The organism is Streptomyces sp. NPDC057424, assembly GCF_042803315.1.
Classification (GTDB): Bacteria; Actinomycetota; Actinomycetes; order Streptomycetales; family Streptomycetaceae; genus Streptomyces.
This window is the reverse complement of the sequence record NZ_JBHVCP010000008.1, coordinates 1-56,831: the sequence shown is the minus strand read 5'-3', so window position 1 is coordinate 56,831 and position 56,831 is coordinate 1. Positions and strand designations below refer to the sequence as shown.

The following is a 56,831-nucleotide window of genomic DNA, read 5'->3' as shown; positions in this document are numbered from 1 at the left end:
CCCGGCCAGGGACGACGCCAAGTACCCGTTCCTGCGCGGCTTCGACGTCTACGCCGGCCACAGCTGGGCCGCCGGCCACGAGGCCTTCGCCGCGGGCAACAACCAGGAGTCGTCCTCGGAGTCGATCAACCTGAGCGCGGGCCTGATCATGTGGGGCTCGGCCCTCGGCGACAAGGCGCTGCGCGACCAGGGCGTCTACATGCTGACGACCGAGTCGGAGTCGATCGCGCAGTACTGGTTCGACGCCGACCAGGAGGTCTACCCCGAGGACTTCACCCACGACGTCGTCGGCATGGTCTGGAGCAGCGGCGGCGCCTACGCCACCTGGTGGACCGCCAACCCCGAGGAGATCCATGGCATCAACTTCCTTCCCGTGACCGGCGGTTCGCTGCACCTGGCCAGGGAGAAGGACATGCTCCGCCGCAGTGTGGCCGAGATGGAGAGGGAGAACGGCGGCCCGGCCGTCGAGTGGCGGGACGTCTTCTGGCAGGTCCAGGCGCTGTACGACCCGGCCAAGGCCATGGCGGCCTGGAACCAGGGCAACGGCGGATACGTTCCCGAGGCAGGTGAGACCAAGGCCCACACCTATCACTGGGTCGGCACGCTGAACTCCCTCGGTGCGCCGGACATGACCGTGACCGCCAACATGCCGACGGCCGTCGCCTTCGACAAGAACGGCACCAGGACGTACGCGGCCCACAACTACGGAGCCGAGGAGTGCTCGGTGCTCTTCTCCGACGGCGCCGTGCTGAACGTCCCGGGGACGTCGACCGGGTCCGGAGCGGGTGACGACACCCGGCTCGGGACGCTCTGCGGCGCCGCGGGCGGCGGGGAGGAGCCTCCCCCGGCCGATGAGAAGCCCACCGCACCCGGCACCCCGGCCGCGACCGACGTCACCGACACCTCCGTCAAGCTGACCTGGGACGCCGCGACCGACGACAAGGGCGTCAAGAACTACGACCTTTTCCGCGGCGGCGCGAAGGTCGCCACCGTCACCGGGACCACGCACACCGACACCGGCCTGACCCCGGGCACCGAGTACACCTACAGCGTCAAGGCCCGCGACACCGCGGGCCAGGTCGGTCCGGCCGGCGGCACCGTGACCGTCACCACCACCGGTGACGCTCCTCCGCCGTACGTCACGGGCGACACCTTCTACCTGCGTCCGGGCGGCGCTCTCACCACCGAGGCGGCCGCGACGGGCTCCTCCGACACCGTCCCGTCCGCCGGTGGCACGAACAACGACGGGACACCGAAGAACCCGCTCGTCTACGAGGTGGAGAACGTCAAGGGCGCCCTGAAGCCGGGCTCCGGCACGGCCTTCACGTTCAAGGTGGACGCGGGCAGCTCCGTCGGGCACGCCCAGCAGGCCCGGGTGTCGTACGACCTGACCGGTGACGGCACGTTCGACCGCGTCGAAACGTTCCGCTACTTCGCCACCGACCCGATCACCGGCTGGGAGGAGTACTCCGCGGCCCGGCAGGGGCTGCACTCCGCCTCGGGCACTCTGGGCGACCTGACCGGCGGCACCGTCCGCGTGGAGGTCTGGAGCGCCCTGGGCAACGGCCCGTCCACCCTCCAGGTGGGCACCGGCTCGATCCTCACCATCCCGTTCACCTGATCAGGAGCTCGACCGGGCCGGTGGCGACCGTCCACCGGCCCGGCCGGGCAACTGAACCACCGACACGGCGCACCGGTCGGCCCTGGTATCCGGCGAGCGTTCTCACTGCCGTCCGGCCCTCCGACGGCCTAAGCGCAGTGGTGGTCTGCGGCAGGCAGGGCTCATGGTCGACAGGACGCCCTTTCCGCGGGAATCGAGAACGGAGCGAGTCTTGCAGCGAGCCACACGGATCTCACCACGGGACATGGGGTCGGTCTCGACTCCCGAGCAGGTCGAGACCCACCTGGGCTCCCTGGAATTCCCCCTCGGTATGCCCACCGAGGAGACCGCCGAACGCCTCTACGACCACCTGGACCATCTGCAGGGCGTCCGCGCGTTCCTCGACGCGTACTCCGGCGTCAATGTGTGGGCCGCCCGCAAGGGCTTCCTGGAGGCAGGCGTCAACGACCACGACGTGCTGGTCTTCTCGGAGTTCATGGATCCCAAGACGGTGCTGCTGACCGGGAACGCGGACACCGTCTACTTCGTGACGTTCCTCGACCTGACCGAGGGGCCCGTGGTGGTGGAGATGCCGCCCCTCACCCTCAGCTTCGTCAATGACATGTGGTTCCGCTATGTCACCGACCCCGGCATGCCCGGACCCGACCGTGGAACCGGCGGCGCCTACCTGTTCGTACCGCCCGGATACGACGGCCCGCTGCCCGCGGCCGGGTACTTCACGCACCGGGTCCGCACCACGCGGCTCATCCTGGCCGGGCGGGCGTTCCTGGAGGACGGCGACCCGAAGCCCGCGGTCGAGCGCATCAGGGAGCGGCTGCGCATCCACCGCTACGTCCCGGGCCTGTACGGAACGAGCGTCGCGGAGATCGTCACCGGGGGCACCGCCCCGCCGCTGCCGTGGACCGCGGAAACCTGGACCGCGGCGCTCCGCAGGGCCGACCCGCCGCGCTTCATCGAAGGCTCCGGGCTCCCCATGAAGACGGTCCCGCCGGCGGACGAGACGTACTTCGACTTCGCGAACGAGCTGGTGCAGGACCAGCCGGCGCAGGCGCTCGACCCCGAGATCGCCGGGCCGCTGGCCGCCCTCGGGATCGTCAAGGACCAGCCCTTCCGTCCGGACGCGCGGATGCGGAAGATCCTCACCGAGGCGGCCGCGGTCGGCAACGCCACCGCCCGCACCCTTGCCTGCCGTCCGCGCCCCGTCGAGGGGGCGCACTACTACGGCACCTCCTCGCAGTGGGTGAACGGACTGCTCGCGTCCGGCTACGACTTCATGACCCCGCCCGCGGACGTCACCGACAGAGGTGTCGAGCCCCGGCCGAGCAGCGGTGCCCGGAAGCTGAACCTGCGGTGCTGGTGGTGGTACCTGGCCGTGGGCATCAGCCCGACGTTCGCCACGCGGCTGACCGGAGTCGGCTCGCAGTACGTGTTCTCGTTCGGGGACCACGAGGGCCGGCCCCTCGACGGCGGCAGGCACTACCGCCTGGTGCTCCCGCCGGACATCCCCGCCGCCCGGTTCTGGTCGGTCACCGTCTACGACAACCAGACGCGGTCGATGATCGACACCCCGCAGCGGTTCCCACGCGCCGGCAGCCAGAGCTACCCCAGTCCGGCGGCGGTCGCCGACGCGGACGGCACGACCACCGTGCACTTCGCTCCCGAGCGGCCCGACGGCGTCCCGGAGGGCAACTGGATCCAGACCACGCCGGACCGGGGGTGGTTCGTGGTCCTGCGGCTCTACAGCCCGCTGCAGCCGTTCTTCGACAAGACCTGGCGGCCGGGCGAGGTCGAGCGGGTGGACTGACCCCGCCCCGCGGTGCTCCGCAGGCACGACGGCCCGGACGGTGAGGTGGCCATGGGCACGACTCCGCTGGAGAGTTGGAACGACGGTGCCGCGAAGCGGGCGATCGTCGGGTTCGTGACGTCCGCGGCGGCGGAGGGCTCGCCGGGCTTCGTCGCGCCGATGGACCGGATCGCCGTGTTCGACAACGACGGAACCCTGTGGGTCGAGAAGCCCGGCCCGGTGCAGATGCCGTTCGTCCTCGCCAAACTGACCGCGCGGCTGGAGGCGGACCCGTCGCTGGCCGGCGAGTGGCCCTACCGGGCGATCGCCGAGCGGGACGAGTCGTACTTCCGCGCGCTGAACGACCAGGACCCCGACGCCGTGGCGTCGATGGTGAAGGCCATCGGCTCGGCCTGGGAGGGCACCACCTTCGGGGAGTACGAGGCGGAAGCCGCCCGGTATCTGGCGTCCTGGCGTCACGAGCGCTTCGGACTGCCCGCCACCGGCCTCGTCTACCAGCCGATGCTGGAGCTGTTCGACTACCTCAGGGCGTACGGCTGGCGGCTGTTCGTCTGCTCGGGCGGCGGGCGCGACTTCATGCGGGTGATCTGCGAGGACACCTGGGGCCTGCCCCGGGAGAACGTGATCGGCTCGGCCCCGGAATGCGCCTACCGGGACGGCGTGCTGGTCCGCCGGGCGGTCCTGCACGGCCCCGTCGCGCTCGGGCCGGGAAAGCCGGAGTACGTCCTCGCCCGCACCGGCCGATTGCCGCGCTTCGCGGCCGGCAACGACGACGTGGACGTCGAGATGCTGCGCTCCGCTCAGTTCGCCCTGCTCGTCGTGCATGACGACGACGAGCGGGAGTACGCCTACACCGACGCCACGCAGAGGGCACGCGCGACGGCCGAGAGGTGCGGCTGGACGACGGTCAGTATGAAGAACGACTGGAACACGGTGCTCAAGACACGACCACTTCCGGAGGAACGCGATGCCACAGGTGAGTGACGGCCCCAGCCCGGGTGTATCAGCCGACGCCCTCGCGTCGATCTGCAGTCCGGACCGGCTGGAGACGGTCTTCGGCACGATGGACTTCTTCGACGGCATGCCCCTGTCCGACACGGTCACCCGCAGCTATGACGCGCTGGATCTGCTGCGTGGGATCGAGGTGTTCCTGAACTGCGTGCCCGGCGCCTCGATGGTGGCGATGCGGCGCGGCCTGCGCGACATCGGCATCGACTCCCGCACGATCGGCTGCCTGGCCCCGCGCTGCAGTTCGGCGCCGCTGGTGCTCACGGCGAACACGGAGACCGCGTACGGGATGACCTGCCTGGCGCTCGCCCAGGACGGACCCACCGTCATCGAGGCGCCGGAGAACTCACTGTGCTTCGTCAACGACCTCTGGCAGCGCCATGTCACCGACATGGGTATCGCCGGACCCGACAGGGGAGAAGGCGGCAAATACCTCTTCCTTCCCCCGGGCCACGACGGTGAGGTGCCCGAGGGGTACTTCGTCGTGAGGCCGCCGACCTTCTCCTCCTGGGTGCTGCTGCGGGCGCTCAGCGGTACGGAGGGCCTGCTCCAGTCGCGGATCTATCCGCTCTCGGCCGCGGCGGACCCGCCCGAGCAGCGTTTCGTCGACTTCGCCGAGTCGGACTTCAACACCATTCACGCGAACGACTTCTCGTTCTTCGAGGAGATCGACACCCTCGTCCAAGAGGAGCCGCCCGAGGCGCTCGACCCCGAACGTGCAGGCCAGCTGGCTGCGATCGGCATCGTGCCCGGCACGCCGTTCCGGCCGGACGACCGTATGCGCTCGATCCTCGACACCGCCGCCAGGATCGCCTCGGGCATCGTACGGACACTGTGCTTCAAGCCACGCGACCCGGGCTTCTACGTCTATCCCGGCAGTTCCTGGAAGAACCCGTGGCCGTCACACAACCACGAGTTCCTGTCTCCGGAGGGAGCCCGGTTGCTGGACGCCCGGGCGCTCTACCACTATTTCGCGGCGGGCACCTCGCCGGCGATGGCGGCGGCGGCCGTCGGGGCGGGATCGCAGTACGCCTACACGGCGGAGGACTCCACCGGCGCACTGCTCGACGGGGGACGCCACTACACGCTCACTCTGCCGAGCGGCATCCCGGTGAAGAACTTCTGGGCCGTCACCGCCTACGACCCCCAGACCCGGTCACTGCTGCGCACCGACGACCCCTACCCGAGCGTGAACAGCCTTTCGGACGCCGTCCGGACCGAGGACGACGGCGACACGATCGTCCACTTCGGCCCCACGGCGCCCGAGGGCAGAGAGGGGAACTGGATCAGGACGGTTCCCGGCAAGGGATGGTTCGTGGTGCTCCGACTCTACGGTCCACTCGAAAGCTGGTTCGACAAGAGCTGGCGGCCGGGCGAGATCGAACCGGCGTGAGGTAGAGGGCCGTGGGCGAGGCGATCGGTCAGATTCTGTCCTACGGCGTCGGTGTGGCGCTGAGCCCCTTCCCGATCATCGGTGTGGTGCTCATGCTCGCCACCCCCAGGGCGCGCTCCAACGGGCCGGCGCTGCTCCTGGGCTGGATCCTGGGACTGTCCCTGGCCGGCACGATCGTGCTGCTGCTCTCCGGCGGCGCCGGACCGAGCGAGCAGGGGCAGCCGGCCGACTGGGTCAGCGCGCTCGACCTGGCGCTCGGCGTGCTGCTGCTGTGGGTGGCGGTGACGGAGTGGCGCCACCGGCCGCGCGGCGACGAGGAGGTGACGCTGCCGAAGTGGATGCACACGGTCGACTCGTTCACCCCCGTCAAGGCGGGAGCACTCGGGATGGCGCTGTCCGCCCTCAACCCGAAGAACCTCCTGCTCGTGATCGCCGCGGCGACGACGATCGCGCGCACGGACACCTCCGCCGGCGCACAGGCTCTGGCACTCGCCGTCTTCGTGGTGATCGGGGCGCTCGGGACCGGAACGCCGGTCGTGCTCTACTTCGCCCTCAAGGAGCGTTCGAAGCACCTCCTCGACGGCCTCAAGCTCTGGATGGAGCGGAACAACTCGGCGATCATGGCCGTGCTCTGCCTGATCCTCGCCGCGAAGCTGGTGGGCGGCGCCATCAGTGACCTCTCCTCCTGAGGGTGACCATGCACTGGCTGTTCCCGTCACTGCGGGGGTACCGGCGGCGCTGGCTGGGGCGGGACGCGCTGGCCGGGGCGACCGTGTGGGCGGTTCTCGTGCCCGAGGCGCTCGCCTACGCGACCATCGCCGGCGTCTCGCCCGTGGTCGGCCTCTACGCCGCTCCCGCGGCCCTGATCCTCTACGCCGCCTTCGGCAGCTCCAAGCACCTGGTCGCCGGGCCGATGGCGGCGACGGCGGCGCTCTCGGCGGCGGTCGTCGCGGATGCCGCGGGCGGTTCGAGCGCCGACTTCACCGCGATGACGGCGGCACTGGCCGTCACGGTGGGCCTCGCGGCGCTCCTCGCCGGACTCCTGCGCCTCGGCTTCGTCGCCGCCTTCATCTCCGAGCCCGTGCTGAAGGGCTTCATCGTCGGCCTGGCGCTGACGATCATCGCCGGACAGCTGCCGAAGCTGTTCGGTGTCGAGGGTGGGCCGGGGAACTTCTTCGAGAAGATCTGGGCCCTGATCGGCGACCTCGGCGGCACCGGCGGCCCCACCCTCCTGGCCGGCGCCGGCAGCCTCGTCCTCATCCTCGTTCTCAAGCGGGTCGCCCCGATGGTGCCCGGCTCCCTCGTCGCGGTGACGCTGGGCATCGCGGCGGCCGCGGCCTTCGGCCTGGAGGACCACGGCGTCGACGTCGTGGGCAGTGTCGAGGCCGGCCTGCCCTCGCCAGGCTTCCCCGACGTCTCGCTCGACGAGCTCGGCGGCCTCGCCGCCGGGAGCGTCGGCGTACTGCTCGTCGCCTTCGCCGAGGGACTCGGAGCGGCGCGCACGTACGCCGCCCGCGGCCACTACGAGGTCGACGCCAACCGCGAGCTGATCGGGCTCGGAGCCGCCGGCCTGGGCGCCGGCCTGTCCAGCGGCATGGTCGTCAACGGCAGCCTCTCCAAGACCGCCGTCAACTGGTCGGCGGGCGCGCGCACCCAGCTCTCGGGCGTCTTCGCGGCCGCCCTGACCGTGATCACGCTCCTCTTCCTCACCGGGCTCTTCGAGAAGCTCCCCGAGGCGGTCCTCGCGGGAGTGGTGATCGCGGCGGTGGTCGAGCTGGTCGACATCCCCGCGCTGGTCTCCCTCTACCGCGTCTTCACCCACAGGCTCGGCCAGGCCTACGGCGTCGCCGCACGGCCCGATTTCCTCGCCGCGATCGCGGCGATGCTCGGGGTGATGGCCTTCGACACGCTGCCCGGACTCTTCATCGGCATCGGCGTCTCCCTCCTGCTGCTCCTCTACCGCTCCTCGCGCCCGGTCATCAGCGAACTGGGACAGCTGCCCGGGAACGGGCACTTCACCTCACTCGACAGACACGGCGAGAGCCGCAGGATCCCGGGCGTGATCGTGCTGCGGGTCGAGGCCGGCATCTACTTCGCCAACGCCGAGCGGATCGAGTCCGAGGTACGAGAGGCAGCCGCCCGGGAAGGGGCGGGGGCCGTCGTGATCGACGCCGAGACGGTGCCCTTCATCGACGTCAGCGCCGTGCGCATGCTCGATGGCCTGACCGGGGAACTCGAGGCCCTCGGCACCCGGCTCCTCCTCGCCCGCGACGTGGGTCAGGTGAGGGACGTGTTGCGCACCGCCGATGCCAGGGCGGAACTGAGGCACGTCTATCCCACCGTCCGGGCGGCGGTCGAGGCGGCCAGGAGCGGCCGGTGACTCAGGCTGTCGATACGGCCATGACCTTCGGTACACGAGGTGAGCGAGCCCACCGACTGTTAACGCTGTCAACGAATGCATGCATTGATAGCGGGATAAGCCCTGTGTACCGTTGCTCGTATGACGGACACCCCCGCCCCAGAGACCACCCCGCTGGTCACCGGCTCCGAGATCGCCAGGCTGGCGGGCGTCACACGGGCCGCCGTGTCGAACTGGCGGCGGCGTTACGACGACTTCCCCAGGCCGGCCGGCGGAGGTGGCACCAGTCCGCTGTTCGACCTGACTGAGGTGCAGGTCTGGCTGGACAGGCAGCGCAAGGGGCAGGAAGTCTCCGTGGAGGTGCAGCTGTGGCAGGCGCTGCGCGGAGTGCACGGCGACGACATGCTCGGCGGGCTCGTGGACGTGGCCCGTCTCCTCACCGGGGGAGAGGCACCTGAGGAGCTTCCGGCGGACGTCGTCCGGCTCGCGCGGGATCTGGCCGGGAGCAGTGGCGCGGCAGAGGCGGTGAGCGTCCTCGCGGAGCGCTTCACCGACTCCGTCCGCCGGGCCGGATCGGACCAGGTCACCTCGTCGCGGGCCGTCCGGGCCGTACGCCGCTTCGCCGGTGAGGTGGCACCTGACGCGACCCTCTTCGACCCGGCCTGCGGTATCGGCTCCCTCCTGCTCGCCGTCGGCCCCGGGCAGGGCCCCAGGCGCTGCGGGCAGGAGTCCGACGCCCGCAGGGCCGAGTTCGCGCAGCTGAGGGCCGACCTCACCGGGCGCATCGGTGCCGGCATCGCCACGGGGGACTCCCTGCGTGACGACCGGTGGACGGACCTCAAAGCAGACCTGGTCGTCTGTGACCCCCCGGTGGGTGAACCCGACTGGGGGCGTGAGGACCTGTTGCTGGACCCGCGCTGGGAGTTCGGCACACCCTCTCGTGCCGAGGGCGAACTCGCCTGGCTGCAGCACGCCTATGCGCACACCGCGCCCGGCGGTCGTGTCCTCATGGTCCTGCCCGCCTCGGTCGCCTACCGCAAGGCGGGCCGCCGTATCCGCGCCGAGCTCGTACGACGGGGCGTTCTCACCCAGGTGATCGCCCTGCCGTCCGGTACGGCGGCCTCGCACGCGCTTCCGGTCCACCTCTGGCACCTGCGCCGCCCGCGAAATCCGGGGGATGCCGTCACCACTGTCCGCATGGTCGATCTCACGGCGGGCGAGCCGGACGGCACACTGGAACCAGCTCCCGAACAGGTGGCGGACGTTCCCCTCATCGATCTGCTCGACGACGTCGTCGACCTCACGCCCGGGCGTCATGTCGAGGATGTCCGACGCGACTACGCGGCGGAGTACCGGACATTGCGAGAAGAGCTGTCCGAACAGGTGCGGTTGCTCGCGGAGTTGCTGCCGGTGCTGGTCGCCGGAGACGGCCCCAGCTCGCTGGACGGACCCACCGTCAGCGTCGCCGACCTCGCGCGTGCGGGGCTCGTCGAGTACGGCGATCCGGAACCGGTGTCCATCAGCGACCAGCTCGACACCGACTATCTTCAGGGCTTCCTGCGCAGCGCGGCCAACACCCGGCGCTCCACGAGCACCAGCGGCACCTTCCGCCTCGACGGCAAGGGCGCCCGCATCCCGCAGATGGACATCACCGAGCAACGGCGGTACGGGGCGGCCTTCCGAGCGCTTCGGGAGTTCGAGGAGCGAGCGCGCAGAGTGGTGGAGCTGAGCCGGGACGCGGCGACCCTGGCAAGGGACGGGCTCGGCAACGGCGCGCTCACCCCGGACAGCTGACGGAGAGCGTCACTGTCTCCCCGGCCGCCACCCGGGCCAGGACACGCGTGTGTACGGCATGGGGCTCCCCGGCGGTGGAGTGCCCCGGACCGGCCGGCTGTGAAGTTCCGGGTTCGTGTGGGGTCAGGAGGAGCGCCAGCGGTTGCGGCCGTCGGAGCCGGGGCCGCAGACCATGGGCGTTCCCGCCCTGGTGACGCCGGTCGCTCCCTGTGGAGAACAGAACGAGCCGGGGTGGACGGTGCCGACGCTGCCGCCGCCGGTGGAGCCGCCGGTCGAGGTCGAGGAGCCGCCGCTTGCCGAACCGTCGTCCTCGCCGGTGCTGTTGCCGCTGTCGTGGTCGGGATCGTTGGCCGGGATCTTGTACGTCGTGTCCTTCGCCTTCGGGCAGTCCTGGACGAGGTCGGCGTCGCTCCACCGGCCCAGGTCGAGACGGACCGTGGTGGTGGAGGTGACCTTGGCTCCCGCGTCCGGGGACTGGAAGCACACGCGCCACTCGTCGCCGTCCTCGGCGGCCTCCTCGGCGGTGGGAGTGTCGATGTCGAGGTAGACGTCATCGAGCGTGACGTCGTCGAGGCCGATGCCGGCCTGCTTCAGATTCCTGACGGCCGAGGTGTAGGTGGCGCCTACGACATCCGGCATCTTCGGCCAGGGGAGCGGGCCGCCGTCCTTCCCGGGGCACCGCTCGTCGCTCTTGACGGCCGCGAAGGCGATGGTCTTAGCGGCTGTGTCGGCCTCCTGGAAGCACACCGTCCATCCGGACCGCATGATGATCGAGCGGTCATCCTCGGCCGCGTCGTGGTGACCGGTGGTGAAGCCTGCGGAGCGCGCCAGCTTCTCCGCCTCGTTGAGTGGCTTGCCGGTGTAGTCGGCGGCCTTGGCGACCTTCGCGGGGGTCGGGGACGACGCGGCCTCGGCGCTCGCCTTGCTGTCTTCGCGGGCCTGTACGTCGGGCTGCTTCGTGCCGCTCTCGTCGAGCTGCCCGCCCAGGCCAGCGCCGACCGTCAGCAGAAGGAAGGCTCCGAACGTTGCGCCGATCTTGGCGAACCGGCGCCAGGGCGGCAGCACCCACACCGCCACCATGGCGGCGATCATCACGACGAAGCCGAGCCCGAAGCTGAACGCGCCGAGCAGGGCGACGAGGGCGAGGATCCCGAGCACGGCGGGGGTGGTCTTCCACCAAGGCCGGCTCGGGGGAGGGGTGTTGTAAGGATTCACCTGGGGCTGTGCTCCTCGGGTACGGACTGGGCCGGGCCCGGTCCGGGCCTGGACTCGTGCGGTCCGGGGCGTCGGCCGGGGTGCGGCGGTCGCTGCGGGTGGACGTCTCAGGTCATGGTGTTGGTCAGATGCGGGCCCATGTAGCCGACGTAGATTCCGTGATCGGTGCAGGCTCCGTCGTAGTAGTGCAGGCGGGGCGCGATGGTGTTGCCTCCGCCGATCCGCAGGTGGGCGCCCATGAACAGCCTGCCGTCCGCATGCACGTGGCGGGGCACGGGGAACGTGCGCGCCCGGCTCCAGTCGCCGTTCGCCTTCACCGACTTCGACTCGTCCCTGACGACCTTGCGGGGCGAGATGACGTGCGCTCCCTCGGGCGCGTCCGCACACCACTGCTTGAAGTCGCTGTTCGCCTTGCCACTCGCGACGGCTTCCGCGAAGTCCTGGAGTGCCAGCAGGGCGTCCCAGGCCATCCGGACCCAGGACGAGCCGTAGGCCTGGTCGTCGAGTTCCAGGGTGTACTTGCGTCGGCCGGTGAAGTGGACGCGTCGCATGTCGCCGATCCGGTCCAGGATCTCGGCGAAGGACGTGGGCGCGTCCACCGAGGGGTCCACCGTGGCGTACGCCTGCTCGGCCGCGCCCAGCCTCAGCAGTTCTCTCTGCAGTTCCCGTATCTGCGCCTTGGCCCGGTGGAGTTCCTTGTACTGCTCGTCGTAGTCGACGACGACCTGGGCCTCGTTGCTCTCCGCCTGACGCAGTTCCCGCTTGAGGTCACGGATCTCGTCGGCCCTGACACGCTGTTCGCGTGCCGCCTCCTCCAGGATCTCGTGCAGGGCGTCGTTCTCGTCGCGCAGCCGTTCCTGTTCGGAGCCGCCGACGCCGTCCCTGGCCCGGGTACGCATGAGCGGCACGGAATCCAGGGCGTCGGGCAGCGGCAGCCGGGTGGCGAGTCCCTGAGGGAGCTGGTTCAGGATGCGGGCGGCCAGTCGGGGGTTCTCGGTGATCAGCCGTTTCGACATCACACGGTGCCGCTGGCCGTCGGCGGGCCAGGCCGGGTCGACGCCGGGCAGGTAGGTCCGGATCCCCCCGTTGTACACGCGGTGGTGTTCCAACGCCCGGTTGAAGACCGACACGGCTCCCGGGGTGAGCACGTAGAGGATCGCCAGCCCGACCAGGGGACGGACGAGAGGGTCGACCGTCCCCTCCAGCCAGGCGTCGAAGTCGACGTCGTACGGTGTGCTCGCCATGACGACGGGAAGGCGCCGGCCGGCGTCGCACAGTTCGTCGATGACGGCCTCCACATCCTCCGCCTCGACGACCTGGGGCATGGCTGTCACGTCCGCCAGGCCGTCGTGTGCGTCGAGCGCCTCCAGCAGGTGTCTCGCGAGCCGGGGCGTCTTGGCGGGCACGGGGGCCGCCTCGGCGTCGTCGGGGAGGTGCTCGACGTCGAGCTGGACCCAGGTCGGCCCGTCGGCGATCTGCCGCGTCACCACCGTGGTCTGCCAGGTGCCGTCGGGCGCGGTCTCCCGGAGCCGCCATCGTCCGTAGGTGCCGGTGACAGCCGTGACGGAGTCGTGGTCGAGAGTGACTCCGCGCGCTATCTCGTTGCGGCCCTCGGCGAAGGCGTCGACGTTGTAGCGCTTGGGTGGTTGGGCGAGCCAGTGGCGCAGCTGCTCGTCGACGAGTGCACCGGTCCGCACGTAATCGGTCCGGCTGGTGACCACCATGCGGTATCGGCGGGCGTCCATCGTCCAGCTCCTCACGTGTACGGGAAAGCGCGGCGTGGTTCAGGCGGTGGCGGCGGCCAGGACGCGGAGCAGTTCACGAGACTGGTGGTGTCGCTCATGGCTCGGCTTCCTTGGGCCCTCTGGGCGGCTGCGGCGGGCGTGCCCAAGGCGACGCGAGGGGGCGGTGGGCCGTTGTCGAACCGAGCATGGCGGAAGCTTGTTAGCGTCGTCAACAGACTTGCGTGAATTCACGAAGAGTGAGTGTGTGTACATGTGTTCTAGTGCCCTGCTCGGCGCGGGAGTGTGTTCGATCGACAGAGCCACCGGCATGTGAGGGGCAGCGCAGTACCGACGATGTGCTCGCGGGCCTGCTCGGGGATGAGATCCCGGCCCTCCTCGCCGATCACGGCGGCCACCTCGAGCTCGAAGTCGAGCACGTGCGACCCGGGCGGCATGGGGCCGTCGTCGTGCGGGCCGTACACCGCGTACGGGTTGGTGAAGTAGAACGTCGGAGCCGGGTACCACCGCTCCGGCACCCCCGCCGCCCCGTCCACGGACCGCCGTACGCCCTCGACGTGCTCTTCGACGGTCACGAAGTCCCGCACGGTGGGCGGCTGGAGCGGCGGCAGCAGCCGCACCTCGGAGACATGCGGGCCGGCCGCGACGTCGGGTATCGCGGCGCCCGCGTCGAGCAGTTCGGGCAACCCGCCGCCCTCGGCGAGCAGGCCGGTCATGAGGTGACGCCGGGAAGGGGGAAGAGCGTGCCGTCCTCTTCGGCGACGGCCACCTGGCGTCGGTTGCGGTACTCGTACGTGGCGAAACGCATGGCAGGGTCCAGTCGCAGGGGAGGCAGAAGGGTGGGCGGAGCCGGACCGGGGGAGCGGCGGGGAGTCAGGGCGTGACAGGGCTGCCGCGCCCCCGGCGACTGGGGACGCCGTGCCGGTCAGGCCGGCGGGGCGACGAACACGCCGCGGTCGAGGTCGTTGAACGACTCCTCGGCGACCAGTTCGTTCATCGGGTTCGCGGTGCCCCACTGGTCGGTGACCTCGGGCTGGGAGAAGTCGTAGACGTGGGGGTGCCAGGTGTCCTCGTCCGGCTCCTCCAGCTCGGTCGTGTACTCCACCGTGTTGCCGTGCGGGTCGAGGAAGTAGGTGAAGGTCTTGTCGCCCGCCATGTGCCGGCCGGGGCCCCAGACCTTGCGGACACCGGCCCGCATGACCCGGCCGGAGCCGCGCATGTACTCGTCCAGGCCGCGCATCTCGAAGGAGACGTGGTGCAGGGCGGTGTGCGGGCCCTGCGCGATGGCCATCGAGTGGTGCTGGTTGGAGATCCGCATGAAGTGCATGACCTCGCCCATGTGCGGCGAGTGCAGCGTGTCGGAGAGGCGGAAGCCCCGGTGGCGCTCGTACCACTCCCGAGTCCTGTTCAGATCGGGGGAGTTGAGCACGACGTGCGACAGCCTGACCGGGATCGCCTCCTTCTCCTCGATCCTGCGATGCTGCCGTACCTCCACGTCGGCCGAGACCTCGATGGTGCGCCCGTCGACGTCGAAGAAACGGAAGCCGTAGCCGCCACCGGGGGTGCCCACCTTTCCCGGCTGGGAGATCAACTGGACGCCGCCCGCGAGGAGTTCCCCGGCCAGGGTGTCCACGTCCGCCGCGCTCGCGGCCCCGTAGGGGACCAGAAGACCATCGCTCCGAAGAAGGTGAGGATGCAGATGCCCCCCAGCTGCCGCCAGGGGAAGGGCCGTCGGGCCGCCGTCCCCGCGGCCGGGGCCTCCGCGGCGGTCGCGCGGCCCGCCGGGCTGGGCAGCGCCATGGCCATCAGCGGGGCGAGCACCAGGCTCACGGCGTACACCCAGAACGGCGCCCGCCACCCCGCCGATCCGGCCGCACCGCCGATCACGAAGAAGACGGTGGCCGACGCGGAGGCGCACACGGTCTGCAGGGCGAGGTACTTCACCCGCTGCCGACCGGAGTAGTGGTCCCCGATCAGCGTGGTGCAGCAGGTCATGATCGCAGCCTCGGCGACCCCGGCCAGGGCACGGCTGGCGATGATGGCGCCCAGGGAGTCCAGCCACAGCGGTGCGGTGCCGAACCCGGCGTACAGCACGGTCGCCACGATCAGCAGCCGTTTGCGGCCCAGCCGGTCCACGAGCACGCCGGCGAAAGGGGCCAGCAGCGCCAGCGCCAGCGCCGGCACGGTGAGTGCCAGGGGCACCAGGGCCTTGGCCCCCGGCACCGACTCGAAGTGGTCCTGCATCTTGGGCAGTACCGGGGCGATCAGCACCGTGCCCAGGATCGGCAGACAGCTGCCTGCCATCAGCATGGCCACACGCAGCAGATGGGCCGGGCCCGAGACGGTCACGGGTGAGGCGGGAACGGCGTCGGCCGTGGTGGGAGACGGCGGCGGGACGTAACCGGGCATGTCGACTCCAGGGGACGGTGTGCGGGAGCGGGCATGCCTTTCACCGGCGTCCGCGGTGCGGGCGCTGGCGGGCACGGCATGCTGTGGACGACCGCACGTCGGCGGCTGGTCCGGACAGCGGCGTGCGGGGTGGGGACGACTATGGGTGGCCCGGCGCCCGATTCGCCATCCTGCAAGCGATCCGAATCCCGTATAGCGGGGCATCCGTATGATCAACACCCCTCCCCGGGCGGGGATGCCACGGCGGGGCCGCCGACCGGTCGTGGTGACCGGGGCACGGCACCGCCGAGCTCCGCGCGAAGGCGCCCGACCGGCTGCACGGCCTCGGCCCGGCCTCCCTCAACACCCCGCTCTGGCCATTGAGTTGCTCGACCAGGCGCTGGAGTGAGGGGCGGGCGGCGCCCGACCCGTACGTACGACAGGGGAACCCCGTATCTGCCATGCCGCCGCCTCTCAGCAGCGATACCGGATGCATGGAAAAGACGATCACCGCTTGGACCGTCCGAAGTCCCGCATGACGCTCTACCGGACCGTCCTCACCGAAAGGAGAGCCCGGCCCCACGGGGCTCGAGGGCGCCACGCGCCCTCTTTGATCACGGTTGAGTCCCGAGCCGGAACTGTGGCTTCCGTCACAGCCAATGTGATCTTGCCCTGGTGTGATCGCCGGATGCTCGGTTTACTCCTCCGTCTCCTGCCCTTCTGGGTCCGTGAGCCCTTGCTCATCGTGGTCGGATCCGTTTTCGGCGTACGCATCATGTATCTCGCCCTCCGCGAGGAGGAATGGCTGGCAGCCGCGATCGGCGTGGCGTTCCTGGTGTTCACCGCGGTGCGCGTCCACATGGTGGTCCGGGCCCTGCGCGCACGCCGGAACCCGAGCACGGCGGCCTCCGCGGCCAGGGCGGTGTCCGACGTTGCCGCCCAACCCCAACCTCAACCCCAACCCCAACCGCAGCCGCCGCAGCCGCAGCCGCAGGCTCCAGCGGGGCAGCGTCCCACCCCGGCGGCTACGGAGAAGGAACCCAACGCGTGGGGCCAGGCAGTCGCGGCCGTGGCCGTGTTCGCGGCGCTCGGGGCCGCACTGTGGCTGGGGCCGCATCTCCTGCCCTCCGACAGCGGCAGCGACAGCGCGCCGAAGGCCGCCTCGTGTCCGAGCGGCGAAGGCGAGGAACTGCCGAGCGCCTACGAACGTACGGCCCAGGCTGTGACCGGCGACGAGCTGTGCAAGGCGCTCAACAGGTCCGACCTGGCCCAACTCCTCGGAACGCCCGCGGAGACCGCGACCGTGGCATCCGGCACCAGCAACACCGCTCCCCTGACCGACGGGAAGGTCGCCCGGCCGGAGGCCGAGGTCCAGTTCGACACCTACACCGTGAACGTCTCGGCCACGTACAACAAGCTGTCGATTGCCCAGTACGTGAAACTGATGGAGTTCGGTGAGGAGACGGACGTCAGAACGCTCTCAGTCCTCGGCCGCCCCGCGGTCCTCTTCTCGGATCACACCATGAAGATCGAGATCAATCTCGGGAGCGGCGGATCCGGCGGACCCGTCGAGCAAGGCCCACAGGCCAGAACGCTGACCGTGGCCCTCGACGGGAAAGACCGGGGCGGCTTCTACGACATCACTGTGTGGAGCACGTCCGGAGCCCTCCCGGACGACAGCGTTCTCCTCGGCATCGCCGAGAAGGTTCTTCCGACGATCCCCGAACGGCCTGTGTGACGAGGCGCCCGGAGCGGCGGTCCGCGGGCAATGGGCAGGTGAAGGCCGGGGAGATCGCGGTGGGAGCTGGGCCTTGGGACGACGCCGGCGAAGGTGGAGGAGGCGCGTTCCAGGGCGGCCAGGCGCCTGGCAGAACGCGGGTGGCTCCTCCTGCAGGCATATCGGGGTTCAGTGCCGGCCGGTGGCCCGTGGCCGTGTCAGACGCCGGCTCATCCGCGTGACCATCGACCACCGGAACACCGCCTCGCTGCCGGCCGGCAACGTCTCGTAGTCCCGGGCCGACGGCGGGAGTTCATCAAGCATGCGAACGTGCGCTCTGCCCCCCAGCGTCTGGGAAGCACCACGAACCCTGTCATGTCGTTGGCGCACTTGACGATCTCCCAGGTAGGGCGAGATGGCCCACGGCAGACCGGTGCGGTGCCTGCCGGGCCTGCGAGCTACAGGAACTCGCTTCGGTAGGTCGCGGCCAACTCTGCCGCGCGGCGGCGGCGTTCCGCGAGCTCGCTCTCCGACAACTGCGGCGGCGGCGCATCCTTGCCCGCGACGACATCGCCGATGCGCATGAAGTACTCGTCCTGTCCGGCGGGGGTGCACATGCACAGCATGCGGGCCGGCACGCCCGAAGCGTTCCGGAAGTTGTGCGGTGCGTTGGCCGGGATGTTGATCGTGGACCCGGCCCGCAGGGTGTGCTTTTCGCTGCGGAAGGTGAACTCGACCTCGCCTTCGAGGACGGTGAACATCTCCTCGAAGTCGTGCCGGTGCGGCGGCGGGCCTCCGCCGTCGGGGACGTGCATGTCGAGCAGGCAGTATCGGCCGTTGGTCTGCTCGCCGGTGACCAGCATGCCGTAGGTGTTGCCCACCAGTGAGATGTACGTCGTGCCGGGGTCGTCGGGGTGCGCCACGGTCAGCGAGCGGGACGGATCGTCGTCGGGGATCATCGAGGTCGTCTCCTTCACGGGTGAGTCGGGTGAGTCGGGTGAGTCGGGTGGGCGTCAGGCGCCGGGCGTGACGACGACCTTGCCACTGGGCAGTACGCCCGCGGCGGCGGCGTCGGCGTGCAGGGCCGGCAGCTCGGCCAGCGGCAACCGCCGGGCGACCTCGACGCGCAGCTCGCCGCCGTCGATCAGCTTCACCAAGTGCGACAGCTGCTCCGCGTCGCTGCGGACGAACAGGTCGATGCCCCGTACACGGCGCTCCTCGTCGGTGGGGGCGGGCATCCACACCGTGGTGTTCACCAGGACACCGCCGGGGCGGATCAGACCGGGGAGCGCGTCCAGTTGTGCCGGTTCGACCGGTGCGAGGTTGAGTACGACGTCGACCGGCCGGCTCACCGCCGCGACGACGTCGGCGGTCGTGTGGTCGATGACCTCGTCCGCACCCGCGGCCGTGACGCGCCGACTGCTGTGCGGTCCGGCCGTGGCGATCACGTAGGCGCCGGCATGCTTGGCCAACTGCACGGCGTAGCCGCCGACCGCTCCGCCCGCGCCGTTGATCAGCACGCGCTGCCCGGCGGTCAGCTTGGCGTGCTCGAACAGCGCCTGCCATGCGGTCAGGCCGACCAGCGGCAGCGCGGCCGCGTCGGGCAGCGCGACGCTCTTGGGCGCCGGCGTCAGAGCCTCGGCCGGCGCCAGGACATACTCCGCGGCGGCGCCGGGTCCCGCCATCGGCAGGAAGCCGATGACCTGGTCCCCGGCCCGGATGCCGGTCACGCCCTCGCCGAGCGCGTCGACCGTACCCGCGACGTCGATGCCGGGTGTGTGCGGCAGCGTCACGGGGATCGGTCCCTGCATGAACCCGGCGCGGATGGTGGCGTCGACGGGGTTGAACGAGGTCGCCGCAACACGGACCCGCACCTGCCCGGCGCTGGGAACCGGCTGCTCCACGTCCTCGTGACGCAGGACGTCGGGGTCGCCGTACTGGTGGAAGCGCACTGCCTTCATGGTTCTTCTCACTTTCGCCCGCGGGGTCGCGGTCGCCTTGCGCCCCGCGCGAAGCAAGACACGGTGCTGCGGCGCCGGGCACGGCCGGCAGGCGGTAGATCGTCTGGGAGGTCGTAGCGCCACCAAGCGTATGAACAGGTGTACGTAGAACGGGTGTACCTTCGCGACACAGGGTGGGATTCCGGCGACATCCTCATCGGGGCGGAGGGCACATGACGAGCAGGCCGCGTTTCCTAGGGCCAGGCGGCAAAGTGGGCACGTTCACCGTCGACGCCGACTCCGCCGGCACCGGCCGGGGAACGTGGGAGCCGTTCATCGACACCTGGAACGACCGTATGGGAGACCTGTACCCGCTGCCGGAATTCAGCGCTTCCACCGTCGACGGCTTCCAGGGAACGATGCGCTCGGTGGTCCTGGAGGACACCGCCGTCAACGAACTCTGGGCGTCCTCATCCGTGAGCACCCGGGCAGTCGGGATGGACGAGCACGATCAGGTCAGGTTGTACGTCGGGCTGCGCGGTGCGGTGGCCCTGCAAGACCCGCACGATCAGGGCGGTGACGCGTACGTCTCGGCCGGCAGCTACTTCATGCACCACGTCGTGACGGAGAATCACTTCCACACCACCCCCGTGATCGGCACCCGCATCTTCATCTTTCCCGGCGACGATCTGCGGCCACTGGTCGCCGGGAAACCGCGCACCGGCCAGGCCACCTCGCCCGCGGCGCAGATCCTCATGGCACACGCCAGCACGGTGCAGCGGACCGTGAGCGACCTCAGCCCGGCGGGGGCGCACGCGTCCCGCAACGCCCTGCTCGAACTCGCCGAAGGGCTGATCCTCGACCACTTCGACGACCGCGAGCCCACCTTCACCCCGGCGCTGGCACAGGCGGCCAAGGGCCTCGCCGATGCCCGGCTCACCGACGCCGAGTTGTCACCGTCCACGGTCGCCGCGCAACTGCACGTCTCCGTACGCACCCTGCAGCGGGCCTTCGCGAGTCTGGACGAGTCGTTCAGCGCCTACATCCGCCGCCGACGCCTGGAGGAAGCGGCCGAGGCACTCACCGCCTCCGGATCACAGCTCAGCGTCTCCGAGGCCGCCGCACTCTGGCATTTCACCGACAGCAGCCACTTCATCCGCGCTTTCAAGAAGCAATACCATGTGACACCAGCGCAATTCACACGCCGCCTGACGTAACGCCTCACCCGGCCGTCGCGCGGAGCAGCACCACGAACCCCTCCATGTCGCCGGTTCGCTCAGCCTCGAAGCCGTCTTCCGCCTCGCTCTCCTTGTCCAGCCGGACCCTGGCCAGAGTGGCCTCGTGGGCGGCCGGGTCCCTGTCCGGCCCCTGCGCGGCCATGCCGCCGATGCTGTGGGCGCCGCGCTTGCCAGTCGGCCACCGGCTTCCACTTCTCCCGGGCCGGCGGCGCCTGCCCGCTGTGGAACATCTACGAGGCGTTCGCGGCCCCCGGCCGCATCCACGTCCAGATCGCCGAAATGCCCGATGGCCAGCGCTACCTGTGGACCGCGCGAGCGTCACCCGACACCGCGGCGGCTGGAGCGCCGTGACGTGATGCGGATCTCGCTGTGCTTCCGGCGCCGCGATTCCTATTCTGATCGCACTCGATGGTGGAGAGTGGGGCGGAAGCCTGTGGAGCGGCCTTGAGCGCTTGGCTGGTGAGTGTCAGGAAAGTCAGAAAGCAGGCAGGGAGCGAATTTCGGGAGCACTGAAATGCTGCGCACTCTGTTCAAGTCCAAGATCTAGCATCTGGGCATTTATGCAGGCCAAAGGCATGATCGAGCCGCTCGGGTCAGCAAATGGTCAGCATTGGGCGCGGAGGCGTTCTGGCTTGCTGACCTGGTGGCCGCCTGACGGGGGAGCCGGGCACCACTCCAGCCGTAGATCGTGATCTCGATGGTGAGGGGTGCCGAGGCCAGCGTGGATCATCTCGCCCGAGATCGCCCACGCCGTCACGGGCGTCGGCTCCTTCTTCGTCTACCCGAGTTCATCGAGTCGGAGGGCGTCCCGTATCTCGCTGAGCTTCGCGGTCGTTGCCGGGGTACGCTCGTGCCCTTGTTCGGCGAGTCGGAGGGCGTCGTCAATCTCGCCGAGCTTCAGGGAGGACAGGACGGCCTCCCTCGCTATCAGGTCGTCCCGGGACACAGTGGTCAGCCACGTGCACGGGGTGAAGCCTGGACGCGGGAACGCGAGCCGCAGCACGCCTTCGAACGGCAGTCCTTCACCGGCGCCCACCATCACTTCGATGCCCAGACCGCTGATGTCGACGCCCGCCGGAGCGACGACCTGCATCACCCGGATCCCGGACGTGTCCTCTCCCGACAGCAGTACGACCAACCTCCGCTCGTCGAACTGAACCCACCAGACTTCGCCACGTTGCACGAGTCCTCCAAATACAGGACGGCAGGCAGACGCTGCGCGACCCTGACGCGCTGTGGAGACGGGCGCGGTCACCGTTGATCATCGGTGTGGGAAGACAAACGATCATGCGGTGGCCGCAGGTCACAGCGTAGACCCTGCCCGCTGGCAGGAGGCGTTCGAGGGCCTGATGAGCCGGATAGCGGGACGGTTCACGCGGGTGGAATCCCGCCGCCGGGCCCGGAAGTTGGTACTCGGCCTGCTGTCCGACCTGCCGCGCACGAACTGGTGGACCATCGCCGAGTGGGCCGGGGACAAAACCCCGGACGGCATGCAGCACCTGCTCGGGCGGGCCAAGTGGGACGCCGACCAGGTCCGCGACGACGTGCGCGCCTACGTGGTCGAGCATTTGCACGACGACGAGGCAGTCCTGGTTGTCGACGAGACCGGCGACGTGAAGAGGGGCACCGACACTGCCGGTGCTCAGCGGCAGTACACCGGCACCGCGGGCAGGATCGAGAACGCCCAGATCGCCGTCTATCTGGTCTACGCCGGCCGCCGCGGGCACGCCGCGGCGGACTGATCAGGTGGTGAACATGAGAATATGTGTGATCTCTGAGCGGGCTGGGCAGACGCCGCTGTTATGAGCATCCCCCACCCGGGCACGGCAGACGAGGACACGGAGCGGAGTCCGGGCGTGCAGGCGGCGCCGGAGCTCGTCCCGTTGTCGGCGGAACGGCGAAGAGGTGGTGGGCGGGGCTTTTCGTCGGCGCTGCGTGGTGGGCGGGTGGCGGGGCTGGACGGATTGCGGACGGTCGCGGTGATGTTGGTGATCGTCTATCACCTGGAGCCGGAGGCCGTGCACGGAGGCTCGGTGGCGGTGGATGTCTTTTTCACACTCAGCGGCTTCGTCATCACCAGGCTGCTCGTTGCCGAGTACGCCCGTTCCGGGCGCATTGGCCTGGGGTCGTTCTACTGGCGGCGGTGGCTGCGGCTGGGGCCGGCCATGCTGGTCATGTGCGCAGTCACCGCCCTGCTGTCCGTGGCGCTCCCGCTGCCGCTGCTCGACGGCGCTTGGAAGGCCGCCGCGCTGGCCGCGGTGTCGGTGGTCAATCTCGTACGGGCCGGGGAGCCCGGGCCATACTCCGACCTCACCGCACCGCTCAGCCACACCTGGTCCCTGGGGGTGGAGGAGCAGTTCTATCTGGCCTGGCCGCTCCTGTTGCTGATGCTGCTGCGGCGGATGACGGCGCGGAGGGTACTGGGCTGGGTCGCGGCGCTGTGTGTTCTGCCGCTGCTGTGGCGGATGGTGCTCTGGGATCCCACAGCGGCGCACCGCATCTACAACGGCCCCGACACCCGCGCCGACCAGCTGCTCGTCGGGGCTCTGCTGGCCCTCGTCCTGGCTCGACTGCGCGCCGACGACCCGCGGCTGGCTCTGCTGCGCCGATGGGCGGGACGGCTGTGCTGGCCCGCGCTCGCGCTGCTGGGGCTGATCGCCTGGCAGGTCCCGATCAGCGAACCCAGCGGGTGGAACCCCGTGTGGTACACGGTCGGATTCCTCGCTGCCGCCGTCCTGTCGACCGTGGTGGTGGCCGCGATGGACCTGTGCCCGCAGGCGTTGCCCTCCCGTCTGCTGTCGGTGCCGGCGCTGGCGTGGGTCGGACGAAACCTCAGCTACGGGATGTACCTGTGGCACTACCCCGTCCTCAGGCTGCTCTTCGACCTTGGTATGGAGGGCGACTGGCTGCTCCCGGCCGGCATCGTGGCAACGGTCGTGGCCGCTCTCGCTTCGTACATCCTCATCGAAGGGCCCTTGCTGCGACGTGAGCGGTTCCGCCTACGCAGGTTGGAGCCGGTTGCAGCTGTGGCGCGTTGACCGCCCTGTGACCAGGGCCTTCATGTGTACGGGGCCGCTCTAGCGGGTTGTGAGTGCCCACCGAGGCTACGAGGATCCGTCAGGCCGATGTCGCAGGGCTTGGGGGCGCCGTGGAAGACGTCCCTGGTAGGCCAGGAGCGGTGGTCGGGGCAGCGGTGAGCGTGCTCGCCTGCGGGCCGACGAGCGTCAGGCCGCGAGCGCTGTGGCGTGCTCGCGAAAAGCGGGGCAGTGGCCGGCGAAGCGCTGCGAGCTCAGGATGCGATGGCCGTCGTCTACCCCGAGGGTTCCCTTGGCGAGGAGTTTGTAGTGCTGTGCGCACAGGCGCAGTCCGTTGGCATACGCCACGGAGCCGGACCCCTTCGCCGGGCATTACGGTCCCCGGCCGGGCGTCAGTCGCGGGAATTGCCGAAGAGGAGACGGTAGGCGATCAGCAGGATCAGGGAGCCGCCGATGGCCGCGCCCCAGGTGGCGAGGTCGAAGAACTGGTTCTGTATGGGCCGGTCGAGGAACTTGGCGGAGAGCCAGCCGCCGGTGAAGGCGCCGGCGATACCGATGAGGGCGGTGCCGATGAGGCCGCCCGGATCACGTCCGGGCAGAAGGGCTTTGGCGATGGCCCCGGCCAGGAGGCCGAGGATGATCCAGCTGATGATGCCCATGACGTGACGCTGCTTTCCAATTCGGCGGGGCGGACGATGGCGGTCCGGCGGGTCTGTACGGGGTGGGACTTGCCCGGGGCGGGTGCGGTTGCGGGCTGGTCAGGTCCGCGGTGTGTCGCCGCCCCTCTGATCTGCGGGACGAGCGGCGGTGTCGCCGGGGGCGGCCTGGATGGTGCGCGGTGCTGTGGCCTCGTTCGGGGCCGCCTCCGATGTGTTCGGCGTCTGGTCGGACTTCATCGCTTTGGCCTCGCTCTTGAGGATGCGGGCCGACTTGCCCATGGAGCGGGCGAGATCGGGGAGCTTCTTGGCGCCGAGAATCAATATGACGACGATGAGGATGATGGCGAGTTCGCTGATGCCGAACATGGGTGTCCGTGTTCTCCCCGGTGGCGGGCGGCAGGGTGGCTAGAGGTGGCTGGTGATGGCGGGCATCAGGTCTTGGAAGGTGCGGCCGTTGGCCGGTTCTCCGATGGCGGACATGTGCCATCCACCGCTGGAGCGGTGGACCTTGGCCATGATCTGGGCGGTGTAGGGGCCGCCGCCGGAAAGGGTGTAGCGGGCCAGTTCCTGGCCGGTGTTCTCGTCGATGAGGCGGCAGAAGGCGTTGTGCACCTCGGCGAAGGTCTGCCCGGTGAAGGAATTGACCGTGAAGACGATCTGGTCGACGTGCACGGGCAGGCGCTGCAGGTCGACGAGGATCGATTCGTCGTCGCCGCCTTGGCCGGCGCCGCCGACGAGGTTGTCGCCGGTGTGGCGGACCGAGCCGTCGTCGCTGACCAGGTGCTGGAAGAAGACGACGTCGACCGGTTCTTTGCCGGCGAAGAGCACCGCCGAGGCGTCGAGGTCGATCTCGCGGGCGGTCAGCCTGGCGAGGAGGCCCTTCCGGGGCGCCGCCTGCCACCCCAGTCCCATCCGTACGACGTTGAGCGGTTGCCCGCCAGTCTTCTCCAGGCTGATCTGCTGGCCCTTGGTCAGCGTGATTCCCACCGGTTTCCTCCTGGTGCTCGGGCGCCGAAGTGCGGTGGCCCAGCGGCGTATTGGCGTAGCCCCTGTAAATCTACATCACTGTAGAGGTGGCGGGCAGAGGCGTCACTTGGCCCTGGCGGGCGTGGCGCGGGGAGGCGGCGCCCGTTCGGTCTGCGTCTCGCCTGTGGGGCGATGTCAGTCCCGGGACGGGAGACCGGGGCCGGTGAAATCCGGGCTGCTGTAGCCGGGGCTCGGGGCCCGCTGCGCGGGAGGAGAGGTGGGGCGGGGCTGCGGCGCGGAGGCGGAGGGCTGGTGCAACTGGCGGCGAAGGAAGGGGAGCAGTCCGCGCTCGAGCAGGGCCTGGCGCCACGCCGCGTGTGCCTGGGCGAGGGAGGCGGTATCGGGCTGCGGGTGGCGGGAGGTGGCGCGGTGCCGGGCCGTGGTGATCACGAGTCCGGTGCCTGCGGCCGCGACGGCGAGCGCTGCCACGGCTCCGGCGATCCAGCCTGCCCGGATCAGTGCGATGGCGAGAGGCTGCTGGGCGCCGGCCAGCTGGAGCCCGTAGCCGAGCAGGAGGAATATGGCCGCTGCTGCGGCGGACAGGACTGGAGCGAGTACGGCCAGGGCCGCCAGCAGCCCGTTCCCGGTGGTCGCGGGCTCGGGCTGGCGGGGCCGGCTGGTGGGGGCCCGATCGGCCACGGTCCGCAGCCGCAGCACGGCGGTGTATTCGGTAGCGGCTTCGGCGGCGATGGTGTCGGCTGCGGCCAGCGCCCGGGCACGCAGTTGCTCGGCGCTGACCTGCGCGGTCGACCGCAGTAAGGCCTCGCGGATGTCAGGGTCGTTGAGCGCAACGTGCAGCGCGTGTTCCAAGTCGGTTCTATCGACGGCTTCGAGGCGGCCGGGCTCGTTCATACAGGTCCCCCCGATCGTGTAATGCGGGCTGGTATCGGTGTTGTGGCGGCGCGGCCCGCTGGCGGGCATGTGGCAGCGGATGTGCTTGTTGCGGGCGGGGCGACGTACGGTCCGGCCCGCCCGCAGACGTGTGGTGGGTCAGACGTTGACGCCGAAGTCGGCGGCGATGCCCGCCAGGCCGGAGGCGTAGCCCTGACCGACGGCGCGGAACTTCCACTCCGCGCCGTTGCGGTACAGCTCGCCGAAGACCATCGCGGTCTCGGTGGCGGCGTCCTCGGACAGGTCGTAGCGGGCGATCTCGGCGGCGCCCGCCTGGTTGACGACGCGGATGAAGGCGCCTCGGACCTGGCCGAAGCTCTGGCCGCGGTTTTCGGCGTCGTGGATGGAGACGGGGAAGACGATCCGTGCGACGTCGGCGGGGACGGTGGTCAGGTTGACCTTGATGACCTCGTCGTCACCCTCGCCTTCGCCGGTGAGGTTGTCGCCGGTGTGCTCCACCGAGCCGTCCGGGCTCTTCAGGTTGTTGAAGAAGACGAAGTGCTGGTCGGAAAGCACCTTGCCGGACTCGTTGACCAGCAGGGCGCTGGCGTCGAGGTCGTAGTCGGTGCCGGTGGTCGTGCGGACGTCCCAGCCGAGGCCGACCAGGACGGCGGTCAGGCCCGGCGCCTCCTTGCTCAGCGAGACATTGCCGCCCTTGGAGAGGCTCACACCCATGTCGCATCCCTTTTCCGTGTCCGAGGGCCGGGCGAAGGGGCCCGGCCGCTGAGTGCCTGAACCTCGAAATCTACAACACTGTAGAAGTCGTTGAGTGTTGTCAGGGCCGTCCATGCCGCGACCGGACTATGGGCGCGGTGATGCAGGCCCCGGGTCAGCCGCGCAGTCCGGGGTAGCCGGGGCCGACGGTGAGGGTCACCGCTCCCGGTGTGGCCTGCGGGTCCTGCCTGGGGGTGGCGGGGGTCCGCAGGCGGGCGGCCAGGGCCTTCGCCTGCTCTTCGAGGCCGGACGGATAGGTCACGGTGGTCTCCTTCGCCGGCGCGGGGGCGTTGCCGGTGCCGGTGACGGTGTAGCCGGCCGTACGCAGTTCCTTGGCGGCGGTGGCGGCTTGGCCGGGCGTGCCGGTGCCGTTGAGGACCTGGACGGTGATGGCGCGGGCCGGGACCGGCTCGGCGGCGGTCAGGTCGTCCTTGTCGACTTCCCTGTCCTTGGCGAGGGAGGTGAAGAGGGTGTGCGCCTGGGGGTACTGCCAGGAAATGTTGGCCTTGTCGGCGGGGACGTCCAGTTCGCGTGGATAGTTGGGGACGGTCAGGAAGGTCAGCCGGTCCTCGGGTATGCCCTTGAGGCTGGAGGCGAGGCTGGTGAGGGATTTGATCCCGGCGAGGTCCTCGTCGGTGGTCAGGGACTTGGTCACCGATTCCAGGAAGGAATACAGGTCGCCGGGGCTGGTCAGTTTGTCCTGGGCTTTGGTGGCCAGGGCCTGCATGAATTCCTGCTGACGTCCGATGCGTCCGATGTCGGAGCCGTCGCCGACGCTGTAGCGGGTGCGGACATAGCCGAGTGCCTGCTCGCCCTTGACGGTCTGGCAGCCGGCCTCCAGGTCCAGGTGGGCCTTGGTGTCGTGGATCGCCTGCTTGGGGCAGACCTCTAGGCCGTCCAGGGCGTCGACCATGCCCTTGAAGCCCTGGAAGTCGACCGAGAGGAAGTGGTCGATGCGCAGCCCGGTGTTCTGCTCGATGGTCTTGATGGTGCAGGCCGCTGCCGAGCCGATGTCGCCCGTGGCGCCGCCGATCGCGAAGGCCTCATTGATCTTGAAGTGGTGCGGCGCGGAGGTGGTGCCGTTACCGCGGTCGCAGGCGGGTATCTGCAGCCAGGAGTCCCGGGGCAGAGAGACCACTGCGGCCCATTCCCGGTTCGCGGCGATGTGCAGAACCATCAGGGTGTCCGACTGCATAGTGGTCAGGCCCTTGCCGTACTTCGCGTTGTCGCCGTCGCGGCTGTCCGAGCCGACCACCAGAATGTTCTTCGCGCCCGGGCTGAGGTTGGCCGGACGGTCCCCGCCGATCTTGTTGTCGATGCCGGCGGCCTGGATGTTGCTGTCGAGGCGCTGGTACAGCCAGTAGCCCCCTGCGCCCGCGACGACGAGCAGTACGGCCAGGGCGGCACCGGTCAGGACCAGAACCCTCCCGCGCCGGGTCAGCCGGGTCCTGGTACGCCGATGCCCTCGTGACCGGACCGGCCCGCGGCGTTCGCGGGATGCGCCAAGCTGCCTGTCCACGTGTCCGCCTCCCTGTGCCGCCCGGTATGGCGGTTCGCTGTGCTGTGTCGTGATCCCGCCGGGCGGCCCCTGCTTCCGTGCCGACGGAGTCAAGAATCTACAACGGCGTAGAAGATAGGGGGACAGAGGGCTTCGTGAACATGTGCGAGGGGCGTGCTGAGGAGCGTGCCTGTGCCCCCTCGTGTCCGGCGGCGGAAAGGGAGTGGCAGGTGGTTGAGAAGCATGGTGGACCGCCGCTGCGTGGGCGCCCCCGCAGAGGGGCGGGCGAACTGGAGGCCAGTGTCCTGGCCGCCCTCGGCAGCGCGCCGGGGCCGGTGACGGCCGGCTGGGTGCGCGAGCAGATCGACCCCTCTCTCGCCTACACCACGGTGGTGACCACGCTGACGCGGCTGCACGGCAAGCAGGCCGTGGTGCGCCGCCGCGACGGGCGCTCCTATGTCTGGAGGGCCGTTGCCGACGCAGCGGGGCTGGCCGCCCGGCGCATGCACCAGATCCTCGACCAGGAGGACGACCGGGGCGCCGTGCTCAGCCGGTTCATCGCTGAACTCCCCCCTGACGAAGAGCGGTTGCTGCAGCTGGAACTCGACACCACCACCAGCGCCAAAACGGGCAGCTGATGGCACTCGCTGGGCCAGGGTCCCCCAGCTCGCGGAAGTGGACATCGTGGAAACAGGACCGGGCGGGCAGACGGCGACTCAGTACGATGAACCGCCCCCGCAGCGGCAGGCGGGGCGAGAAAACGGGGAGGCTCACGGTATGACGGACCAGAACAGGGGCGGTACCGGGCAGTCCCGGCGCCGGCGCGGCCAAGGGGAGCTGGAGACGCAGGTGCTCGCCGCGCTGCACCAGGCCCCCGGAGCGGTTCCTGCGGCCTGGGTCCAAGACCGCCTCGGTGGCAGCCTCGCCTACACCACGGTGATGACCATCCTGACCCGGCTGCACGCCAAGGGTGCGGTCGCCCGCCGGCGGGCGGGCCGCTTGTTCGAGTGGACGGCCATCGCCGACGAGGCAGGGCTGGCCGCCTTGCGGATGCGGAAGGTCTTGGACGCCGAGAGCGACCGGGAAGCGGTCCTGGCCCGCTTCCTGACCAGCCTGACTCCGGGGGATGAACAGGTACTGCGCGATCTGCTGGCCCCGGACCCCGGCGAGGGGGAAGACTAGCCGTCATGGGGGTCTTCGTCTTCCTGCCGCTGGTGCTGCCGTTAACGGCCTGGCCGATCGCCCGTCTTGCCGAACAGCATTTGCACCCCAGGGCGGCGACCTGGCTGCTGTCGGCCGTCGCCGGGGTACTCGCGGTGTGCAGCACCCTGTGCCTGGCCTTGTTGATGGTGGTCGGCACCGCGCAGCTGCCCGGCAACCCTCTGCCCGACGGCTGGTCGGACCCGGAGGTCCGCGAGGCCGTCCCCTACGACGAGGTCGCGGGCAAGGCCGCCATTCCCGCCCTGATCGCGGTGCTCGTCGCCTGTACCCGGACCGCGTGGCGCCACCACCGCGTACGCCGCCGGGCCGAGCGCGCCCTTGCCGGCCTGCCGGCCACGCCGGTGGCGGTGCTGCCCGACGAACTGCCGTACGCCTACGCGCTGCACGGCAGACGGAACCGGATCGTGGCCACCACCGGGATGCTGGCCGGACTCGGCTCGGCCGAGCGGCGGGCGCTGTTCGCCCACGAGCGCGTCCATCTGGCCCGCCACCACCACCGGTTCCTGCTCACCGTGCAGCTCGCCGCACGGGCCAACCCGTTCCTGCGCCCGCTGCGGACCGCCGTCACGTACTGCGCGGAGCGGTGGGCGGACGAGGAGGCGGCCACCGCTGTGGGCAGCCGGCGCACTGTGGCCCTGGCGATCGGCAAGTCCGCGCTGATCTCCCGGGGCGCGCCCATCGCCACGCTCGCGCACTTCGCGGCCTCCGGTCCGGTGCCGCGCCGGGTGGCCGCCCTGCTTGGACCGGCCCCCGCCATCCGGATCTGGCCGCCGGTGTTCACCACGGTGGGCCTGGCCGCCTGGACAGCCGCCGCGGGCACCACCGTCTCGGCACTGTCCTCGGCGAACTCGGCCGTCACGCTGTTCCTCATCCTGCATGCGGCCACCCCGATGTAGTCCGGCCCTCACCGGGCACGCCGGATGGGGTGGTGCTGACGCCGGGTGGCGTCAGCACCACCCCATCCGGCCGGCACAGGTCAGGTGCGGGCCTTGAAGCGTTCGAGCGCGGCCACGCCCGCGGCGGCGAGTGCGATCTGGATGAGCCATTCGATCCAGTCGACGCCCTTGGTGTCCGCAACCCCCAGTCCCGCAGCGATACCGGTCCCGACGAAGGCTGCGGCGATACCGACGCCGATCGTCCACAGCACGCCGATGCGCTGACGGCCCGGCAGCACCAGCCGTCCCAGCGTGCCGATGAGGACGCCGATCACGATGGCACTGATGACCCCGGAGATCTCCATAGCCGTCCCTTCCCGTACGTCGTGTGCAACTCAGAGATCGAACTCGTGGGGCGGCAGATCGAGGGCGTAGCAGGCTTCGCGCACGATCTGCTGCTCGTCCTTGTCGAAGTCGCCGTCGGCACCGCCGATGACGATGCCGATCTGGATCACGGCGCGTGCCTCGGCGGGCTTCTTCCTGGCCTTGGCGACCTCCTGCAGCACGCTGACCTTGCCGAAGTCGAAGTCGGCGGCCAGCTTGTTGCAGTTGTCGTCGAAGCGGCGCTGCAGGTCCTCGGCGGGGAAGTTCTGCAGCACCTCGTTGGTGGCGATGAGCTGGGCCACCTTGCGGCGCTCGGACGGGTCGATGGTGCCGTCGGCCGCGGCGACCAGTGCACACATCGCCATGCTGGCGTCGCGGAAGGCACCGGACTTGAGGTCGTTCTTCTTCGCCATGAGCTGGGTCTGCATCGTCGATGCGGACTCCTTGAGGCGGTCCCACAGGGCCATGCCAACTCCGTACGTCTCAGGGGCTGTCCAGGCCGGGGTGCGGCCCGGACCACCACATCTTCTACATTAATGTAGAAGCTACCAGGGGCGGCAAGAGCGCGCGGACTCCTCAGTCCTCGCTTCCCTCTTCCTCCTCGTCGCCTTCGAAGAAGTCGCCCACCTCGTCGACCACTTCGGCCGCGACCATGCCGCCGACCACGCCGACGGCGAGCCCCGCCGCGCCGGCCGCGACCACGGTGCCCATGCCCGGCCCGGAGCGGTGACCGTGACCGTCGCCGTGATGGTGGCCGCCATGGCCGTGGTCGTCCTTGTGGGGGTGGCTGCCGTGCGCGGCGTAGGGGTCGCTGTGGCCGTAGTGGCCGCTGTGATGCGGCTCGTCGTGCTCGTACGAGGCGTGAGAGCCGTGGGTGGCGCGGCGCTCGATCATCTGACGGATCCAGTCGTCGACTTCGGCGCTCCAGTTGATCTGCTCGACGCCGTGGTGGCTGACGGTGAAACGGGACACCGCGTCGTGGCCGGCGGAGAAGAGGCCGCCGCGCTTGTCGGCCTCCAGGACCACCTCCATGCCGCCCGGGTTGGCCAGGAAGGTCACCTCGATCTCGTTGACCTGGTGCGCGTACTGCGGCGCCGGGGCGAGCTCGATCTCCTGGTAGAAGGGCAGCTGCTGGCCGGTGCCGCCGATGCGCCCCAGCTCCAGGTCCGCGGACTTGAAGCCGAAGCCGAGCTGGCCCAGCGCCTCCAGGATCGCCTCCTGGGCGGGTAGCGGGCGCACCGCGAGCTGGTCGAGGTCACCCTTGTCTTTCGCGCCCGCCACCGCCAGCTCTGTGCGCACCCCGAGCACGATGCCCAGGCCCTGCCCGTACAGCTCGGTGATGGGGGTCTCCCACGGCAGCATCACACTGAAGGGCACGCTGTGCAGTTCGTCGGCGGCGAGGCGGAAGCTGCCGCCGACGGTGAACCGGTCGAAGACGACCGCGCCCTCGGACTCGCTGTCGTGGTGCTCGGCCTCGACGCGGGCCATCAGCTCCAGGGTGATGTGCTCGATCGTGAAGTCTGCGTCGCCGCCCTTGAGGTGGACCTGCCCGCTGAGGTGTCCGCCGGGCAGTACCGCGCCCGGGTCAAGGACCGTGTCCACCGTGGGTCCGCCCACGCCGAGCGAGCCGAGCAGCCGTTTGAACACCATCGTGGCGTCCACTCCTTCATGTGTACGTACGGTTCGTGCTCCCGCCGGGCGGCGGACCCTGAAGGGGAGGGGCCGCCGCCCCGGCGCAAGAGGGTCTACTTGGCGGAGGTGTCGAGTGCGGCCAGGGCCTGCGCCCAGCGCGCGTACTTCAGCTCGGCCAGATCAGCGACCGTCTTGACGCCGAACGCCTCCTGGAGGAGTTCACCGTCTTTGTCCGAGACCCCCTTCAGCGCGGAGACCGGCGCGGTGAGGATCTCCGGCAGACTCTTGCCCGCCCACGCCTTGTCCAGCACCTTGTCCAGGTCGATCGAAGCCACGACAGCCCTCCCAGGGAAAACACCGATGGATAATCCGGACGACGCGCCGTCGGGGTGGCCGTGACCGGCGGATATGGTCCTGCTCAAACCGGTGCGCGTCCCCCTCCCGTACCTGCCCGTCGCCCACAGGGCAGCCGGGAACATCCGGGCGGCCCCTCGCGTTATCTACACGCATGTAGAAGCATAGAGGGGAGGCACCCCGCAGAGACGGCATCCCGGCGGAACGTCCGAAAACCACCCGTGCGGATGGTGGAAGCCGCCCCCGCAAGGCGACTTTGCCTCCCCTTTACCATGGGGGTCTGGCCCTAGTCGCAGATGCCTTACCGAATCACGCCAGGATCCGCCCGATCCGATGAGCCAAGAAGGAGCAGCAGACCCGCCATGGGTGAACCTCCCAGTCCCAGCCGTGCCATTGCCCGCCCGTCGCGCATACGTGAGGGATCGGGGGTGGCACGGTGACCGAAGTCCTGCTGCTGCTCCTGGCCCTGGCCCTGACCTTGGCGTGTGCGGTGTTCGTCGCGGCCGAGTTCTCCCTGACCACCATCGAGCGCGGTGAGCTGGAGCGCGCCGCCGCGGCCGGTGAGCGCGGTGCCGAGGGCGCCCTGAAGGCCGTGCGCACCCTGACGTTCCAGCTCTCCGGTGCACAGCTGGGCATCACGGTGACCTCGCTGGTGATCGGCATGCTCGCCGAGCCCTCGCTCGCCACCCTGCTGCGCGGCCCGCTGGAAGCTGTCGGCCTGCCGGCCGGTGCGGTCTCCACCGTCTCGACCCTGCTGGGCGTCACGATCGCCACGGTGGTGCTGATGGTGATCGGTGAGCTGGTCCCGAAGAACTGGGCGATCTCCAGCCCGCTGGCCGTGGCCAAGGCGGTGGCCGGCCCGCAGCGCGGCTTCACCGCCGCGTTCGCCCCGCTGATCCGGCACCTCAACAACACCGCGAACCGACTGGTGCGCCGCTTCGGCCTGGAACCACAGGAAGAGCTCGCCTCCGCCCGCACCCCGGAGGAACTGGTCGCACTCGCCCAGCACTCCGCCCGCCAGGGGGCGATCGAGGCGGATGCGGCCGAGCTGTTCGTGCGCACCCTGCACCTGTCCGAGCTGACCGCCGAGAACGTCATGACCCCCCGCGTGGACGTGCAGGCCCTTCAGGCCCACGCCACCGCGACGGACGCGGCGAACCTCACGCTGGCCACCGGCCTGTCCCGCTTCCCCGTCTACCGCGACAGCCTGGACGAGGTCATCGGAACGGTCCACATCCGCGACGTCCTCGCCCTGGAGGAGGACAAGCGGGCCGTCACGGCGGTCACCGGCTTGGCCACCGAGCCGCTGCTGGTGCCCCACTCGCTGCCGGTCGACAAGCTGCTGGGCCGGCTGCGCGCGTCCCGCACCATGGCCGTGATCATCGACGAGTACGGCGGCACCGCGGGCGTCGCCACGGTCGAGGACATCGTCGAGGAGGTCGTCGGCGAGGTCCGTGACGAGCATGACCCGCACGAGCAGCCCGACCTGATGGCCGTCGCCCCGTCCCCGGACGGCCGGCCGGTGTGGGAGGCCGACGGCAGCGTTCGCCTGGACGAGCTCAAGGAGATCGGCTTCGCGGCCCCGGAAGGTCCGTACGAGACCCTGGCCGGCCTGCTCGCCACCCACCTGGAGCGCATCCCGGCCCTGACCGACCGCATCGACGTGGACGGCTGGCAGCTGGCCGTCCTGAACATCGAGCACCACCGGGCCGACCGGGTCCGCATCACCGCCCCGGCCGCCGCCCAGCACAGCACGGAGGATGCCCGATGACCACGATCCAGCTGCTGATCGGCGCGCTCACTCTGATCACCAACGCGTTCTTCGTCGGCGCCGAGTTCGCCCTGATCTCGGTACGGCGCAGCCAGATCGAACCGGCCGCGCTCAAGGGAAACCGGCGGGCAAAGAGCACCCTGTGGGGCATCGAGCACCTGTCCGCGCTGATGGCCACCGCCCAGCTCGGCATCACCGTCTCCTCCCTGGTGCTGGGCGCGGTCGCCGAACCCGCCATCGCCCACCTGCTGGAACCGCCCTTCCACGCCATCGGTGTGCCCGAGGCGCTGATCCACCCGATCGCCTTCGTCATCGCGCTCACCGCAGCGACCTATCTGCACATGCTCATCGGCGAGATGGTGCCGAAGAACATCGCCCTCGCCGCACCGGCGCCGACCGCGCTGCTGCTCGGCCCGCCGCTGGTCGCCCTCACCCGTGCCCTCAAGCCGGTCATCTTCGGCATCAACGCCTTCGCCAACACACTGCTGCGGCTTTTGAAGGTCGAGCCGAAGGACGAGGTCGCCTCCGTCTTCACCGACGACGAACTCGCCCGTCTGGTCAAGGACTCCAGCGAGGCCGGACTACTGGACCCCGCCGACGTCGAACGCCTCCAGGACGCACTCGAACTGGGCACCCGCCCGGTCGGAGAGGTGATGGTGCCGCTGAACAAGACGGTCACCGTGGGCCACGAGACCACTCCGCAGCAGCTGGAACGCGCCGCCGCGGCTGCCGGGTTCTCCCGCCTGCCGGTCACCGGCCCAGCCGACGAGGTGCTGGGTTATCTCCACATCAAGGACGCCCTGGGCGCCACCGACCGCACCCGGCCCTTCCCACGCAGCGCGCTGCACCCGGTCATCCAGGTCGAGATCGACACCCCGCTGGACGACACCATGACCGCCATGCGCGCCGCCGGAACCCACCTGGCGGCCGTCACCGGAAAGAAGGGCACCGTCATCGGCTTCGTCACCATGGAAGACGTCCTGGAGGAACTGGTCGGCCCTAGCCCCTCGGGGCCGTCTGAGCTGGCCGCCAGCTGAGGCGGACAGCCTGCCAGGCTGGACGCTGTGGCATCGACGCCCCCGACCGGGCGGGCGCGGCTGCGCAGGGCCGCGCCCGAACTCTTCGCCGGGCAGCGCTGCGAAGCCGTCTCGACCCGAGCCGTCGAGGGCTCTCGCCCGTCCTGGTGATCCGGCGGTCCGGCCCCAAGCGGGACCTGCGCGTCGGCGACCCCCGTCAGGCCGTACAGGAGTGCGTATCGCCGACACGCCGCATGGGACCAGCGAGGGCTCCTCGGACCTGATGGCCTCGCTCGGCGAGATCTTGGCGTGGCCTGTTCGGCCCGGCCCAGTGCTGCACGGCTACCTGCCGCACGTCTCGCTGCAGGACAGCGAGGTGAACGCCGCACTCTCTAACCGGCCATTCAGGGACGCTCGCGTCGAACGGGACCGGCTCGCCCGCGAACACCGCGCAGGGGCAAGCGGCCCGGACGAGGAGCGGGCACCCTCCAGATGCTTTGCCGCATCCTGGGACCGCCGCTGCTGGGACAGGTGCTGCAACCCGACCTGAAGCGGCCGATGCTCGCCTAGGACGGCCGGTCCCGGCAGCGCCGCCGCGTTCCGGCCGAGCACGTCGGCCTGAGCAACGCCATGCCGGGGTGATTGACGACAGGACCCGCCCCGCTGCGCACACCGTTGCGGCTGAACGCGAGTGTGAGCGCGGTCGGCTCCTGCCGTATGGCGGGGGTCCCGGCCTGGTCGGTTGCGGGTGGGCGCAGCCGGACTGCGCTGGTGGCGTGGTGGGCGATGCCGGTGGCCGCCGTCCTGCCCGTACAGGTCGACGAGGTGCCGATGCCGTCTCCGTAGAGGTCCTAACAAAGGCGTTGGACGTGGCGGTGGGTGATCAGGCAGGTGGCGAGGCCGAGGAAGGCTTCGTGGATGTCGTCGCGTCGTTCCCAGCGGCTGCGCAGGCGGCGGAAGCCGTGCAGCCAGGAGATCGTGCGCTCGACGACGTAACGGAAGATGCCGAGGCCGGAGCCGTGTGGCTGGCCCCGTTCGGCGATGACCGGGCGGATGCCGCGGGCCCAGAGCAGGCGGCGGTATGTGTCGTGGTCGTAGCCGCGGTCGGCCAGAAGCGCATCGGGTCGGTGTGCTGGGGCGGCCGACGACGCCTGCCACGGCCGGAACCTTGTCCAGCAGGGGCAGCACCTGGGTGCCGGCCATCGCCACGGGCCGGACGACCGCCACTGGGGGCCACCCGGCCCCTGGTTCGCCAGTGACGATGCGGCGGTGACGCTCTCGCCGAGTCCGCGTCCGCACACCGTGCCCCCGTCTGCTGGGTTGTGGTGCGAACGGCAGATGATGGATCTTGTGCCCCGCGACGCAGGTGATCGACGACCAGTGAGCTCTCGCACCTTGGGACCGCTGGCCCCGGCTGCCTGTCTTCCGGCCAGTTGGTCTTTGTCCTCGGGTCGGGGCGAGAGCGCTCGGATCCCGGTCGGCGAACCCGGTTCGGGGCCGGCACGCTTTAAGATCCACACCTGTTGGAGCGCCAGAACAGGTCTGCGAGGAAGCGAATCACCCATGTCCGAACGGACCGCCGCGCAGTTACGGCACGCCCTGGCCGATCGCAGCCGCCACATCACGGACTCGGCGGCGTTCACCGCCGCCGTCTTCTGTCTCATCGGGGGCAACGCCGCGCTGCTGGGTATCGAAACCTACGCCAGCATCGTGGATGAATGGCACAGTACCCTTCACGCCGCAGAGCTTGTCTTCCTCGCCGCCTTCACCGCCGAGATCCTGCTGCGGGCCGCCGCCCACGCCGACCGCCCCAAGGACTTCTTCCGCGATCCGTGGAACGTGTTCGACCTGCTCGTCGTCACCGTGGCCTTCCTGCCTTTCGCCCGCGAGAACGCCACCGTGCTGCGGCTGCTCCGGCTGGCCAGGGTGGCGCGTGCGGCGCGCTTCCTGCCGCAGCTGCGGATCGTGATCGTGGCCGTCGGCAAGAGCCTGCCAGGAACGTTGAGTTTCCTGCTGGTCGGGGCGCTGCTGCTGTATGTGTATGCGATGGTCGGCTGGGTGTTCTTCGCCGACGACGACCCCGAGCACTACGGCTCCCTCGGCCGCGCCGTTCTCACCCTCTTCCTCCTCATCACCCTCGACGGCCTCGGCGACGCCGTCCGCGCGGGCCTGGAAATCTCCCGCTGGACCATCCTCTACTTTGCCTCCTACGTCCTGCTCGGCTCCTTCGTCCTGGTCAACCTCCTCATCGGCGTCGTCATCAACTCCCTCGAAGAAGCCCGCGAACTCGAAGCACCAACCACCAGCCACAGGAACAACCCGCCACACCCGACGCCCGACGCCTGCACCAGCGCATCGCAACAGCCCGGCAAGCACTCGACGCCCTGGAAGCCGAACTGGCCGCCCTGCCCACACCCCGGCCCCGCGAAGAGGAAGCCCCCACCGCGCCACCACATCGACTGGACGCTCACTGATCGTGCCACCGCAAGCGGCCCTTCACCTTGCACGCCACATCGACGAGGCCCGCACCGGAGCGAAACCTCACCGCCGCCCGCCGACCACAACCGCGGCCCGGCCCACAGTGGAGGATCCGACGCTTTGCAGACGGATTCGGCCCACCCGGCTCACATGCCGACGAAGGTCCCTGGAGCCGGGAGATGCCCATCGTCCGTCTACGAGGAGCCATCTGCCGACCCTGCCGTCGCCCTCTCTGCGGACTTCCGCGCCCGCAACCTCCGCTTTCGCTCACCTTACGAACCGCCCACCAAGAGAAGCGCGGCCCGGCAGGCGTCCGGACATCTGTGTCAGCGATCGGTCAGTGGGCATTCGTACAGCCAACGACTTTGAGGGAGGGACGCATGGAGATCTCCGGAATCATCACCGCCATCATCATCGGCGCCGTCATCGGTGTGCTGGGGCGGCTCGCCCTGCCCGGCCGCCAGCACACCGGCATCTTGTGGACCATCGCCGTCGGTATCGTCGCCGCTCTGATCGGCACCGCCATCGCCGCCGCCATGGGCGTCGCCGACACCGGAGGTATCGACTGGATCGAGCTGGCCATCCAGATCGCGCTCGCCGCAGGCGGCGTCGCCGCCGTCGAACGCCTCAAAGGCCGCTGACCACAGCCCACCAGCGTCTCTTTCGGGCCGCCCGGCATTTCCCGGGCGGCTCACGCACACCCAACTTCGCACAATGGCTCGTTACCGCCGGCGGGCCGGTATGCGGTCCCCGCGCCTGGGGCGGCCGACCGTTCGCTGCGGGCGAGCGGGCCCCCTGGGTACGCCGGTGTGAAGCGAGAGCCACCCGGTACGAGAACGCTAACCATCTTCCGCGACCGCACTGACGAAGGGCTGCCATGCTCACCCTGCTGACCGACCTGTGGCCGTTGAGTTGGAGCGTGGGAGTCTTCCTCGTGGCCACGGCCGTGACCGTGGTGTGCAGCATCCGGCTCGCAGGGCTGGGTGACACCCTCGCCGACCGCACCGGCTGGGGCGAGGCCCTCTTCGGCGCGGTGCTGTTCGGCCTGGTGACGTCTCTCTCGGGCATTGTGATGACCGCCGTGAGCGCCGCCGCGGACCAGCCGCGCCTTGCCTACGGCAACGCCGTAGGAGGTATTGCGGCGCAGACGGTGGCACTCGTCGTCGCTGACGCCTTCCTGCGAAAGGTCAACCTCGAACACGCCGCCGCCTCGGTCTCCAACATGCTGTTCGGCTGCCTGCTCATCGGGCTGCTGGGCATCGCCCTCATGGCAACGTTCAGCCCGTCCGTGACCTTCCTGAGCCTGCATCCGGCCTCCGTCGTTCTGGTGGCCTTCTACCTCGGCGCTCTGGTCCTCATCCGCAGCCGCGGGGAACCCATGTGGCAGGCGGTACGTACCCGGGACACGCTTCCCGATGTCCCGGACGCAGACGTCCAAGGGCTGGCTGCTCACTCAACACCGCGGCTGTGGAGCGAGTTCGCCGCTGTGGCGGGCCTCGTGGCTGTCGGCGGCTGGGCGGTGGCCCGTGCCGCGGAGGGCATCGTGGAGCACACAGGGCTGAGTGCCGGCCTCGTGGGGGCTGTGTTCATGGGCCTGGTCAACGCCCTGCCGGAGACGGTCACCTCCATTGCCGCCGTCCGGCGTGGCGCTGTCACATTGGCCATCGCCGCCATCATCGGCGGCAACTGCCTGGACGCGCTCAACCTGGTGGTCGGCGACATCGCCTATCGAGGCGGATCCCTGTACCACGCCGCGCACCCGGACGAGCTGTTCCTTACCACCGGCGCGATGGTCATGACTGCTGTTTTGCTCGGCGGCCTCCTCGTCCGCCAGAAACGAGGCTGGCTCAAGATCGGCTTCGACGGCATCCTGCTGATCACCATCTACGCCAGCATGGTTGCCGTGCTCGCCCTCTGAGAGACGAGCGCCCCCCTCTTCCCCCGGATGCATGTGACCAGCGCCCAGTGCTCGGTGCAGCAGGTGATTGAGGGCGCTGCTGGCACGACGGTAGGCGTAGCCGTGAACATGCTGGTCGGTTGCCCATGAGGAGCACCAGAGCACCGCGAGGAGATACGAAGAAAGTTCGGGACAGGTGTGGTCCGGGTGCCTGGGCGTGGCAGCCCGGACCCATCGGCGCTGGCTAGCAGTCAGTCCTTCTTCTCGCCTGGTGCTCTGACCGGGAACGTTCGCCGGGTCGGTGGAACAGGATGAGATACCTCAACGTTCGGCAAAGTGTTCGTCCGGGAGCGCCCGAACGGCTGCTGCCAGGTGGCAACGGCAGCCACAGCCGTAGACACGTCCCATGACCACGGACGTCGGCACGGCCTCCGGCTCCTGATCCCAGAGAACGGATCACGAGACGGACGGGGGAACACCGATGACGACCGCTCACGCCTTATCCGGGTTGGGAGCAGCCCACCGCCAGAGAGCGACACGGTCATCGCCGTACGGCATCTGGGATGCGCTACCGCAGCCTGGACGCATTGAAGGGTGTCGGTTTCCCGGCCCGACGAGGCGAAGTCATCCTGCTGCTGGGCCCGAACGGCGCGGGCAAGACGACCACGATCGAGGTCTTGGAAGGCTTCCGGATGCGCTCGGCCGGTGACGTGACCGCCCTCGGTACGGATCCAGCTGGCGGGGACGAGCGGTGGCGTGCGCGCCTGGGCATCGTGTTGCAGTCCTGGCGCGACCACGGCAAGTGGCGGGTGCGGGAACTGCTGGCCCATCTTGGCTCGTACTACGCGCCGTACTCCACCGCCCTCGTGCGGCGGCCGTCAGACGTTGACGAGCTCCTCGCCGCCGTGGGTCTGACCGAGCAGGCGGACAAGCGGATCGGAACTCTGTCCGGAGGCCAGCGCAGGCGTTTCGACGTGGCCGTCGGCATCGTAGACAGACCCGAGGTGCTGTTTTTGGACGAGCCGACGGCGGTCTGGACCCGGAGGCGAGGAACGAGTTTCACGTCGGCCCCATTCCTGGAGGTCCGCCACCGCGGACACGCCAGCGTCGAGGACCACATCCGGTGCGGCAAGACCACCGGCTTCGGCCGCTTTCCCTCCCGCCACTTCCCGCTCAACGTCGCCTGGCCCGAACTCAGCCTCGCGGCGATCGACCTCCTCGCATGGACCCGCGTCCTCCTGCTGGACGGCGAACTCGCGGCTGCCGAACCCAAGGAACTCCGCTACCGGATTCTGCACGTCGCCGCCCGGATCATCCGGGGCGGCCGTCGCCTCCGCCTTCGGATGTCGGCGACCTGGCCCTGGCGACATGAACTCGCGGCCGCATTCCACCGCCTGGCAGCACTACCCCGCCCCGCCATCTGACTCGCCGTCCCCACACACCCTCGACTGAAGGACCTCGGAGAACCTGACCCCGCGTCGGGCCCTCACCACGTCCACCGGCCGACACGGCCCCAAACAAACTCGCTCAGCCGCCCACCAGCCCCAACTGAAGCGGCGAGGCTAGTCCGAACAGGCCCTCCACCCGGACACACGCGCCACAGAACGGCCTGATCCGAGGCATCCGCGCGTTCGGCCCCTCCCAGGAGCCGGTTGGCCATCTTGGCAGGGCCTTCGCGGTTGCTGTGCTCTGCTCCTCAGAGCGCTTGCCAGACCCGGGCCAGCGCCGACGTGGTCAGGACCTGATCCGGACGCCCCTGCCCGACGAGGCGGCCGTCCTGGAGCAGGAGGCAGGTGTCCGCCGCGCGCGCGACCTCCAGGTCGTGCGTTGCCTGGACGACCGTCACGCCGTCGGCGACGAGCGCCGTCAGCAGCGCCCCGATCCGCTCCATCGCCTCCGGGTCCAGGCCGGTGGTCGGCTCGTCGAGGAGCAGCAGGTCCGACTCCTGTGCCAGACCCTGGGCGATGAGCGCACGTTGACGCTGCCCGCCCGACAGTTGGCCCAGCTGACGTGAGGCGAGGTCGCCGATGCCGAGGCGGTCGAGCGCCGCGTCCACGGTCGCGTGGTCTCGTGCGGTCAGCCGGCGCCACGGCCCGCGCTCGCCCCAGCGCCCCATCTGCACGGTTTGCCGAACGGTGAGCGGGAGGGTGTCGCCGACTGCTCCGCGCTGCGGTACGAAGGCGGGCGGTCGATCGCCGGTGCGGAGGAGATCGCCGGATGTCGGCTTGATCACACCGGCGAGCACACCGAGCAGGGTCGACTTGCCGCTGCCGTTCGGGCCGACCAGCACCGTCGTGGTCAACTCCGTTATATCCGCGCTGACTTGATGGAGTACTGGGCGCCCTGGATAGCCGGCGCACAGCCCCGAGAAGCGGAGGTGAGCGGTCCGCTCGAGGGGAGGAGCGGGAGAGGGGCACGGTTTTTTGAACATGGTTTTCATTGTAGTGTCCTGCTCATGGAGTGGTTGACGGTCCCGTTCGAAGTGACCTTCGTGCAGCGGGCTCTCTGGGGCGGGATGCTCGTGTCCGCGATCTGTGCGCTGGCGGGCACCTGGGTGGTGCTGAGGGGGATGGCCTTCCTCGGTGACGCCATGTCCCACGGGCTGCTTCCGGGCGTCGCGGTGGCCGCGCTCCTCGGGGGGAACCTGATGGTGGGCGCGGTGGTCAGTGCCGCCGTCATGACGGCCGGTGTCACCGCGCTCGGCCGTACGCCGAGGCTGTCGCAGGACACCGGCATCGGGCTGCTGTTCGTCGGCATGCTCTCGCTCGGCGTGATCATCGTGTCGCGCTCGCAGTCCTTCGCGGTCGACCTGACCGGCTTTCTCTTCGGTGACGTCCTCGCTGTCAGGCAGCAGGACCTCCTGGTGCTCGCGGCGGCGTTGCTCGCCGCGCTGGTGGTGTCGGTGCTCGGTCACCGTGCCTTCCTGGCCCTGGCGTTCGACTCGCGAAAGGCCCACACCCTGGGGCTGCGCCCGCGCGTGGCCCACGCCGTGCTCCTCGGCCTGCTCGGTCTGGCGATCGTCGCCTCGTTCCACATCGTCGGAACGCTGCTCGTCCTCGGACTGCTCATCGCACCGCCGTCGGCCGCCCTGCCCTGGGCCCGCTCCGTGCGCGGGGTCATGGTGCTCGCCGCCCTGCTCGGCGCCTTGGCCACATTCGGCGGCTTGCTGGTGTCCTGGCATCTGAGCACCGCAGCCGGAGCGACCGTCTCGGCCCTCGCGGTGAGCCTTTTCTTCCTCTCCCACGTGCTGTCCGGGCTGCGTGATCGCCGTACGCGCCACGCCCACGCCCCGGCCCCTGTACTCGAAGTCAACTGAAAGAAGCCAGAGGCGATCGTCATGACCGTCCGCAGAAACGTCTCTCCGTGGGCATCGGCCGCACTGGTGCTCACCGCGCTGCTCACCACGAGTTGCGCGGGAGAGAAGAACAACGCTGCACGATCCGCCGCGAGTTCCGCGTCCGCCACTCCGCACGGGTACGTCGAGGGGGCCCAAGAGGCCGCCGAGCAGCAGTCCCGGCTCCTCCTGAACGACCCCGACAGCGGAAACACCAGGATCCTCGACCTCGTCACCGGCAAGGTGCACAGGACGGCCCAGGTGAAGGGCGCCGTTCGGCTGGGTACGGACGGCAGGTTCGGCTACCTCCAGGCACCCGGCGGCACGCATGTGCTCGACAGCGGCGCCTGGATGGTGGACCACGGCGATCACGTCCACTACTACAGCGCGGCGACACGCGACGTGGGTGAGCTCCCTGCGGGCAGCCGAGCCCAGGTACGCAGCGACATCGCCGTGACCGCGGTGACCGGCGAGAACGGCCGCACCGTCCTGTACGACCGCAGCAGGCTGGAGAAGGGGGAGATCACATCTCCTCAGACGCTGCAAGGCACTTACGCCGGTGTCGTCGTACCGTACGAGGAACACCTGCTCGCCTTCGAGAACAAGGGTGGGACCACCGAACTCGTCGTCCTCGACCGCAAGGGTGAGCGCGTGGCCTCCCCGGACGTGACGTGCGAAGAGCCGCGAGGAGACGCCGTCACCCGACGCGGCGTGATCCTCGGCTGCGTCGGCGGCGCCCTGCTCGTCCGGGCGCAGGACGGCGCCTTCACCGCCGAGGAGATCCCCTACGGGCGGGACGTCCCGGCGCAGGAACGAGCCACCGCCTTCCGCCATCGACCCGGCAGCGACACCCTCACCGCCCCGGCCGGCGACGACGCGGTCTGGGTCCTCGACGTCACCGAGCGGACCTGGAAGCGGGTGGACACCGGACCGGTCGTCGCGGCCAACACAGCCGGAGAGGGCTCCCCGCTGCTCGTTCTGGAGAACGACGGCTCGGTGCACGGCTATGACATCGCAACCGGAAAGCTGACTGCACGCACCAAGTCGCTGCTGACGGAAGGGAAACGGGCCGGCGCAGGCCGCAGGCCCCCCGTCATCGAGGTCGACCGCAGCCGCGCCTACGTCAACGACCCTGAGGGCAAGAAGGTGTTCGAGATCGACTACAACGACGGACTGCGCATCGCGCGCTCCTTCGACCTGGACGTCAAGCCCGTCCTCATGGCGGAGACCGGACGATGAGCCGAACCGGGGTGAAGCAGCGCGCGAGGGTGGGCATCGCACGCCTGCGGCACCTGATCGCGGGCCTGCTCGCCCTCGTGACAGCTGTGACCGCCAGCGCATGCACTACCGGCGATGACCGGCCCAGCATCGTCGTCACGACCAACATCCTCGGCGACGTCACCCGCGAGATCGTCGGCGACGAGGCCGACGTCACCGTCCTGATGAAGCCCAACGCCGACCCGCACTCCTTCGGTCTGTCAGCGGTGCAGGCCGCCGAGCTGGAGCAGGCCGACCTGGTCGTCTGCAACGGCCTGGGGCTGGAGGAGAACGTACTGCGGCACGTGGACGCCGCCCGCGAGTCCGGTGTCGCCACCTTCGCGGCCGGCGAGGCGGCCGACCCGCTCACCTTCCAGGCGGCCGACGACGGCGGCCCCGAGGGCGAGAAAGGGCAACCCGACCCGCACTTCTGGACAGACCCCGACCGGATGCGCAAGGTCACCGGCCTGATAGCCGACCAGGTCATCGAGCACGTCGACGGCGTGGAGTCAGGAACGATACGCGCCAACGCCGACCGCTACGCGAAGCAACTCACCGGCCTCACCACCTGGATGGAGAAGTCTTTCGGCCGCGTTCCCGCAGACAAGCGGGCCCTGGTCACCAACCACCACGTCTTCGGCTACCTCGCCGACCGCTTCGGCTTCGAGGTGATCGGAGCGGTCATTCCCAGCGGCACCACGCTGGCTTCACCCAGCTCCTCGGACCTGCGCTCCCTCACCGAGGCGATGAAGAGAGCAGGCGTACGCACCGTCTTCGCCGACTCCTCCCAGCCCAAGCGGCTCGCCGAGGTACTGCGGACGGAGATGGGCGGCGGGGTTCGCGTCGTCGAGCTCTACTCGGAGTCCCTGACGGCGAAGGGCGAGGGCGCCGGCACCTACCTGCGGATGATGCACGCCAACACCACCGCCATGGTCACCGGCCTGACCGGCGACTGACCCTTCGAGCCTCCCGGCACACCGGTCATCGGGCGCCACACGCCATACCCCTCATACCGCCGCCGCGCGGTGCAGAAAGGAACATACTGATGAACAAGTCGATACGCGGCAGAGCCCTCACGGGCACTGCACTGGCATTGGCGGCCTCCTCGGTTCTGACCGCCTGCGGCGGAGAGGGCTCTTCCTCCACCGATACCAAGTCCGACGGAAGCGCGAGCGCCAAACCCGCGGTGGCTGTCAAGGATCCGCTGGTCGCCACCTTCGACGGCGGCCTGTACATCCTCGACGGCGAGAGCCTGAAGCTCGCCAAGACCATCGACCTGCCCGGCTTCAACCGGGTCAACCCCGCGGGTGACGAGGACCACGTCGTCGTCTCCACCGACAGCGGATTCCGTGTCCTGGACGCCACCGACCAGACCCTCACCGACATCGAGTACAGGGGCGCCAAGCCCGGTCACGTTGTACGTCACGCCGGAAAGACCGTGCTCTTCACCGACGGCACCGGAGAGGTCAACGTCTTCGACCCCACCGCCCTGAGCAGTGGCAAGAAGCCGGAAGGGCGCACCTACACCTCTGCCGAGCCGCACCACGGTGTCGCCATCGAACTGGCCGACGGCAAACTCGTGAGCACCTTGGGTACCGAGGAGAAGCGCACCGGCGCGCTGGTGCTGGACAAGAACAACAAGGAGGTCGCGCGCAACGAGGACTGCCCCGGTGTCCACGGCGAGGCCGCCGCCAAGAACGAGGCCGTCGGCATCGGCTGCGAGGACGGCATCCTGATCTACAAGGACGGCAAGTTCACCAAGATCGACGCCCCCGACGGCTACGGCCGCATCGGCAACCAGGCCGGCAGCGACGCCTCGCCGATCCTCCTGGGTGACTACAAGACCGACCCCGAGGCTGAGCTGGAGCGGCCCACCCGCATCTCGCTCATCGACACCGACAAGAAGAAGCTGCGTCTGGTCGACCTGGGCGTCAGCTACTCCTTCCGTTCGCTGGCCCGCGGCCCGCACGGCGAGGCCCTGGTCCTCGGCACCGACGGCGCCCTCCACGTCATCGACCAGAACACCGGCAAGATCGAGAAGAAGATCCCCGCCGTGGGCAAGTGGCAGGAGCCGCTGGACTGGCAGCAGCCCCGGCCCACCTTGTTCGTCCGCGGGCACGTCGCGTACGTCTCCGAGCCCAGCAGGAAGGTGCTGCACACGATCGACCTGCTGAAGGGGAAGAAGATGACCTCTGTCACCCTGCCGGAGAGCACCAACGAGCTGTCGGGCGTCGTCGCCGGACACTGACTCCGCCACGTCCCCTCGCAGCCGTGGCCTTCGCGCCGCGGCGGCGAGGGCGCCTCGCCCGTGGCCGCGAACACGCGCTCCGAGCCGGGTGCTTGTGCGTCCCCGTGTCCGTCGTCCGGCAGCGGCAGGAGCGCGTGAGGTGTGACCGGAGGGCAGCCGGGGGGAGCCGCGAGGAGATCCATGAACCGGTGAACCGCCAGCGCACCGGGCTTCCGGTGCCGCAGCACGACCAGCGGGTCGCCTTCGCCCCCTACCGTCACGCCCGGTTCGCCGACGCGCGTGCGTACCCGCGCGGCTTCCCCGGTGGCCAGGTCGAGGACCGTGAGAAGCGAGGGCATCGAGCTGCGCTCATCGTCGAGTTTTGTTCGCAGTTGGATCGTCGCAGCGGCGGTGGGTTCCGTCCTCGGCAACACCATCTCCCACTCGCACCGGCGCACCTCGCGCCGTTTCGACCCCAACATCCAGCGCAAGCGCTACTGGCTGCCGAGCGAGGGCCGGTACGTCCGGCTGACGCTCAGCGCGAAGGCGATCAAGGCCGTCGACAGCATCGGCATCGAGGCCGCCGTGGCCCGCATCCGTGCCCGGGGAGTGAAGGTCTGATGGCCAAGAAGAGCAAGGTCGCGCAGAACGAGAAGCGCAAGGCGACCGTCGAGCGGTACGCGGCCCGACGGGCAGAGCTGAAGGAGATCATTCGCCGACCGTCCTCCACCGGCGACGAGCACCGGGCCGCAGTGGTGGAACTGCGGCGCCATCCCGCCAGTGCGACCCGGGTGCGCAACCGGGACGGCGTGGACGGGCGGCCGCGGGGCCACCTGCGGAAGTTCCGCCTCTCGCGTGTCCGCATGCGTGAGCAGGCCCATGCCGGATTCCTTCCCGGCGTCACGAAGTCGTACTGGTAACCCTGGCGCTCTTGCGGTAGACGGAGCTTCTGGCCGTGCCTCGCCGGAGTTGAGGTCAGGGCCCCGCCCGGCGCCTGCCGTCCTCTGTGTCGCCGGTCGGAGCCCTCTTACGGGTTCTCCAGGCCAAGCGCCGGCCCAGGCCCCACGGGGGCGCCGGGTCGCAGGGCGGGGAAGCCGCCGTGACGGGGCCTCCGGCCGTAGATCTCAGCCCCGACAGTATTCGGCCCAGCATCTGAAGAGGCGTCCCCGCCCGCCCATGCGACACTCGCACGCCCCGGTCCGTCGCTCGTGCGGCGGCGGGCCGGGGCGAGTGCAGCAGGTCCGGGACTGTCGTGGTGTCAGGGCAGGCGCAGGAGGTTGAGCCGGTAGCCCTCTGCTTGAGGGAGCCGCTGGGCAGCGAGCACGGACAGCCTCTCCTGGTAGGGAGCCGGTAGTTCGTCGACGAGAGGGTGGGGAAGGCTCGTGAGTGTGTGCGATGCCAGTACGTGGACGCCGGGCCGCCAGGCGTCCAGCCCGGCCAGGTCGGGGCAGCACCAGTGCATCCGGGCTGCGACCTTGCTGAGGGCGTCGTGCTCTTCCTGGGTGTCGAAGAAGCCGGGACCGGCGGTGTCGAGTGCCAGCAGCGAACCTGGGAAGCGGTCGGAGAGCAGATCGACGACTCGACGGACATCGGACTCGTACAGGTAGGGCAGCACGGCCTCCGCCACGAGCAGGTACGGCCCGTCGGTCCGAGAGGCCACCTCGGCGGCCCATGCCTCGTCCGTCACCGACGCCGCGACCATCGTCCGCCGGGGAGTGTCCGCGAAGAAGGCCCTGCGCAGGTCGATCACGTCGGGCAGGTCGAGGTCGAACCACCTGACCCGACCGTTGTCGAGACGTTCGTAGCGGGTGTTCAGTCCGGTGCCGATCTCGACGACGGTCGCGTCGGGATGTGCGGCGAGGAAGTCCGCGACCCACCGGTCGAACAGGACGGTGCGCAACATCGCACCGGTGAGGCTGGGCAGGCCGTCGAAGCGTGCGAAGTCGTAGTCGATTCCGGCGACGATCTCCTCGGCCCGGACGTCACGCAGCAGGGGAAACTCCTTGCGGTTCTCCATCGCCCGTGCGTACAGCGGGATGAGGAGGGTCTCCTGGACGGTCCCCAGCTGGGGCTGCTTCCTGTCCATGAATGGCCTCCCTGGTGCAGATGGTGTACCGGGCCGGACGGTGCCGTGGCTGCGACCACCGCCCGGCCCGGAGTTTCAGGGCCCCGTCGTGGCGGCGAGGGGCTCGTGCTCGTGCGCGCAACCCTCGTCGAAGCCGTAGGTGTCCCAGGCGGGAAAGGGGTCGGAACGGGGGAGCCGCTCGTCCTCCCTCATGAGGCAGTCGGTCAGGGCCGCTTGCAAGGACGCGGCGTTCAGGTGGGTGCCGATGAACACGAGTTCCTGTGCGTAAGGGCTCTCGGCGTCATGCGCGGAGGAGGGTTCGAAGCGTGCCACCGAGCCGGCCTGGGACCACAACCCCGTCACACGAGGGCGGCTGGCCAGTGTGAAGAAGCCCTTTGACCTGAGCACCTGTCCGTATGCGCCGCTGTCGAGTGACTCGTTCACGAACGTCCACAGTCGCCCGGGGTGGAAGGGCGTTCCCGACCGGAAGACGGTCGAGGAGATGCCGTACTCCTCCGTCTCGGGAACATGGTCGCCGTTGAGTTCCCTGACCCAGCCCGGGGCCTGCTGTGCTCGCTCCAGATCGAAGAGGCCGGTGCCCAGGATCTCGCCGACCGGTACGCGGCCCCGCACGGTCGGCACCACGCGGGCGACGGGGTTGAGCCTGGCCAAGGTGGCCTGCAGCCGGTCGGCGGACGGGGCGTCGACGAGGTCGAGCTTGTTGAGGACGATGACGTCGGCGAACTCGATCTGGTCCATCAGCAGGTCGCTGACCGTGCGTTCGTCGTCCTCGTACTGATCCAGGCCCCGTTCGGCCAGTTCATCACCGCCGGCCAGCTCGGGCAGGAAGTTTGCGGCGTCCACGATCGTGACCATCGTGTCCAGCCGAGCCAGGTCGCCGAGGGTGGCGCCGTCGTCGCGGGCGAAAGCGAAGGTCGCGGCCACCGGCATGGGCTCGGAGATGCCGGAGGACTCGATGAGGAGGTAGTCGAAACGCCCCTCGCGCGCCAACCGGTCCACCTCTTCCAGGAGGTCGTCGCGCAGGGTGCAGCAGATGCACCCGTTGGTCATCTCGACCAGGCGTTCCTCGGTGCGCGACAGGGCTGCCTCGCCGCCGCGCACCAGGGCGGCGTCGATGTTGATTTCGCTCATGTCATTGACGATGACGGCGACGCGCAAGCCCTCACGGTTTCCGAGGACATGATTGAGCAGGGTGGTCTTGCCGGCACCGAGGAACCCCGACAGGACAGTGACGGGTAGGCGCGAGGGAACGTGGGTCATGCGGTGTCAGCCCTCGGGGTGGAGCAGGCCACGTTCGTACGCCTTGGCCAGCCGCTGGGGTACGCGGTACGGAACCCCGTCCACCGTGACCGTCACCAGCTGAGGCGTCACCGCCTTCCACTGCGCGCGACGGTGTCGGGTGTTGCTGCGCGACATCTTGCGTTTGGGTACGGCCATGAGGACCTCCGGTGTGAGCGAGCGAGGTAGACAGTACATGAAAATGGATGTCATTACGACGGTTGGCTGTCGAGGCCGCTCGAGGTGCGGGAAGGGAGGGTGTGCAGCTGCCCGACCTTCTCCGGCAGGGTCATCCGGGACAGCAAGTCGTCGGCTCTCACTTCCCCGTCGCGTACCTGCGCCCGCCCCGCAACTGCATCAACGACCCAAACGGGTTGGTCTTCCACGACGGCCACTACCACGTGTGCTACCAGTACAACCCGCACGGAGCGAACCACGCCAACATGCACTGGGGACACTTCCGCAGTCCCGACCTGCTGACCTGGGAGCCGCTGCCGATCGCCCTGTCCCCGACCGCCGGTGGTCTGGACGCCGACGGCTGCTTTTCCGGTAACGCCGTCTCCGACGGCGAACGGCTGGTCGCCTTCTACTCCGCGCACCGCGAGGACCGCTCGTTCCAGCACCAGCCGGTCACCAGCGCCGTCTCCCGAGACAGCGGCCGGACGTTCAGCCCGAGTGGTGCATTGGTCATCCCCGAGCTGCCCGAGGGCTGCACCATGTACCGCGACCCGTACGTCTGGCAGGACGGCGACGGCTGGCGGATGCTGGTCGGCGCCGCCCTCGCGGACGGCCGCGCCGCCGCCCTCCTCTACGACTCACCGAACCTGGAGAACTGGGCCTACCGGGGGCCCTTCGCCACCCGCCATCCGGAGCCCGTCGATGGCACCGACCTGCTCACGGGGGAGGGCTGGGAATGCCCGCAATACCTCCCGGCAGCCGACGGACGCGGCGCCCTCCTCTTCAGCACCTGGACCGAACCCACCGGCCCGCAGAGCGTCGCGGCCCTGATCGGCGAAGAGTATGACGGCCACTTCAAGGCGGGTTCAGCGGTGCCCGTCGACCACGGCCCCGACTGCTACGCCCCCGCCCTGCTGCGGGCACCGGGCGACCGGTGGTTGCTGTGCGGCTGGTCGTGGGAAGCCCGCGACGAAGCCTGGGCCGTCGCGGACGGATGGGCCGGGGTCCTCACCCTGCCCCGCGAGATCCACGTCCACGACGACGGCACACTGCGCCAGCAGCCCGCCACCGAACTGCTTGCCCTGCGCGGCCGACACACCATCACCGCCACAGGCGCGACGCACGGCTCGCAGCCGGTGGACCTCGGCAGCGTGGGCCGCGCCTTCGACCTGACGGCCCGTCTGGAGCCGACCGGAAACGCCGGCCTGCGGCTGCTCACCACCCCGGACGGCTCCGAGTACCTCGACATCCGTCTCGACGTGGATGCGGGCGAACTCGTCGTCGACCGTGACCACGCCTCACTGGACAGCCGGGCCCGCGGTGGTTCCCACCGGATGCCCTGCCCGCCGGACCGGCCCGTAGACCTGCGCGTCGTCATCGACCACTCCATCGCCAAATCTTCCTGATCACCACCGGCCAGGTCCTCACCCTGCGCTTCTACCCCACAGGGCAGAGCCCGTGGCGACTTCAGGCCCGCACCGCCCCGGGAACGCGCCTCGGCTTCGCGGTCGACACGTGGGAACTGCGCCCGCTCGTGATCAAGGAGCCGAGCACCGGCGCCGCAGAGCCGGCTCCGGCGTCGCAGTAGAACCGACTCCAACCGGTCGATCCCCCACCTCGGCACTGTGTCTCACCCGCTCTCCCACGTACTGAACAAGCAGGTCCGAAGGAGGATCTTCCATGAGGTCATACGGTCTCGGACGACGCCGGTTCCTGGCCACCGCTGTTGGTGTCGCCGCCGCCTGGACCCAGTTTCCCGGCAACGCCATCGCCGCCCCGCAACTGAAGCGAGCCTCACCTGACAATTCCGTCCGTGTGTGGCTGACGGACGTATCGGCCGACAAGTGGGTCGCCGGCCAGGACGATGTGCTGTTCAAGGCGAAGCGAACGGCCAACCCGCTGACGATCAAGATCGACGACAGCGTCAAGTACCAGAAGGTCCAAGGCTTCGGCGCGGCCATGACCGACTCCTCCGCCTGGCTCATCGACAAGCTGTCCACCGCCGAGCGGACCAAGCTGATGAAGAAGCTGTTCGATCCCTCGAAGGGAATCGGCCTCCGCCTGCTCCGCTCTCCGATGGGCGCCACGGATTTCAACGCGTCCGGGAACTACTCCTACAACGACATGCCCGCGGGACAAGCGGACCCCACGCTGTCCGACTTCTCCGTCCAGCATGACGTGCCGTACATCATTCCGGCCTTGCGGCAGGCCCTCTCACTCAACCCGTCCATCAAGATCATGGCCAACCCGTGGAGCCCGCCAGGCTGGATGAAGACCTCCGACTCCATGATCGAAGGCACCCTCAAGAGCGAGTACACCTCCGCGCTGGCCGACTACTTCGTCAAGTTCATCCACGCCTATGGCGAAGCCGGCGTGCCCATCTCCTACATCTCCCCGCAGAACGAACCCATGGGTACTCCCACCTGGCCCGGAATGTTCCTGTCCGCGTACCAGGAAGCCGAGTTGATCCAGGAGATCGGCAAGGCGTTCGAAGCCAACGGAATCTCCACGAAGATCCTGGCCTGGGACCACAACTGGGATGTGCCCTCGTATCCCGAGACGATCTTCAGTGACCCCGCAGCCTCCAAGTACACCGCGGGAACCGGATGGCACATCTACAGCGGCAACCCGAACTACCAGACGGTGGTCCACAACGACTACCCGAGCAAGGAAACCTTCATCACGGAAGCCACCGGAGGCGTTTGGCAGGACAACGACCAGACGGCGTTCAGCGAAGCACTGGGTACGTGGGTCATCAACGGCACGCGCAACTGGGCGAACGGGGTGATGCTGTGGAACATCGCACTCGACCCCGATCGGGGCTCGCTCAACAGCGACACGGACGGCATACCCATGCTTCGGGGCTTGCTCACGATCGACCCGGCCGACGGACGGGTGACCTACAACGTGGACTACCACGCCCTCGCTCACGCCAGCAGGTTCGTCAAGCCCGGAGCACGCCGGATCTACTCGAACACCTTCGGTGAAGGAAGCATAGAGAACGTCGCGTTCCAGAACCCGGACGGATCGAAGGTCCTGATCGCCCACAACTCTGGCAGCGCCGCGAAGACCTTCAGCGTCGCCGACGGGACACACTCGTTCGACTACACCCTGAACGCCGGCGACGCCGTCACCTTCACGTACTCCGGACCTGCGCAGAGCGGCCGCGCCCCCGCAGCGACCAAGGTCTCGGACCCGACACACGACTTCACCTTCAAGTCGGCATCCGGCCCGGTCACCGTCACGTACGACCCGGCACTGCTGCCCCACCACCACTCCATCCGCACCGGAAACAAGCTCCTCACGTACTCCCTGCCGATCGGAGCTTCCGTCCAGACGACAGGAAGGGCACTGAGCCGTAGCAAATGGACCGCCACGGCTTCCGCGCAGCCTGACTGGGGCGTGGCCGCGAACGCGATCGACGGCGACATCAACACAAAGTGGAGCCTCGGGCACGGGACGACGAGCGGCGACTGGTTCCAGATCGACCTGGGGAACCCCACGAGCTTCAACAAAATCGTCATCGACACCGGCGTGAACAATTCGTTCGACTACGTCACCAGGTACCAGATATACGTTTCGAACGACGGAGTCGACTGGGGCAGCGCGATCGCGAGCGGCAGCGGGGGCATCGGCAAGATTGCCGTCACGTTGCCGACCCGAACGGCACAGTACGTTCGCATCGTCAGTACCGCGGCCTCCGGTTTCTGGTGGGCCATCGGCGACATCGAGGTGTACGGGTCGGCGCGTGGAACCGGCTCGATCACAGCTCCTGCAGCAGTATCGAGCGGCCTCCGGCTGAAGACCTGGACCAGCAAGGAAGGGTCGCAGGTAACCGTCGTATTCAACGGGACCACCGGCAGCAAGAGTTTCAAGATATCCACCGACGGCTCGTACACCTATACGCTGCCAAGCGGCACCTCGGCGATGTTCACCATCAAGAAGCTGTCAAGCTTCCCATCGCCGACCTTCAGCGAATTGAAGCCGGAACGAGGAATGCCGCGCTCCAAGTTCACGATTCGCGGTTCTGGTTTCGGCGATGCACAGGGGCTGGGTACGGTGTATTTCGGATCGAGCTACGCCGAAATAGACACCTGGTCGGACACGAGCATCAGCGCCTATGTTCCGAAGGGGCTTCCGGCGGGGAAGGTCACGGTTTCCGTGAGGGGGACCAGCGGAGCAGACGCAGGTGGATCATCGTTCGACGTCATGGATCTTGGTCCTGCGCTGCCGCGGACAGGCTGGACCGCGAAGGCTTCGGACGCAAGCCGGTGGGATGCGCCCGGAAACATGCTCGACGGCAATTCCGACACTCGCTACAGCTCCGGAACAGGGCAGTACGACGGCCTCTGGATCCAAGTGGACATGGGGCAAACGCAGACCTTCAACAAGGTTGTGTTGGATGTCGGCGGCAGTGTCAGCGACTATGCGCGAAGCGCAGACGTATACGTATCCACGAACGGAACCGACTGGACCAGGGTCACGTCCGTAGCGGACGGCCAACGAGTCCACCTGATTTCCTTCCCCGCGCAGACTGCTCGCTACATCAAGGTCGTCAACACCGGCAACGTTGCGCGTAGCTGGTGGTCAGTCGCAGAATTCAACGTCTACAACTGACCTCGGGCTTTGAGGGCCGGAGTGGCACGCCTCACCAAGGGTGCAGCTCCGGCCGTAGGCTGACGTTCGTGACGTGGGAGGCCAGCGCCAGGGCTCGTGCGGGAGTCACCGGCCCCTTCGCCGTCAGTCCTCGCGCTCCACCTGTCTCGCCTCAGCCACACGGTGAAGGTGCCGAAGCTTCCCGTGATGGTGTCGGCAAGAGCGCCGCCGAGCACGACCGGCCTCACTTCGGAGTAGCCGGGAATCCGCACACCGAACCATCCCGAGGCGCGAGTTACGCCACCATTTGCCATAGGTGCTCGCGTGAAGCGAATCGCCCTGGGCTCCTCGTGTGCCTGATATGTCGTCAGCTAAGTCAGCATCTGATCAGCACCAGTCCCTGCACATTCCGAGACGGTTGTCTGAGAAGGTGCCTTGGCGACGGCACCGCAGCAGCCTGGTTCGCACGGAGATGCAGGCAGGAAGCCTTCTTGCCAGAGTGAAGCGATGTTCCTCACAACCTTCGAGTCCAATGCGTGCCGGTGTACAGTAAAGACCGCCCTTGACCTGCACAAAGCAGGCAGGGAGCCGTCTTCCGGGAGTCCAAAGTGCTGCGTACTCTGTTCAAGTCCAAGATCCACCGCGCCACCGTCACCCAGGCAGACCTGCACTACGTGGGATCGGTGACCATCGACGCCGACCTGCTCGACGCCGCCGATCTGCTGCCCGGTGAGCTCGTGCACATCGTCGACATCACCAACGGTGCCCGGCTGGAGACGTACGTCATCGAGGGCGAGCGCGGATCCGGCGTGATCGGGATCAACGGGGCCGCCGCCCATCTCGTCCACCCCGGCGATCTGGTGATCATCATCAGCTACGCCCAGGTGACGGACGCCGAGGCGCGGGCACTCACCCCCAGGGTCGTGCACGTGGACCACGACAACCGGATCGTGGCCCTGGGCGCGGACCCGTCCGAGCCGGTGCCGGGCTCGGACCACCAGCGCAGCCCGCAGGCCGTCAGGGCCTGACCGAAGCAGAGGAGGAGCGTGGCGATGAGCGACCCGGAGATCCGTGACGACCGGGCGGCGGGCCGGCTGGAGGCGGTGTCCGCCGGCGGTGAAGTCGTCGGCCGTATCGAGTACTTCGTGCTCGACAGCCCCGAGCGCGCCCTCGTCCCCGTTCACACGATCGTCGAGCCGGCCCACGAGGGCAAGGGCATCGCCGGTTCGCTCGCGCGCGAGCTCTACGCCCTCGCCGGCCGCGAGCACAGCGCGGTCGCCTCGCTCTGCCCCTACGTCACCAAGTGGGCCGAACGCCATCCCGGCGAGGCCACGCCGACCGATCAGGATCTGCTGACGGCGGCGAAAGACTGGCTGAGGGCTCATCCCGGCCGCTACTGACGCCGGATGACGGGTGGGGGTGGTCGGCCGGCCCGGCGCCCCAGGGCCCGTGTCGTGCGCACCGTTCGGCTGCGGCCGGGTTCTCGTGTCGGCCGGCCCGGAGCAGGCGTCGGGGTATTCCCGGCCGGGGATCGTCCGCTGTCCCGGCGGGCGTCGCGCGCCGCGATCACCGCGCGCCGCGATCACCGCGAGCGCGATCACCGCGCGCCCCGCGCGCCGCGATCACCGCGTGCCGCGATCACCGCCGGGGTTCCCTCCCACGCCTCGGGCCGGGCCTCTCCCCCCTGTCCACCAACCCCGGCCCGTTACCTCCACCTGGTCCCGTCCCCGTCCTGCGGGGGAGTGACTGCCGAGGCGGGGGCCGGGTAGGCGGGGGAGTAGTCCAGAGCCGGAGTCGTCCCACTGGCTGGAGGACCTGATGACGAACCCGATTCCCGACCCCCTGCCGCCGGCGCCGACACCGGGCCCGGATCCTCAACGCCCGGAGCCGTCCGGCCCCGACCCGGTCCCGAACCCGCAGCCCCCGCCGGGCCCGGAGCCGACCCCACCACCGCCCACGCCCACCCCGCCGCCGGGTCCGACCCCGCCCGCGCCCCCCGGCCCCGGCCCCGACCCCGTGCCGGGCCCCGATCCGTCCCCGATCCCCCCGGGACCGGAACCCGTACCGAACCCGGAGCCCGGCCCGCCACTGTCCTGACCCCGGTACGCGAGCGGGGCGGGGGGGGGGGCCGACCCCCCCGCCCCCCCCCCCCCCGCGGACCCCCCGGCGGCCCCCCCACCGGGGGGGGCCCCCCCCGCCCCCCCCC

General features: G+C 69.5%; 50 protein-coding genes and 9 pseudogenes (1 of these 59 running past the window's edge). 34 read left to right on the top strand and 25 right to left on the bottom strand.

Annotated features, from left to right (window positions below):
* The 7 genes from ACFU3E_RS09840 to ACFU3E_RS09810 all read left to right on the top strand — a co-directional run.
* A protein-coding gene (locus tag ACFU3E_RS09840; protein WP_384154456.1) for a glycosyl hydrolase crosses the window boundary here: on the top strand, window positions 1–1,621 show its 3' portion. The gene continues 1,475 nt to the left of window position 1, outside the view; only the last 1,621 of its 3,096 coding nucleotides appear in the window; its start codon lies off the left edge, out of view; the stop codon is at window positions 1,619–1,621.
* Between the two features lie 211 nt (window positions 1,622–1,832).
* Complete coding sequence (locus ACFU3E_RS09835) at window positions 1,833–3,425, top strand: DUF1254 domain-containing protein (protein WP_384154454.1); 1,593 nt, start codon at window positions 1,833–1,835, stop codon at window positions 3,423–3,425.
* A gap of 51 nt (window positions 3,426–3,476) precedes the next feature.
* Window positions 3,477–4,409: an HAD family hydrolase gene (locus ACFU3E_RS09830; protein WP_384154453.1), complete on the top strand. Its 933-nt coding sequence runs from the start codon at window positions 3,477–3,479 to the stop codon at window positions 4,407–4,409.
* Entirely contained in the window at window positions 4,393–5,826 is a 1,434-nt protein-coding gene (locus ACFU3E_RS09825; protein ID WP_384154452.1) for a DUF1254 domain-containing protein, read from the top strand. Before ACFU3E_RS09830 ends, ACFU3E_RS09825 begins: the two co-directional genes overlap by 17 nt.
* An 11-nt stretch (window positions 5,827–5,837) precedes the next feature.
* Window positions 5,838–6,515: a GAP family protein gene (locus tag ACFU3E_RS09820; RefSeq protein ID WP_384154450.1), complete on the top strand. Its 678-nt coding sequence runs from the start codon at window positions 5,838–5,840 to the stop codon at window positions 6,513–6,515.
* An 8-nt stretch (window positions 6,516–6,523) separates the two neighbouring features.
* Window positions 6,524–8,206, top strand: coding sequence for a SulP family inorganic anion transporter (locus ACFU3E_RS09815; protein WP_384154656.1), 1,683 nt, complete (start codon window positions 6,524–6,526; stop codon window positions 8,204–8,206).
* Window positions 8,207–8,326: 120 nt separating this feature from the next.
* The gene (locus ACFU3E_RS09810) at window positions 8,327–9,979 is read left to right on the top strand and encodes an N-6 DNA methylase (RefSeq protein ID WP_384154448.1); all 1,653 of its coding nucleotides are present in this window, start codon (window positions 8,327–8,329) and stop codon (window positions 9,977–9,979) included.
* Window positions 9,980–10,102: 123 nt separating this feature from the next.
* Here the strand turns inward: ACFU3E_RS09810 and ACFU3E_RS09805 are convergent, their stop codons facing one another.
* The 5 genes and pseudogenes from ACFU3E_RS09805 to ACFU3E_RS09785 form a co-directional block, all read right to left on the bottom strand.
* The gene (locus ACFU3E_RS09805; protein WP_384154446.1) at window positions 10,103–11,194 is read right to left on the bottom strand and encodes a PASTA domain-containing protein; all 1,092 of its coding nucleotides are present in this window, start codon (window positions 11,192–11,194) and stop codon (window positions 10,103–10,105) included.
* 107 nt (window positions 11,195–11,301) lie between these two features.
* Complete coding sequence (locus ACFU3E_RS09800; RefSeq protein WP_384154444.1) at window positions 11,302–12,939, bottom strand: hypothetical protein; 1,638 nt, start codon at window positions 12,937–12,939, stop codon at window positions 11,302–11,304.
* A gap of 326 nt (window positions 12,940–13,265) precedes the next feature.
* Window positions 13,266–13,744 (bottom strand): annotated as a pseudogene (locus ACFU3E_RS09795) (fumarylacetoacetate hydrolase family protein); the annotation flags it as partial.
* Window positions 13,745–13,861: 117 nt separating this feature from the next.
* Window positions 13,862–14,602: pseudogene (locus ACFU3E_RS09790) on the bottom strand (VOC family protein); the annotation flags it as partial.
* Window positions 14,596–15,345: pseudogene (locus ACFU3E_RS09785) on the bottom strand (MFS transporter); the annotation flags it as partial. The pseudogenes ACFU3E_RS09790 and ACFU3E_RS09785, both read right to left, overlap by 7 nt.
* A gap of 667 nt (window positions 15,346–16,012) precedes the next feature.
* Here ACFU3E_RS09785 and ACFU3E_RS09780 point away from each other — a divergent pair.
* Window positions 16,013–17,062 carry a DUF6215 domain-containing protein gene (locus tag ACFU3E_RS09780; protein WP_384154442.1) on the top strand — a complete coding sequence of 350 codons (1,050 nt, stop codon included), beginning with the start codon at window positions 16,013–16,015 and terminating at the stop codon, window positions 17,060–17,062.
* A 437-nt stretch (window positions 17,063–17,499) separates the two neighbouring features.
* On the opposite strand, the gene ACFU3E_RS09775 is transcribed toward ACFU3E_RS09780, so the two are convergent.
* On the bottom strand, window positions 17,500–18,000 hold the full coding sequence (locus tag ACFU3E_RS09775; RefSeq protein WP_384154440.1) for a cupin domain-containing protein: 501 nt from the start codon (window positions 17,998–18,000) through the stop codon (window positions 17,500–17,502).
* A gap of 54 nt (window positions 18,001–18,054) precedes the next feature.
* Window positions 18,055–19,002: an NADP-dependent oxidoreductase gene (locus tag ACFU3E_RS09770; RefSeq protein WP_384154438.1), complete on the bottom strand. Its 948-nt coding sequence runs from the start codon at window positions 19,000–19,002 to the stop codon at window positions 18,055–18,057.
* Window positions 19,003–19,253: 251 nt separating this feature from the next.
* On the opposite strand from ACFU3E_RS09770, the gene ACFU3E_RS09765 reads away from it, so the two are divergent.
* Window positions 19,254–20,198, top strand: a complete 945-nt coding sequence (locus ACFU3E_RS09765; RefSeq protein ID WP_384154436.1) for a helix-turn-helix domain-containing protein — start codon at window positions 19,254–19,256, stop codon at window positions 20,196–20,198.
* A gap of 4 nt (window positions 20,199–20,202) precedes the next feature.
* Here ACFU3E_RS09765 and ACFU3E_RS09760 read toward each other — a convergent pair whose 3' ends face one another.
* Window positions 20,203–20,361, bottom strand: a complete 159-nt coding sequence (locus ACFU3E_RS09760) for a hypothetical protein (RefSeq protein WP_384154434.1) — start codon at window positions 20,359–20,361, stop codon at window positions 20,203–20,205.
* A gap of 29 nt (window positions 20,362–20,390) precedes the next feature.
* On the opposite strand from ACFU3E_RS09760, the pseudogene ACFU3E_RS09755 reads away from it, so the two are divergent.
* Window positions 20,391–20,560: pseudogene (locus tag ACFU3E_RS09755) on the top strand (short-chain fatty acyl-CoA regulator family protein); the annotation flags it as partial.
* A 437-nt stretch (window positions 20,561–20,997) separates the two neighbouring features.
* Here ACFU3E_RS09755 and ACFU3E_RS09750 read toward each other — a convergent pair.
* Complete coding sequence (locus tag ACFU3E_RS09750) at window positions 20,998–21,402, bottom strand: type II toxin-antitoxin system PemK/MazF family toxin (protein WP_384154432.1); 405 nt, start codon at window positions 21,400–21,402, stop codon at window positions 20,998–21,000.
* Between the two features lie 166 nt (window positions 21,403–21,568).
* On the opposite strand from ACFU3E_RS09750, the pseudogene ACFU3E_RS09745 reads away from it, so the two are divergent.
* Window positions 21,569–21,958, top strand: a pseudogene (locus ACFU3E_RS09745) (transposase); the annotation flags it as partial.
* A gap of 63 nt (window positions 21,959–22,021) precedes the next feature.
* On the top strand, window positions 22,022–23,257 hold the full coding sequence (locus ACFU3E_RS09740; protein WP_384154430.1) for an acyltransferase family protein: 1,236 nt from the start codon (window positions 22,022–22,024) through the stop codon (window positions 23,255–23,257).
* Between the two features lie 186 nt (window positions 23,258–23,443).
* Here the strand turns inward: ACFU3E_RS09740 and ACFU3E_RS09735 are convergent, their stop codons facing one another.
* The 7 genes from ACFU3E_RS09735 to ACFU3E_RS09705 all read right to left on the bottom strand — a co-directional run bounded on the left by ACFU3E_RS09735 (window position 23,444) and on the right by ACFU3E_RS09705 (window position 27,985).
* The gene (locus ACFU3E_RS09735; RefSeq protein WP_384154428.1) at window positions 23,444–23,602 is read right to left on the bottom strand and encodes a hypothetical protein; all 159 of its coding nucleotides are present in this window, start codon (window positions 23,600–23,602) and stop codon (window positions 23,444–23,446) included.
* A gap of 44 nt (window positions 23,603–23,646) precedes the next feature.
* A complete protein-coding gene (locus ACFU3E_RS09730; protein WP_384154426.1) occupies window positions 23,647–23,913 on the bottom strand; it encodes a GlsB/YeaQ/YmgE family stress response membrane protein in 267 nt (88 codons plus the stop codon).
* 99 nt (window positions 23,914–24,012) lie between these two features.
* Window positions 24,013–24,279, bottom strand: a complete 267-nt coding sequence (tatA, locus tag ACFU3E_RS09725) for a Sec-independent protein translocase subunit TatA (protein WP_384154424.1) — start codon at window positions 24,277–24,279, stop codon at window positions 24,013–24,015.
* Window positions 24,280–24,318: 39 nt separating this feature from the next.
* Entirely contained in the window at window positions 24,319–24,900 is a 582-nt protein-coding gene (locus tag ACFU3E_RS09720; protein WP_384154422.1) for a TerD family protein, read from the bottom strand.
* A gap of 174 nt (window positions 24,901–25,074) precedes the next feature.
* On the bottom strand, window positions 25,075–25,791 hold the full coding sequence (locus ACFU3E_RS09715) for a hypothetical protein (RefSeq protein WP_384154420.1): 717 nt from the start codon (window positions 25,789–25,791) through the stop codon (window positions 25,075–25,077).
* Between the two features lie 138 nt (window positions 25,792–25,929).
* A complete protein-coding gene (locus ACFU3E_RS09710; protein WP_384154418.1) occupies window positions 25,930–26,505 on the bottom strand; it encodes a TerD family protein in 576 nt (191 codons plus the stop codon).
* 154 nt (window positions 26,506–26,659) lie between these two features.
* Entirely contained in the window at window positions 26,660–27,985 is a 1,326-nt protein-coding gene (locus tag ACFU3E_RS09705) for an LCP family protein (RefSeq protein WP_384154654.1), read from the bottom strand.
* Window positions 27,986–28,272: 287 nt separating this feature from the next.
* Between ACFU3E_RS09705 and ACFU3E_RS09700 the strand changes: the two genes are divergently transcribed.
* The 3 genes from ACFU3E_RS09700 (at window position 28,273) to ACFU3E_RS09690 (ending at window position 30,159) form a co-directional block, all read left to right on the top strand.
* Window positions 28,273–28,680, top strand: a complete 408-nt coding sequence (locus tag ACFU3E_RS09700) for a BlaI/MecI/CopY family transcriptional regulator (protein WP_384154416.1) — start codon at window positions 28,273–28,275, stop codon at window positions 28,678–28,680.
* A gap of 139 nt (window positions 28,681–28,819) precedes the next feature.
* Window positions 28,820–29,224: a BlaI/MecI/CopY family transcriptional regulator gene (locus ACFU3E_RS09695; protein ID WP_384154414.1), complete on the top strand. Its 405-nt coding sequence runs from the start codon at window positions 28,820–28,822 to the stop codon at window positions 29,222–29,224.
* A gap of 5 nt (window positions 29,225–29,229) precedes the next feature.
* A complete protein-coding gene (locus ACFU3E_RS09690; RefSeq protein ID WP_384154412.1) occupies window positions 29,230–30,159 on the top strand; it encodes a M56 family metallopeptidase in 930 nt (309 codons plus the stop codon).
* Between the two features lie 80 nt (window positions 30,160–30,239).
* Here ACFU3E_RS09690 and ACFU3E_RS09685 read toward each other — a convergent pair whose 3' ends face one another.
* The 4 genes from ACFU3E_RS09685 to ACFU3E_RS09670 form a co-directional block, all read right to left on the bottom strand.
* Window positions 30,240–30,503 carry a GlsB/YeaQ/YmgE family stress response membrane protein gene (locus ACFU3E_RS09685; RefSeq protein ID WP_283971184.1) on the bottom strand — a complete coding sequence of 88 codons (264 nt, stop codon included), beginning with the start codon at window positions 30,501–30,503 and terminating at the stop codon, window positions 30,240–30,242.
* A gap of 30 nt (window positions 30,504–30,533) precedes the next feature.
* Window positions 30,534–30,989: a tellurite resistance TerB family protein gene (locus tag ACFU3E_RS09680; protein WP_384154410.1), complete on the bottom strand. Its 456-nt coding sequence runs from the start codon at window positions 30,987–30,989 to the stop codon at window positions 30,534–30,536.
* Window positions 30,990–31,098: 109 nt separating this feature from the next.
* Window positions 31,099–32,172 (bottom strand): sporulation protein, encoded by a 1,074-nt coding sequence (locus tag ACFU3E_RS09675; protein ID WP_384154652.1) that lies wholly within the window; start codon window positions 32,170–32,172, stop codon window positions 31,099–31,101.
* 95 nt (window positions 32,173–32,267) lie between these two features.
* Window positions 32,268–32,489: a hypothetical protein gene (locus ACFU3E_RS09670; RefSeq protein ID WP_384154408.1), complete on the bottom strand. Its 222-nt coding sequence runs from the start codon at window positions 32,487–32,489 to the stop codon at window positions 32,268–32,270.
* Between the two features lie 455 nt (window positions 32,490–32,944).
* Here ACFU3E_RS09670 and ACFU3E_RS09665 point away from each other — a divergent pair, with 455 nt between their 5' ends.
* The 4 genes from ACFU3E_RS09665 (at window position 32,945) to ACFU3E_RS09650 (ending at window position 36,141) form a co-directional block, all read left to right on the top strand.
* The gene (locus ACFU3E_RS09665; protein ID WP_384154406.1) at window positions 32,945–34,279 is read left to right on the top strand and encodes a hemolysin family protein; all 1,335 of its coding nucleotides are present in this window, start codon (window positions 32,945–32,947) and stop codon (window positions 34,277–34,279) included.
* Window positions 34,276–35,316, top strand: coding sequence for a hemolysin family protein (locus tag ACFU3E_RS09660; RefSeq protein ID WP_384154404.1), 1,041 nt, complete (start codon window positions 34,276–34,278; stop codon window positions 35,314–35,316). Before ACFU3E_RS09665 ends, ACFU3E_RS09660 begins: the two co-directional genes overlap by 4 nt.
* A gap of 27 nt (window positions 35,317–35,343) precedes the next feature.
* Complete coding sequence (locus ACFU3E_RS09655) at window positions 35,344–35,466, top strand: hypothetical protein (RefSeq protein ID WP_384154402.1); 123 nt, start codon at window positions 35,344–35,346, stop codon at window positions 35,464–35,466.
* 471 nt (window positions 35,467–35,937) lie between these two features.
* Complete coding sequence (locus ACFU3E_RS09650) at window positions 35,938–36,141, top strand: hypothetical protein (RefSeq protein ID WP_384154400.1); 204 nt, start codon at window positions 35,938–35,940, stop codon at window positions 36,139–36,141.
* A gap of 5 nt (window positions 36,142–36,146) precedes the next feature.
* Here ACFU3E_RS09650 and ACFU3E_RS09645 read toward each other — a convergent pair.
* A pseudogene (locus tag ACFU3E_RS09645) lies at window positions 36,147–36,489 on the bottom strand (transposase); the annotation flags it as partial.
* Window positions 36,490–36,858: 369 nt separating this feature from the next.
* Between ACFU3E_RS09645 and ACFU3E_RS09640 the strand changes: the two are divergent.
* From ACFU3E_RS09640 to ACFU3E_RS09620, 5 genes and pseudogenes are all read left to right on the top strand, one after another.
* Window positions 36,859–37,769, top strand: a pseudogene (locus tag ACFU3E_RS09640) (ion transporter).
* Between the two features lie 384 nt (window positions 37,770–38,153).
* Window positions 38,154–38,414, top strand: coding sequence for a GlsB/YeaQ/YmgE family stress response membrane protein (locus ACFU3E_RS09635; protein ID WP_283971195.1), 261 nt, complete (start codon window positions 38,154–38,156; stop codon window positions 38,412–38,414).
* A 245-nt stretch (window positions 38,415–38,659) separates the two neighbouring features.
* Window positions 38,660–39,691 carry a sodium:calcium antiporter gene (locus tag ACFU3E_RS09630; RefSeq protein ID WP_384154650.1) on the top strand — a complete coding sequence of 344 codons (1,032 nt, stop codon included), beginning with the start codon at window positions 38,660–38,662 and terminating at the stop codon, window positions 39,689–39,691.
* Window positions 39,692–40,151: 460 nt separating this feature from the next.
* A pseudogene (locus ACFU3E_RS09625) lies at window positions 40,152–40,733 on the top strand (ABC transporter ATP-binding protein); the annotation flags it as partial.
* A 1-nt stretch (window position 40,734) separates the two neighbouring features.
* Window positions 40,735–41,094: pseudogene (locus ACFU3E_RS09620) on the top strand (transposase); the annotation flags it as partial.
* A 272-nt stretch (window positions 41,095–41,366) separates the two neighbouring features.
* On the opposite strand, the gene aztA reads toward ACFU3E_RS09620, so the two are convergent.
* Entirely contained in the window at window positions 41,367–42,110 is a 744-nt protein-coding gene (gene aztA, locus ACFU3E_RS09615; protein WP_384154398.1) for a zinc ABC transporter ATP-binding protein AztA, read from the bottom strand.
* Between the two features lie 15 nt (window positions 42,111–42,125).
* On the opposite strand from aztA, the gene aztB reads away from it, so the two are divergent.
* From aztB to rpsN, 6 genes are all read left to right on the top strand, one after another.
* Window positions 42,126–42,986 (top strand): zinc ABC transporter permease AztB, encoded by an 861-nt coding sequence (gene aztB / locus ACFU3E_RS09610; RefSeq protein ID WP_384154396.1) that lies wholly within the window; start codon window positions 42,126–42,128, stop codon window positions 42,984–42,986.
* A gap of 21 nt (window positions 42,987–43,007) precedes the next feature.
* A complete protein-coding gene (locus ACFU3E_RS09605; RefSeq protein WP_384154394.1) occupies window positions 43,008–44,243 on the top strand; it encodes a hypothetical protein in 1,236 nt (411 codons plus the stop codon).
* A complete protein-coding gene (gene aztC, locus ACFU3E_RS09600; protein ID WP_384154392.1) occupies window positions 44,240–45,217 on the top strand; it encodes a zinc ABC transporter substrate-binding protein AztC in 978 nt (325 codons plus the stop codon). Before ACFU3E_RS09605 ends, aztC begins: the two co-directional genes overlap by 4 nt.
* A gap of 89 nt (window positions 45,218–45,306) precedes the next feature.
* A complete protein-coding gene (gene aztD / locus ACFU3E_RS09595) occupies window positions 45,307–46,509 on the top strand; it encodes a zinc metallochaperone AztD (RefSeq protein WP_384154390.1) in 1,203 nt (400 codons plus the stop codon).
* A 390-nt stretch (window positions 46,510–46,899) separates the two neighbouring features.
* Window positions 46,900–47,109, top strand: coding sequence for a 50S ribosomal protein L28 (rpmB, locus tag ACFU3E_RS09590; protein ID WP_384154388.1), 210 nt, complete (start codon window positions 46,900–46,902; stop codon window positions 47,107–47,109).
* Window positions 47,109–47,408, top strand: coding sequence for a 30S ribosomal protein S14 (gene rpsN, locus ACFU3E_RS09585; RefSeq protein WP_384154386.1), 300 nt, complete (start codon window positions 47,109–47,111; stop codon window positions 47,406–47,408). The genes rpmB and rpsN overlap by 1 nt, the downstream gene beginning before the upstream one ends.
* A 338-nt stretch (window positions 47,409–47,746) precedes the next feature.
* Here the strand turns inward: rpsN and ACFU3E_RS09580 are convergent, their stop codons facing one another.
* The 3 genes from ACFU3E_RS09580 to rpmF all read right to left on the bottom strand — a co-directional run bounded on the left by ACFU3E_RS09580 (window position 47,747) and on the right by rpmF (window position 50,011).
* Window positions 47,747–48,574 (bottom strand): class I SAM-dependent methyltransferase, encoded by an 828-nt coding sequence (locus ACFU3E_RS09580; protein ID WP_384154384.1) that lies wholly within the window; start codon window positions 48,572–48,574, stop codon window positions 47,747–47,749.
* Between the two features lie 75 nt (window positions 48,575–48,649).
* Window positions 48,650–49,834, bottom strand: coding sequence for a GTP-binding protein (locus ACFU3E_RS09575; RefSeq protein ID WP_384154382.1), 1,185 nt, complete (start codon window positions 49,832–49,834; stop codon window positions 48,650–48,652).
* A gap of 6 nt (window positions 49,835–49,840) precedes the next feature.
* A complete protein-coding gene (rpmF, locus tag ACFU3E_RS09570; protein WP_018891702.1) occupies window positions 49,841–50,011 on the bottom strand; it encodes a 50S ribosomal protein L32 in 171 nt (56 codons plus the stop codon).
* A 215-nt stretch (window positions 50,012–50,226) separates the two neighbouring features.
* Between rpmF and ACFU3E_RS09565 the strand changes: the two genes are divergently transcribed.
* From ACFU3E_RS09565 to ACFU3E_RS09550, 4 genes are all read left to right on the top strand, one after another.
* Window positions 50,227–51,435: a glycoside hydrolase family 32 protein gene (locus ACFU3E_RS09565; protein WP_384154380.1), complete on the top strand. Its 1,209-nt coding sequence runs from the start codon at window positions 50,227–50,229 to the stop codon at window positions 51,433–51,435.
* Window positions 51,436–51,709: 274 nt separating this feature from the next.
* On the top strand, window positions 51,710–54,646 hold the full coding sequence (locus tag ACFU3E_RS09560) for a discoidin domain-containing protein (RefSeq protein WP_384154378.1): 2,937 nt from the start codon (window positions 51,710–51,712) through the stop codon (window positions 54,644–54,646).
* Between the two features lie 587 nt (window positions 54,647–55,233).
* Window positions 55,234–55,653, top strand: a complete 420-nt coding sequence (gene panD, locus ACFU3E_RS09555; protein WP_384154376.1) for an aspartate 1-decarboxylase — start codon at window positions 55,234–55,236, stop codon at window positions 55,651–55,653.
* 24 nt (window positions 55,654–55,677) lie between these two features.
* Window positions 55,678–56,025: a GNAT family N-acetyltransferase gene (locus ACFU3E_RS09550; protein ID WP_384154374.1), complete on the top strand. Its 348-nt coding sequence runs from the start codon at window positions 55,678–55,680 to the stop codon at window positions 56,023–56,025.
* Window positions 56,026–56,831 lie beyond the last annotated feature (806 nt).

Coding starts and splice junctions, on each gene's coding strand:
- ACFU3E_RS09830 (WP_384154453.1), top strand. CDS start 3,477: ATGGGCACGACTCCGCTGGAGAGTTGGAACGACGGTGCCGCGAAGCGG.
- ACFU3E_RS09825 (WP_384154452.1), top strand. CDS start 4,393: ATGCCACAGGTGAGTGACGGCCCCAGCCCGGGTGTATCAGCCGACGCC.
- ACFU3E_RS09815 (WP_384154656.1), top strand. CDS start 6,524: ATGCACTGGCTGTTCCCGTCACTGCGGGGGTACCGGCGGCGCTGGCTG.
- ACFU3E_RS09810 (WP_384154448.1), top strand. CDS start 8,327: ATGACGGACACCCCCGCCCCAGAGACCACCCCGCTGGTCACCGGCTCC.
- ACFU3E_RS09800 (WP_384154444.1), bottom strand. CDS start 12,939: ATGGACGCCCGCCGATACCGCATGGTGGTCACCAGCCGGACCGATTAC.
- ACFU3E_RS09780 (WP_384154442.1), top strand. CDS start 16,013: ATGCTCGGTTTACTCCTCCGTCTCCTGCCCTTCTGGGTCCGTGAGCCC.
- ACFU3E_RS09775 (WP_384154440.1), bottom strand. CDS start 18,000: ATGATCCCCGACGACGATCCGTCCCGCTCGCTGACCGTGGCGCACCCC.
- ACFU3E_RS09770 (WP_384154438.1), bottom strand. CDS start 19,002: ATGAAGGCAGTGCGCTTCCACCAGTACGGCGACCCCGACGTCCTGCGT.
- ACFU3E_RS09760 (WP_384154434.1), bottom strand. CDS start 20,361: ATGGCCGCGCAGGGGCCGGACAGGGACCCGGCCGCCCACGAGGCCACT.
- ACFU3E_RS09740 (WP_384154430.1), top strand. CDS start 22,022: ATGAGCATCCCCCACCCGGGCACGGCAGACGAGGACACGGAGCGGAGT.
- ACFU3E_RS09730 (WP_384154426.1), bottom strand. CDS start 23,913: ATGGGCATCATCAGCTGGATCATCCTCGGCCTCCTGGCCGGGGCCATC.
- tatA (WP_384154424.1), bottom strand. CDS start 24,279: ATGTTCGGCATCAGCGAACTCGCCATCATCCTCATCGTCGTCATATTG.
- ACFU3E_RS09715 (WP_384154420.1), bottom strand. CDS start 25,791: ATGAACGAGCCCGGCCGCCTCGAAGCCGTCGATAGAACCGACTTGGAA.
- ACFU3E_RS09710 (WP_384154418.1), bottom strand. CDS start 26,505: ATGGGTGTGAGCCTCTCCAAGGGCGGCAATGTCTCGCTGAGCAAGGAG.
- ACFU3E_RS09695 (WP_384154414.1), top strand. CDS start 28,820: ATGACGGACCAGAACAGGGGCGGTACCGGGCAGTCCCGGCGCCGGCGC.
- ACFU3E_RS09690 (WP_384154412.1), top strand. CDS start 29,230: ATGGGGGTCTTCGTCTTCCTGCCGCTGGTGCTGCCGTTAACGGCCTGG.
- ACFU3E_RS09685 (WP_283971184.1), bottom strand. CDS start 30,503: ATGGAGATCTCCGGGGTCATCAGTGCCATCGTGATCGGCGTCCTCATC.
- ACFU3E_RS09680 (WP_384154410.1), bottom strand. CDS start 30,989: ATGGCCCTGTGGGACCGCCTCAAGGAGTCCGCATCGACGATGCAGACC.
- ACFU3E_RS09675 (WP_384154652.1), bottom strand. CDS start 32,172: ATGGTGTTCAAACGGCTGCTCGGCTCGCTCGGCGTGGGCGGACCCACG.
- ACFU3E_RS09660 (WP_384154404.1), top strand. CDS start 34,276: ATGACCACGATCCAGCTGCTGATCGGCGCGCTCACTCTGATCACCAAC.
- ACFU3E_RS09635 (WP_283971195.1), top strand. CDS start 38,154: ATGGAGATCTCCGGAATCATCACCGCCATCATCATCGGCGCCGTCATC.
- aztA (WP_384154398.1), bottom strand. CDS start 42,110: ATGAAAACCATGTTCAAAAAACCGTGCCCCTCTCCCGCTCCTCCCCTC.
- aztB (WP_384154396.1), top strand. CDS start 42,126: ATGGAGTGGTTGACGGTCCCGTTCGAAGTGACCTTCGTGCAGCGGGCT.
- ACFU3E_RS09605 (WP_384154394.1), top strand. CDS start 43,008: ATGACCGTCCGCAGAAACGTCTCTCCGTGGGCATCGGCCGCACTGGTG.
- aztC (WP_384154392.1), top strand. CDS start 44,240: ATGAGCCGAACCGGGGTGAAGCAGCGCGCGAGGGTGGGCATCGCACGC.
- aztD (WP_384154390.1), top strand. CDS start 45,307: ATGAACAAGTCGATACGCGGCAGAGCCCTCACGGGCACTGCACTGGCA.
- rpsN (WP_384154386.1), top strand. CDS start 47,109: ATGGCCAAGAAGAGCAAGGTCGCGCAGAACGAGAAGCGCAAGGCGACC.
- ACFU3E_RS09580 (WP_384154384.1), bottom strand. CDS start 48,574: ATGGACAGGAAGCAGCCCCAGCTGGGGACCGTCCAGGAGACCCTCCTC.
- ACFU3E_RS09575 (WP_384154382.1), bottom strand. CDS start 49,834: ATGACCCACGTTCCCTCGCGCCTACCCGTCACTGTCCTGTCGGGGTTC.
- rpmF (WP_018891702.1), bottom strand. CDS start 50,011: ATGGCCGTACCCAAACGCAAGATGTCGCGCAGCAACACCCGACACCGT.
- ACFU3E_RS09560 (WP_384154378.1), top strand. CDS start 51,710: ATGAGGTCATACGGTCTCGGACGACGCCGGTTCCTGGCCACCGCTGTT.
- ACFU3E_RS09550 (WP_384154374.1), top strand. CDS start 55,678: ATGAGCGACCCGGAGATCCGTGACGACCGGGCGGCGGGCCGGCTGGAG.